Raw genomic sequence first — 55,309 nt, forward strand, 5'->3', positions numbered from 1 at the left:
CGCCGTCACCCTCGCGACTCTCTCCGACCTGATCGGGCGCGCGCTGTCGCTGGAGTACACCTGGCCGCTCGTGCTCGTCTTCGGCGCCGTGACGGCGATGGCCGCCTACCGGGGGGCAAAGGGACTCGAGATGCTCGGGTGGGTAGCCATTCCACTCCTGCTCGCACTGTGTATCTGGGTGACCCAACGTGCCGTCGGTGACATCGGCGGCTGGGGCGAACTGATGGCGACCGAACCGATCACCGAGATCAGCGCCGGCTCGGCTCTCACCGTCCTCATCGGAACCTTCGTGAGCGGGTCCACACAGGTCGGTAACTGGTCACGGTTCTCCCGGACAGACAGGGGCGCCCTCGTCTCGATCTTCGTCGCGGTGATCGTCGCCCAGTACGCGATGTACTTCTTCGGAGGGCTCGGGTCGGCCGCCTACGGCGAGCCGGACTTCGTGCTCGCGCTCTACGAAATGGGTCTCGTCGCGGCAGGCGCGGGATTGTTGCTCGTGGCGCTGTGGACGACCAACGAGAACACCGCTTACGCCTTCGGTGTCGCCGGTTCCGAACTCTTCTCGGTGAACGACAAGCGACCGTTCGTCGCGGGCGGCGCGGCGTTGGGTGTGGTGTTTGCGCTCACCGGCATCTACGAATCGCTGTCGACGTTCCTGGTACTGCTCGGCACCTTCGTTCCGCCGTTGGGCGGAGCGATCATGGGGCAGTTCTACCTTGTCTGGCGTGGACGGCTGCCGCGCCGGCATCTGACCCGCACCGGCGGCCTTACCGGCCTGCCTGCGGTGCGCGTCAGCTGTTTCGTCGCCTACTTGCTCGGTACCGCGACGGCGAGCGCGGGCTCGGTGTTCGACTTCGGCATACCTGCTGTGCAAGGCATCGTCGTCGCAGCTGTCGCCGCCCCACTGTGCCACGTGTTGTTCGCTCGGCGGTCCGGCCGGACTCCCGACGACGATGCCTCCGGGTCGTTCGCGGACGGCCCGACACCACGCACGACCGAGCAGAAGGCAGGAGATTGATATGCCCGGCGAATTCACCTGGCCCACCGGAATGCGGGCGGCTGCGGCGTTCACCTTCGATCTGGACGCGGAGTCGTGCGCGCTGGCGGCCGACCGGTCGAACCACGATCGCATGTCGCTGATGTCTCACCAGTCCTACGGCCCGCAGGTCGCGGTGCCGCGCCTGTTGGAGATCCTGGCACGCCAAGACGTCACGGCGACCTTCTTCGTGCCCGGGCTCAGCGCCGAGATGTACCCGGACACCGTGCGCCGGATCGTCGATGCCGGACACGAGGTCGCGCACCACGGCTATACCCACGAGCCCATGGGTTCGCTGACTCGCCGCCAAGAGGCGCGGGTGCTCGACCGTGGCCTCGAGGCGCTTGACGCGGTCGCCGGTGTGCGGCCGGTCGGCTATCGCGCACCGTGGTGGGAGTTGAACTGGCACACTCCGGAGCTGTTGCTGGAACGTGGTTTCCGCTACGAATCGAGCCTGCTCGACGGCGACCGTCCATACGTCATGGGATGCCCCGATTCCGATGCGACGGGATCCCTTGTGGAGATTCCGGTCGACTGGGCGCTGGACGACTGGGAACAGTACGCATTCTATCCGGGCTGGACGGGCAGTGGGGTCATCGAGTCGCCCGTCAAGGCGAAGGAGATGTGGTTTCTCGAAGCCCAGGCCATGCATCGCGAGAACGGGTGCTTCGTACTGACGAACCACCCGTTCCTCAGTGGCCGGCCGGGCCGCGCACACCAGCTCGAAGAACTGATCGAACGGACGAAGGCCCTGCCCGGAATGTGGGTCACCACCCTGGAGCGGATCGCCGAACACACCGCGTCCCTCGGCCTCCCGACTTATCGGCATCGCCGGATGTCGGCCGAGCAGGTCCGCGATGCCTTCTCCCACGTCGACGAATGACCGCGCCCGAACCCGAGGCGAGGAACCACCCGGTGGACGACGAGTATCACGAAAGGAAATCTCGATGAGCGCCGACCTCGAACGTCTCAAGATCATCCACAATGGATCGAAGGAGAAGCGGACTTTCTCCGATGCCGAGATGGAGCGCAGGGTCGCGACGCTGCGCAAGATCATGGCCGATGACGGCGTCGACGTCGCGCTGCTGACGTCGTACCACAATGTCAAGTACTACTCCGACTTTCTCTACACCTCCTTCGGCCGCAACTACGCCTATGTCGTCACGGCCGACGACGCCTTCACGGTGTCGGCCAACATCGACGCGGGTATGCCGTGGCGCAGGACCTACGGCGACAACGTCGTCTACACCGACTGGCATCGCGACAACTATGTCCACGTGATCAGGGAGACGTTGCGCTCGCGGGGTGTCGCGGTCAGGCGGATCGGTGTCGAGGACGACACACTCCCGCTGCAGCTGCGTGACAAGTTCCAGGCCGCGTTCTCGGACGCCACCCTCACCGACATCTCACAGGCGACGATGAAACAGCGGATGGTGAAGTCGCCCGAGGAGATCGAGGTCATCAAGCACGGTGCACGCATCGCCGACCTCGGGGGTGAGGCAGTGAGGGGTGCCGTCGCCGCCGGGGTGACCGAGTACGAAGTCGCGCTGGCCGGGACCGAAGCCATGGTGCACGAGATCGCTCGCACGTTCCCGGACAGCGAGATTCGGGACACCTGGGTGTGGTTCCAGTCGGGCATCAACACCGACGGCGCCCACAACTGGCCGACCACGCGAACTCTCCGTGACGGGGACATCCTCAGCCTCAACTGCTTCCCGATGACCTCCGGCTACTACACGGCGCTGGAACGGACGCTTTTCCTGGGCGAACCCGACGCTCGATCCCTGGAGCTGTGGAACGTCAATGTGGAGGCCCACCGCCGTGGACTTGAGCTGATTCGCCCCGGCGTCAGCTGCGGCGAGATCGCGCGCACGCTGAACGAGCTCTACGTTTCCCACGACCTGCTCGCGAACCGCACGTTCGGCTACGGGCACTCGTTCGGCGTGCTCAGCCACTACTACGGCCGCGAGGCCGGTTTGGAGTTGCGCGAGGACATCGAAACGGTGCTGGAGCCGGGAATGGTCGTGTCGATGGAGCCGATGATCATGGTGCCGGAAGGGGAACCGGGCGCGGGCGGTTACCGTGAGCACGACATCCTGGTCGTGACCGAGGACGGTGCGGAGAACATCACGGGGTTCCCGTTCGGACCCGAACACAACATCATCCGCGGATGACTGTAGCGCCTGCCCCGGGCTCTCTCGTCCTGTGGCCCGGGGCAGGCCGCGTCCCTCCACGGCCCGTTCGAGTGGAAGAGATCATGGCACTATGAACGATTTCGCGGACGCGGGCGAGCGGGCCGGTTCCGACGGCCGGGGTATGTCGGTGCTGCTCAACGGCATCGCCGTGTTGGGAGCCTTCAGCAGCGAAGAGCCACAACTGGGTGTCACCGGGATCGCCACCAAGGTGGGGCTTCACAAGAGTACGGTGTCGCGAATCCTGGCGACCTTGGAACAAGCAGGTCTCGTCGAACGAGACGAGCTCTCCCGGCGATTCCGGCTCGGACTCGGTGTACTCGCGCTTGCTGGGCCGTTGCTCGGCGATCTCGACGTCCGGCGCGCCGCCTACCCCGTGCTGGCGGATCTCAGTCTTCGCACCGGCGAGACAGCGGCGTTGATGGTGTGGAACGAGCCCGAAGCCGTCTGTGTGGAGGAGGTTTCCAGTCCACGACAGGTCAAGCACACCACTCCCCTCGGCACGCGGTACAACACGGCTGCCAGTTCGTCCGTCCAGGTCTTCTGTGCGGCCGTGGACGAGAACCGGGTGCGCGGCCTGCTGGCACAGGGCTCGCTGCGTTCCGCGGGTGCCGACGATTGGACCGTGGACCGCTATCTCACTCGACTGAGTGAAGTGCGGGAGCTTGGCTACGCCGTCAACTACGGCGAGACGTCCACGGAGGAAGTCGGGGTCTCGGCAGCGGTCCATGACCATCGTGGCAACCAGGCCGCAGCCGTGTTGCTCTCGGCGCCTCGGTTCCGTGTGTCCCGGGACCAGCTCGATGCCTATGGCGACACGGTGCGGGAGGCCGCTGCCACGATTACGGCTCGCTTGGGCGGCGCATGACGGGGATTCGGCCGGTGACCGATTCGACTCGGGCCGCTGTGTTTCCGGTCACCACTGTTGAGCGCGGGTGTCAGTACGCTCATCGGGGAGGACGAGCAGAAAGGGAGCCCGCCTGGTGAGCACCGGCACCGACCACGTGCCCAGCCGGCACGAGCGCAGCTACTACCAGCGCATCGACGACCGGCGGTACAAGCCGACACCGCACACGGGCGGCGCGTGGGACCCGGACGAACAACACTTCAGCCCTCTCGGCGGCCTCATCACCCACGCCATCGAACGCGACCGCGACGACCGTGGCAGCGCCCTGGCGATCTCCCGGCTCAGTTTCGACATCCTCGGCAAGCTCGCCCTCGACGAATGCGACATCCGAGTCGAGGTGATCCGCCCGGGCCGCACGATCGAACTGGTCGAAGCGGTCGCAGAGATCGGTGGCCGCACAGCGGTGCGCGCGCGGGCGTGGCTGTTGGCACCCGGCGACACGACGTCCGTCGCGGGAGGCGACGCCGCGCCGCTCACCCCACCGGGCGAGCTGGAACGTTGGCGGATGTCCGAGTTGTGGTCCGGCGGCTACATCTCCTCGCTCGACGCTCGCCCCGTGTCGTCGCCGCAACCGGGCCGCGCCGCCGTATGGATCGCGTCGGACTCGGACCTCGTCGTGGGTGAAGCCGTCGGGCCGTGTGCCTCGTTCGTGACTCACGTCGACGCGGCCAACGGCATCGCCGTCCGCAGGCCACCGAACGAGTGGATGTTCCCGAACGTCGACCTGACCATCCACCTCCACCGGACACCCGAGCCGGGGTGGACGGGCCTCGACACCACCGTCACTTTCGGTCCCGACGGCCGCGGCATCACGAGCACCGTGCTGCACGACACCCGCGGCCACGTCGGCCACGCGCAGCAGATCCTCACCGTCCGGCCGCTGTGACGGCGCGTCCCGCCCCGCCCGTGCAACCTTCGGACGCGTTCGGCCCGTCCTGACAGGGAGTCCGCGCACAACGGCGCGGGTAGACATCGCGAGGGGGCTGCGATGAGAACTGTCGGGAACGTTTCGAGGACCGTCGGCATGACGGCGGCCGTGCTGCTGGGTGGAGCACTGGCCACGCCGGGTGCAGCAGCGGCGGGCGACGACCGTGACACTCCTGCTCCGGCGACCCCGGGCACCGCGGCGCCCGCGGATTCGGCCTCGGTGCAGGCCGACATCGACGGCGACGGTGGTCCCGAGCTGATCACCGTGCGCGAACGGGGCGACCACCGGGTGGTTTCGGCCCGATTCGCCGACCATTCGTATGTGGAGTCCGCATTCCCGTCGGACACGGCGGGTCGACTGCACCTCGACCCGCGGGTCGCCGACCTCGGCAGGGACGGCACCCAGGAGCTCGTCGTCACCACTGCCACGGGTGCCAACACGGTGACCTTCGCCGCGTTCACGTACGTCCCCGGGCAGGGCCTCGTACGCGTGACCGACACCGGCGGCGAACCGTTCACCTTCCACGACGGTGGCGGTGCGACGTCCCTGGTCTCGTACGCCTGCCACGAGCCGGATGCGGGCGACGCGACCTTCACCACCGTCCGTGCGCAGCGCACCGGCGAGGGCGAGGGGCTCGACGGGGTACGCACCCGCTACGCCGTCCACCACGACACGATCGTCCCCCGTGGTCGCACCGTGTTCCACGACGTCCCCGACGACGCACGGGTCGTGCAGGCCGATCCGGACAGCTGCGCCCCGGCGTGAGTTGCCACCGCGCTGACGGCCGGGTCAGCCCTCGCGCCTGCGGGAGAGGAACCTGATCGTCAGGCGGGCGACCAGCGCCAACCCGGAGACCGCCACCAGCGCACCGATCGGCGTCGACGGACCGGTGGCGGCCAGCGGGCCCGTTTCGTCGTCCGTGGTCGTCGTGACCGGCTGTGTCACCGGTTGAACGTCCGACGTCGCCGGTGACGGTGCGGTGGGAGCCTGCGTCGTCACCGTGCCGTCGATCGGTGCGCCGGAGGAGGTGATCGCCGCGTCGCCGGCCGCCTCGGATTCCGGTGGCGGGGGCGACATCGCCATGACGGACAGCACGGCCGCGAGCGCGGCGACAACGCGGAATGTTCGCATGGCCTTCGCAATCTGCTCAGGACTCGGTGACGCGATTCGTGCATCGAACCACCGCCCGGAATCGTCCGCCACAGCGAGGACTTCGCGCGTCGCGGTGAAAGGACTGCTCCATTTCGGTCATGTTCCGGACACGCAAGGCATCGATCAGGGCGGGCAGTCGCTAGGGCGAACAGCACAGCCAGGGCGGGCAGGCGCTAGGGCGGGCAGGCACAGTGCGAGCCCTGCGGTGCGAGGACGGCCGCGAGCAGGGAACGGTGGTCGCCGGTCGTGCCGCTGCCACGTCGTTCGGCCGCCGCCGGCTTTACCGTGGCCCTCGCGGTGCCGCGGGAGAGCGCATCCGGCATGGTGAACGCTGGGTCTCGCGCGGTTCGGGGCCTGCGATCGGCTATGGCGAGCAGTGGAGGCGGAATGAGCAATCTCGAGGCCGCACCCGAGGAGCTGACCTGCACGTCGGCGCCGAACGACCGCGGGCGCGTGCTCGAACCGCGCAGCGTGCCCCTCGGCGGACCGCGGGCGATGTCGGTGCGCCGCACGCTGCCGCAGCGTGCGCAGTCGCTCATCGGCGCCTGGTGTTTCGTCGACCACTACGGTCCCGACGACGTGTCGGCCACCGACGGCATGCGCGTCGCGGGCCACCCCCACACCGGGCTGCAGACGGTGTCGTGGCTGTTCCGCGGCGAGATCGAACACCGCGACACGACCGGTGTCCACGCGTACGTCCGCCCCGGCGAGGTCAACTTGATGACCGCGGGCACGGGCATCGCGCACTCCGAGTTCTCCACGCCCGACACGAGCGTGCTGCACGGCGTGCAACTGTGGCTGGCGCTGCCCGAGGCGGCACGGTCCACCGCGCCCGGCTTCGAGCACTACGCGCCGCCCACGGTCGACGTCGACGGCGCGCGCATGCTCGTCTTCCTCGGTTCGCTCGCCGGACAGACCTCACCGGTGCACACGTTCACCCCACTGCTCGGAGCGGAGATCACGCTGAACGCAGGCCAGGAGCTGCGGCTGGACGTCGATCCGACGTTCGAACACGGCGTGCTCGTCGACAGGGGAACGGTTGTCACGGCCGGCGTCACCGCCGAGGCGGGCAGGCTCGTGCACCGGCCCGCAGGTGCGGACACGGTGGCGCTGCGCGCCGAGGCGGACGCCCGCGTGCTGCTGCTCGGCGGCGAACCGCTGGGCGAGCAGATCGTCATGTGGTGGAACTTCGTCGGCCGCTCCCACGACGAGATCGCCGAGTACCGCCGCGAATGGGAACGCGAGCGCACGTCGCGTACGCCGGGCCGATTCGGCAGCATGCCCGCCGAGTGGGAGCAGACCATCCCCGCACCCGAGTTGCCGAACGTGCGCCTGCGCCCGCGGGGTTAGAGCTGGAACCGCCCGTGTTGCGCTTCCCGGGGGCCGTGTTGGGGGTTCGGGGGACGGTGTTGTCGCCTCGTACGGTGCTGCGCGGCCGCGACACTGCGCGTGTCCTGCGCTCGGGCCGCTGGTTGTGGTCAGGTGTCGACGAACCGGGCCAGGACGGTCGCCTCGTAGCGCACGGCGTCGGCGGCGTCCCGTCGCCCGAGCTCGTCGTACTGCGCCGCTGTCACCCGCCGTTCCGCGATGGCCTCGCGCACGATGGTCGCGACGTCGTCGACCGTCAGCTCCCGTCGTGCGACGTCGGCCGTACCGACTCCGGACACGGCCCCCGCGACGTTCTCCGATCCCGCATCAGGAGCAGCGTGCGCCGGTACCGCCTCGGCGTTGTCGATCGCGCCGAGTGCGGAGCGCAACGCGGCGGTCGCACCCTTGTCCTTCGCCTTCATGGCATCCTTCAGCGCCGTTCGCATGGCGGTTCGAAGTGTCGTCGCCTGTTCCGTCACCGGCGCAACGTAACAACGCCGCGTCCCCGCCCGCCTGCCGTTTTCGGTGCAACACGGCCCCCGGAATCCGCAACACGGCCCCCGGAATCCGCAACACGGGCCCCGGGAAGTGCAACACGGCGTTGTCGGGTCAGTCGCGGAGCTGTCGTCGCAGGAGTTTTCCGGTGACGGTCTTGGGCAGCTCGTCGCGGATCTCCACCTGCCGCGGGTACTTGTACGCCGCCATGCGCTCCTTGCAGAAGGCGACGAGCTCGTCGGGTTCGACGGAACGGCCGGGCCGCAGGCTGACGAACGCCTTCACCGTCTCGCCGCGGTACTCGTCCGCTACGCCCACGACCGCGGCCTCGCGGACGGCGTCGTGTTCGTACAGCACGTCCTCGACCTCGCGCGGCCACACTTTGTAGCCGCCGGCGTTGATCTGGTCCTTCTTTCGGTCGACGAGGTAGAACCAGCCGTCGGCGTCCATGTAGCCGACGTCGCCGGTGTGGAGTTCGCCGCCGGGCAGGGCCGTCGCCGTCTCCTCGGGCTTGTTCCAGTAGCCGGGTACGACCTGCGGTCCGGACGTCACGAGTTCGCCGACCTCTCCCGGAGGCAGGTCGCGCCCGTCCTCGCCGACGACGCGCACGACGGTGTCGAACACCGGCACGCCCACGGACAACGCACCGGACGTCGGGTCGACCGGCGCGTCGGCACCTCTCGGCACGCCGTGCGACGGCGACGTGGTCTCGGTGAGGCCGTAGACGTTGTTGATGTAGTGGCCGAAGGTCTTCTGGAACGCCTTGACGGTGCTCGGTGGGATCGGGGCGCCGCCGGAGTACACGTTCGTCAGGCTGGCCAGCGCGTCCTTGTCGGCGTTCGGGGCGTTCATCAAGGCGATGAACACAGTGATCGACCCGGCGGCGAACGTGACCCGTTCGTCCCGGATCGTCTCGATCGTCATCTCCGGGTCGAATCGGTACAGCAGCACCAGCGGAGCCCCGGTGAGCAGGGACAACGCGACGTGACCGATCAGTCCCGTGATGTGGAACAGCGGTGCGACGCCGAGGATGACGTCGCCCGAGTCCATGCCGATCCAGTCGCGGAAGGTCTGCGCGTTGAACACCACGTTCCGGTGGGTGTTCATCGCGCCCTTGGGCGGACCGGTCGTGCCGGAGGTATAGGTCAGGAGGGCGACGTCGTCGGGCTGCAGCCGCACCGCCGGAGGCGCGGTACCCCGGAACCGCTCGAGCATCGTCGACATGTCGATGGTGCCGTCGCAGTCGATGCGTTCGATCCCGCCGAGCACGCGCTGGTCGCCGCGCGTCTGGTACTCGAGCTCCGAGGTCGTGACCACGGTGCGCACGTCGGTGCGTGGCAGCACGGAGCACGCCACGTCGCGGTACAGCCCCTCCAGGCACACCAGCACGCTCGCACCGGAGTCGGACAGGATGAGCTCCAGTTCGCGCTGACGGTTCATCGGGTTGACCGACACCGCGATCCCGCCCGCTTTCCACGTGCCGAGCTGGGCGATGACGAACTGCGGCACGTTCTGCGCGTAGATCGCGACCCGTTCGCCCGCCGTGAATCCCGTGTCGGCGAGGCCCGCGGCGAACGCGTCCGACAGTTCGTCCAGCTCCCGCGCGCTGATACGACCGTCGAAGTAGCGGATCGCGTCGCCGTCGGGATCGCGTGCGACGGCGGTCGCGAACATGTCCACCGTGTTGTCGAACTCGATCGTGAGCCCGCTCGGCAGCCCCTCGGGGTAGAGCCCGAGCCACGGCTTCTCGTCGTAGACACCCATGAGCTCAACGGATGGCGATGGGGTTGACGGGCGAGCCGGTGCCCTGCACGACCTTGAGCGGCGCCGCGGCGTACAGGAAGCTCCACCGGCCGTCGCGGGCACAGGCCTCGGCGAGGTCGTCGAGCCAGATCACTTCGCTCAGTGTCACGCCGAGGTTGCGCATCAGGGCGCAGTGCAGGGGAAGCATCACGCCGCTTTCCGGGTCCTTCGTCACCTCGTTCGCGATCGTGTCGGTGACGAGGCTCGGGATCTCGGTGTCCCGGAACCATTCGACGAGTTCGCGGGAATGCGTCAGGCCCGGTTCGTTGAAGTCGGCGTAGAACTCCTCCGGCGTGGTCTCGTACCAGTACCCGATGAAACCGGTGCGGATGAGCAGCACGTCGTGTTTCTCGATCGTCACGCCCTGGCTATCGGCCGCCGCGAGCAGATCGCGGTGGTCGAACGTCTCACCCTTGTCGAGGTGGTCCTTGCCGCGGTGGCGGGCCATGTCGATCAGCACGCCCCTGCCGACGACGCCCTTCTCCGCGATCGGCAGCACCGACGCCTTGTCGAGTCCGCCCACGGTGGTCTCTGCGTCGTAGCCGTTCCAGATCTTGCCGTCGTACCAGACGTGGCCGAGCGCGTCGTACTGCGACGACCCCTGGAGGAAGATCTTGGCGACGTCGTCGGCGTAGTGCAGACCGCCCGGGAAGTTCGGTGCGTCGTCCTTTCCGGGTCTCCAGCTGGATTCGTCGAGAATGTTCTCCCTGTCGATGCTCTGCCTTCCGGGGAAGACGGGGTCACCCTTCGGGTGGCCCATTTGCGCCTGCAGGGTGAAAACCTCGCCGGATTTCACGTGCCGGATTCCGCGGAGGACTTCACCGGCGTCGAGATAGTTGAGGCAGCCGACCTCGTCGTCGGGGCCCCACTTGCCCCAGTTGGTGGGTGCGTCCTCACCGAGGACGTCTCGCATCGCAGGTGCTTCGGTCATCGGTCAGCTCCTTTGCCGCCGTCGGCCAACGCCGGCCGATGGTGCGGCCGGGCGTGAACAGGTGTCAAGGTTGGACAGTCGGCGCGAACGTCACCGCGCGGCAGCGATTTTCCGCCGTGTGAGGGAGAATCGGCAGGCAGGCCGGGAACCCGTGGTGACCGCTCGTACAGCGATCCGCAGACGAGGTGGTGGCGATGCTGACCGTTCGTACCTATCGACGCGGCGATCGGGTCGCGTTGCGCGAGTTGTTCGCGTCCGCGGGTCGCGGCTCGCCGACCGAATCGCTGTGGGGCGATCCCGCGTCCGAGGCCGCCGTCTACCTCGACCCGTACCTCGACGCCGTGCCGGACTCGGTGTGGCTGGCCGAACGCGACGACCGGCTCATCGGCTACCTCGTCGGCTGTCCGTCACCCGATCTGATGCCGAGTGAGGACGCCAGACTCGCCGCAGCGATCCGGCAACACCGCCTGCTGAGGAACCCCACGGCCCGCCGGTTCTTCGTCCGCAGCGTGCGGGACATGGCCGTCGCCACGTTGCGCCGGAAGCGGACGGCCGGGGAGTTCCACGACGAGCGCTGGCCTGCCCACCTGCATCTCGACGTCGTCGAGTCCGCGCGTGGCAGTGGTGCGGCGGAAGGGCTGGTACGGCACTTCCTGTCGCAGTTGAAGGAGCAGGGCGTGCCGGGATGCCACCTGCAGACGGTCCAGGAGAACGAACGCGCGGTCCGGTTCTTCCGCCGGATGGGCTTCACGCCGCACGGCGAGGTCGCGGTGGTGCCGGGCGTGCGTCACCGGGGCGGGCCGGTGCATCAGCTGACGATGGTGCGCACCATGGAGTGAGCCGGGACGCGTCAGCTCGTCAGGCGTATGTCGAGCGCGCCGAGGTCGGCCTTCGACAGGCCGCCGTCGAGCAGGAAATCGGGCATCCGCAGGTGGGAGACAGTGGCGGCGACGGAGTCCTCGATCGTCGTGCCGTGGTCGGCGAGCAACCCGGTGACGGCGGCGAGCTGGTCGCCTGCGCCCATCGCGTCGAAGCGGGGTTGCAGGCGCCCGTAGCTCAGCAGGTAGTCGGCACAGATCTCGTCGGTCGTCGCACCGGCGAACGTGAGCAGTACGAGCGCCACGAGGCCGGTCCTGTCCTTGCCGCCCGAGCAATGGATCGCCACGCCACCGGGAGCGGCCGTCGCGACCGCGCGCACCGCGGCGACGACGGCGTGCCCGTGCTCGTCGAGCATCGCGGTGTAGTGCAGCGGGGAGGCGAGTCGGTCGATGCGCCGCCAGCGGTCGTGGAACGGAGTGCCGACCGGCTCGACCGGCATGCGGACCGTCGTCATGCCGTCGGGCCGGGGCGCATCGTCGGGCGTGCGCTCGCAGGGGTCGCGCAGATCCACGATCGTGCGAACGCCGTGGTCCCATGCGGCCGTCCACCCCGCGCCGGTGAGCGTCGACGGTTCCTCCATCCGGACGACGGCGCCCGGCGAGACGCGTCCGAGCCCGCCCAGGTCGCGCACGTTCACACAGCCGTCCCAGGTGAGGTTCCTGTCGTAGGCAACGCCGTTGGTCATATGCGGGGGACGCACGGCACCGCGTGCGGGTTGAGTGGGCGGTCGGCTCACAGCGTCGCCTGCAGCAACCGGGGCGACACGGCGAATCCCCGGCGCTGGTAGGCGGTGACGGCACGTTCGCTCGAATGCACCGTCACCCATTCGAGAGCCAGTTCCCGCGCCCGGATCAGGACCGCCTCGATGAGCCGGTCGCCGTGGCCCGCCGACCGGTGTTCCGGCTCGACGTAGACGCACTGCAGATCGCCGGCCGCCCGGCCGGTCGACCGCGGCGACGGCACCCGCGGCTGCAACGCCAGCCATGCCATCCCGATCACCTCGCCGGCAACCTGCACCACCAGCGGGTGATGCGTATCGGGGCGGGCCCGTGCCCACGAGACGAACGCGTCGACGAACTCGTCCCGGGTCGTGGCCGGTTCGTCCCCGCGGTCGATCACCCAGCGCCAGCGCATGTCGGCCAGCAGGGGCAGTTCGTCGTCCCGGGCGGTGCGGATGCTCGATTCGTCCATGGACGGCATTCTCTCGGGCAGTTCTCTCGGGCACCGGGGTTCGCGGCGCCGGGTTGGCGGCACCGGGGTTCCGGCACCGGGGTTCGCGGCGCCGGAATTGTCGGACCCCGCACGTAGCGTCGCCGTCGACATCGATGTCGACGGCGGAGCCGAGGAGGGGCGGTCGTGGTGAACGGCGAAGGTGTGGACGACGGGACATCGCCGGGCAGGCTGCAGGGCGGCAGGCTGCAGCGCGGCGGTCTGCCCGGCGGCGGTCTGCAGGGAAAGGTTGCGTTGGTGGCCGGCGCGACGCGGGGTGCGGGCCGCGGTATCGCCGCGGCACTCGGCGAGGCGGGGGCGACGGTGATCTGCACCGGCCGCAGCTCCCGCGCGGGCAATGCGGCATCGGACTACGACCGTTCCGAGACGATCGAGGAGACCGCGGAACTGGTCACCTCACTGGGTGGCGCGGGTGTGCCCATCCGGGTCGACCACCTCGAACACGACCGGGTGCGCGCGCTCGCCGACCGGGTGCGCGGCGAGTTCGGCCACCTCGACGTGCTGGTGAACGACATCTGGGGCGGCGAGGAACTGGCGGGGGACCCGGCGCAGTGGGATACGCCGATCTGGCGTCTCGACCTCGACGCCGGGTTGCGCATGCTGCGGCTCGCCGTCGAAACACACCTGGTGACGTCGCATTTCCTGCTGCCGCTGCTCATCGAACGTCCGGGTGGCCTGCTCGTCGAGGTCACCGACGGCACCACGGAGATCAACGCCTCGTCCTACCGGATCTCGGTGTTCTACGACCTGGCGAAGGCGTCGGTGAACCGGCTCGCCTTCTCGCAGGGACACGAACTCGCATCGCACGGGGCGACGGCCGTCGCGGTCACGCCGGGTTGGCTGCGGTCGGAGATGATGCTCGAGCACTTCGGCGTCACCGAGGACACCTGGCGCGACGCGCTGAACCCCGAACGCCCCGACGGGCCGGTCGCACCCGCTGACTTCGCCACGTCCGAGACGCCGAGGTTCGTCGGGCGCGGCATCGCAGCCCTGGCCGCCGATCCGGAGCGTGCCCGCTGGAACCAGCGGTCCGTCACGGCGGGCGACCTGGCGCGCGAGTACGGCGTCACCGACCTCGACGGCACGCAGCCCGACGCCTGGGCGCGGTGGTGACATCGACAGAGGCGCGGGTAGGGGGCGGGGCCGGGCGACTCCCGGCCACCACGGGTCACGGCGGCAGGAACCGCTTCGCCAGGCCCGGCGCCAGCCAGGGCTTGCGGCCGTAGGCGAAGACCTTCCCGGTGAGCGCCGCGTGCGCCGGGTTGCCGCGCCCGTAGACCAGCAACAGCCACGTCGCCGGGCGGGCGGAGACGCGCACGTCGGGGCGGCCGCTTTCGCCGATGGTCAACGCGCCGTCGCGGAACGCGTAGATCTGCATGGGGCCGCCGCGGAGGCGCACGTGATACGTCGCCGTGTGACCCGCCGCGGCGTCGTGGTCGATCCAGCCGGGCATGATCTGGTGCATGCCGGTCAGCACCATCGGCACGTGCTCGGGGTCGATCGGCCACGACCTGCCGAGGGCGGAGGCGATGTCGTGGCCGTGCACGATGAACTCGCCGATCAGCGTGCCGAGCGAACGGTCGACGCGGATCTCCTGGTCGCCGTCGAACATCATCCGCGCGTCCGGGCCGAGCTCGTCGATCGTGGCGAGGAAGTCGTCGAGGTCGGCGCGCAGCATGCCCGCGAGGGTGCCGAGGTCGCCGGTGGGCAGCGAGGCGATCTGCTCGTCGTTGAACGCGGGCAGTTCGGCCGCGCGCGACGGCCACGTTCCCCGCCCGCGTGCCAGGTCGCGGTAGCGCCGCGGTTCCATCGCGACGTGGCCGAAGACGTCGGCGATCGTCCACGGCGGAGTCGCCGGCACCGGGACGGCCGGGTCGACGATCGACAGGGCGAGGTCGATGAACTGCCTCGCAACGGTTCGGGCCGCCTCGGCCGTGGGTTCCACGGTCGGTTCGAGCATGGCTGCGGGACTCCCGGTTGCCGGTGGACACGGCGTCGTGAACTGCCCGAACCGTATCGAACGCGCCGGGAGCGGACTAGGGTCGCCGATCACGCCGAGGACGAACGAGGAGATGATTCCGATGTCCGATATGGACACCGTCGACGACCAGGGCCGGACAGAGCCTCCCCTCGACGGCGGGGAGGAGGATCAGTTGCTCGGCTTTCTCGACTACCAACGGCAGACGCTCGAGTGGAAGTGTTCACGGCTCGGAGCCGACGCCCTACGGGTGACGACGTCGGCCTCCGCGGTGACGTTGGGCGGGCTGCTCAAACACATGGCGTTCGTCGAGAACCACTGGTTCTCGCGCAGGCTGCACGGCTTGCCGGCCGAGCCGCCGTGGGACGCGGTCGACTGGGGCCGCGATCCGGACTGGGAGTGGCGTAGTGCCGCGGATGACACACCGGAGCTGCTGCTGGCCCTGTGGAAGGACGCTGTGGACACCTCGCGCAGGCTCACCGCGGAGGCCCTCGCCGAGGACGGCTTCGAACGGCTCGCCGACGCGCCCTGGCCGGACGGCCGCGCGCCCAACCTCCGGTGGATCGTGCTGCACATGATCGAGGAGTACGCCCGCCACAACGGCCACGCCGACCTGCTGCGCGAGTCCATCGACGGCGAGACCGGCGAATGACTCGCACGGGAGCACTGCATCATCTCGAACTGTGGGTCGGGGACCTCGCCGCGGCCGAACAGGAGTGGGGCTGGCTGCTCGGTGAGCTCGGCTACGCGTGTGCGGACCGCTGGCGTGACGGCCAGAGCTGGCATCACCCGACGTCCGGCTACGTCGTGTTGGAGGCGGGCCCGGACCGCGCGGGTGACCACGATCGGCTGCGCGCGGGCATCAACCACGTCGCGTTCTGGGCCGGTGCGCGCTCCGACGTCGACCGGCTCGCCGCCGAAGCGCCCGACCACGGCTGGCGGCTGTTGTTCGCCGACCGCCATCCGTACGCGGGCGGCCCCGACCACTACGCCACGTTCCTCGAGAACGGCGAGGGCTTCGAGGTCGAACTCGTCGCGGAGGCGTGACCCCGGAAGCCGCAACACGGGCCCCGGAAGCCGCAACACGCGCCCCGGGATCCGCAACACGGCGGTGGTGTTCGTCGGACCGGCGGTGGTCAGGGCGGGGTGTGCGGCGACGGACTCACCCGGGCGGGTGAGTTTCGTGGGTGTGCGTCATCGGCGGCCGCGGGGGCGCTCCTTCCCTGTGCGCACCCTCCCCTCCCCCAGAGGGCGCGCCGGCGCCGGCCCTTGGACCCCCAGCAAGGGCCGGCGCCCCCGTTCTCTCCCCGTCCCCGCCGCACCCCCACCGCGCCCCCCCCCAACGACGTCGCTGCCGCCACTGCGCCCACGCTGCGTCCGGTGGCACCCCGGTAGCTTCCCTCCGCCCGGACGATCGCGCTCCGGTGAGGCGCCCGCGGGCGTTTCGCGGGGAAGTGGCGGCAGATGCGGCCGAGGTGCGCACAGCGTGACCGCGTTGTCGCCGCGTGTCCTGCTCACAGTGCTCCGACCGGCACAGAGGTACATGTCACAGTGTGTCACCGGATAGCCCGCGTATCGTTGACAGCCGCCGAAAAGACCTGGTCACCGTGTCAACCCGCAGTAGTCCGCGCTCGGCCGAGACGCCGTCGAGGGGCTAGTGTTCCTGTGCGCGGCCACTATCCTGGCGGCCAGGTGCGCCGGGAAGTCTGGTCGGCAATGGTCTTTACCGCTGCCTTCCCTGGAGTGTGAATGTCGCAATCGTCTTCCCACGACTACGACACGTTCGGTCGCGGATCGTGGTCGGAGACCCGCCGTGTCGGTGACATCCTGCGCAAGGAGACCGTCGGCGGCGCGCTGCTGATCATCGGCGCCGTGCTCGCGCTGATCTGGGCGAACTCGCCCTGGTCCGAGGCGTACCAGTCCATGGTGACGTACAAGATCGGCCCCGAGTCGCTGCACCTGGATCTGACGATCTCCCACTGGGCCGCCGACGGCCTGCTGGCGATCTTCTTCTTCGTCGTCGGCCTCGAGCTCAAACGCGAGTTCGTCGCCGGTGACCTGCGGGACATCCGCAAGGCGATCGTGCCGGTCGTCGCCGCGGTCGGCGGTGTCATCGCTCCGGCCCTGATCTACGTCGCCTTCAACGTCGGCGGCGCGATGGAGGGCTGGGCCATCCCGACGGCCACGGACATCGCGTTCGCGGTGGCCATCCTCGCGGTCGCCGGGCCGTTCCTGCCCGCCGCGCTGCGCATGTTCCTGCTGACGCTCGCGGTCGTCGACGACCTTATCGCGATCATGATCATCGCGATCTTCTTCACCGACGACCTGGCGATCGTTCCGCTGCTGCTCGCGCTCGTCCCGCTGGGCATCTTCACGTTCCTGGTGCAGAAGCGGGTGCGCTCGTGGTACCTGCTGCTGCCACTCGCCATCGTGACCTGGGCGCTCGTCCACGCGTCCGGTGTGCACGCGACCATCGCGGGTGTCGCGCTCGGCATGGTCGTTCCGGTGATCCGCAGCGAGAAGGCGGGAGGCCCGAACGCCGGTCCCGGCCTCGCCGAGCACTTCGAGCACCGCTTCCGCCCGCTGTCGGCGGGTGTCGCCGTGCCGATCTTCGCCTTCATGGCGGCCGGCGTGCCGATCGGCGGGTTCTCGGGCCTGATCGAGTCCTGGCAGGAGCCGGTTTCGCTGGGCGTCATGACCGGTCTCGTGCTCGGTAAGACCATCGGCATCGTCGGCGGTACGTGGCTCGCCACGAAGCTCACCGGGGGCCGCATGGCCGAAGGCCTCAACTGGGTCGACGCCGTCGGACTCGCCCTGCTCGGCGGTATCGGCTTCACGGTGAGTCTGCTCATCGGCGAACTCGCCTTCGGTGCAGGTACACCACAGGACGACCATGTCCGCATCGCGATCCTCTCCGGTTCGATCCTGGCCGCCCTGCTGGGTACGGCCGTGCTCCGGGCACGCAACCGCGTGTACAAGCGGATCCACGAGTTCGAGAACCGCGACGAGGACGCCGACGGCGTGCCGGACGTCTACCAGACCGGACGCGACGACTCGTCGACGTGACCGTAGGCCTCGGCCCCGGGGAATCCGCATTCCCCGGGGCCGAGGTGTGTCTGCGGCCGGGTGTGTCGGGGGCCGGGGTGTGTCGGGGGCCGGGGTGTGTCGGGGGCCGCTCCGCCTCGCACCGCTGCGTCGCCGCAACGTTCGCCGTCGGCGGCCCGGTCCGGCACACTCGCGGGGTGACGACCGACAGCGCGCGTTGGCAGCGGTACTGGGACGAACACGCCGGCGACTACGACCGGCAGATGACCGCCTGGGACCGCAGGCTCGTCGGCGATTCGCGCACCTGGGCGGTGTCGCGGGCGCGGGGCGACGTGCTCGAGGTAGCCGTCGGTACCGGCCTCAACCTGCCGCTGTACCCCGAGGGCACGCGGCTCACCGGCATCGACATCTCCTCTGGCATGCTCGACCGCGCGCGAAGCCGGGCTTCGCAGCTCGGTCGTGACGTGGCCCTCCGGCAGGCGGGCGCCGAGCGGCTGCCGTCACCGGACGCGTCGTTCGACACGGTGGTCTGCACCTTCGGGCTGTGCGCCATCCCCGACCACGACGCCGCGCTCGGCGAGATGGCGCGGGTGCTGCGGCCCGGTGGGCGGCTGATCCTCGTCGACCACGTCGCGGGCAGCTCGCGGGTCGTCCGGTTGCTGCAGCGGCTGTTGGAAACCGTCACCGTCCGGCAGGCGGGCGAACACTTTCTCCGCAGGCCGTTCGAGCTGCTCGCTGGCCACGGCTTCGACGTCGTCGAGCGCGAGCGGTTCAAGGCGGGCCTCGTCGAACGGCTCGTGGCCACGGCGGGCCCCGTCACATCGCCCTGAGTACAGGCAGGAGCTGTTCCTCCTCGTGATCGAGGTGGCGTTCGAGTGCGTCGGCGAGCCGTTCGACCTCGGCGCGCGCGGTGTCCCGGGACTCCTCACGGACTGCCGCCTGAATCGCGGTCGTGAGGTCCGCGACCGCTTCGTGTTCGCGGCGCAACCGTGCGAGGGTGGCGGCCAGTTCCGGATGCCTGGCGCCGATGGCCTCGAACAGGCCCTTGTCCTCGCCGACGTGGTGGTTGTGCAGGCCCTGGCACAGCGTCATGCAGTTGACCCGCAGCTGCACCCCCAGCGACGGCCCCGACCCGGCCAGCTCCTTCTTGATCAGCGCGAGCTCACGTCGGAAGCCGTCATGGATGCCGACCAGCACGTCCGCGAGCGAACCACCGCCGGGCGGGCCGTCGGAGGCGGGCGACAGCGCGACGACGGGCAACACCCGTGAGGTCTTGCGCTGGTAGTCGTCGAAGCCGGGCTCGGCCTCGACGAGGCGGGCGAACACCGTGTCACGCTCCTCGCCGTCGAGTACCTCGGCGTGGGCGTCGTAGGTGAACGTGCCGTCCTCGACGGTCACGCTCGGGTCGGCTCTGATGTTGTGGAACCAGTCGGGGTGCTTGTCCGAGCCCGCGGCGGACGCGACCACCAGCAGGCGCCGGCCGTCCGGGAAATAGCCCAGCGGACTGGTGTGCCGCAGGCCGCTCTTCGCGCCGGTCGTGGTGAGCAGCAACAGCCTGGCGTCGGCGAACATGCCGCCGACGCGGCCCTGGTTGCCGCGGAACTCGTCGATGACGGATTGGTGGAAGTTCATGTACGCACTGCTTTCGGAGTGAGGGTCGAGGATGCGAACCGTCGAAAAGCAGTGCGTCGCGGCGGGGCCCGAGGTGGCGAACAGCTCCGGGCCCGCCACGCGATCACGTGGTGGCCGGGAACCTCTCTGGTGCGTGGCCACGCATGGCCGACCCGGCAGTCACCGGCCCGACGTTAGCGGAAGCGTTCCGCGGCGCGCAACGCTCGCATCCGAGCGGCACAGGTCGTAGGCTCGAGGTCGTGCAGAACGGCGACGGAATGCGAAGGCCGGTGTCCACTGAGGACGGGACGGCCCGCGCATGAGCGGAACGCGCGTCGCACTGTTTCCCACGTGCCTCACCGACACGGCGTTTCCCGAGACAGGCAAGGCCATGGTGCGCCTGCTCGAACGGCTCGGCTGTGACGTCGACTTCCCGCTGGACCAGACGTGCTGCGGGCAGATGCACTTCAACACCGGCTACGCCGAGCAGGCCCGGCCGATGGCACGGGCCTACGCCGACGTGTTCGACGGCTACGACTACGTGGTGGCACCGTCGGGTTCGTGCGCGGGCATGGTGCGGGAGATCCACCCCACGCTGTGCGGCACGTCGCCCGCCGTGGAGCGCACGTACGAGCTGAGCGAGTTCCTGGTGGACGTGCTCGGGGTCGTCGACGTGGGCGCGCACTTCCCGCACCGCGTCACGTACCACCCGACGTGCCACTCGCTGCGCATGCTCGGCGTCGGTGACAAGCCACTGAGCCTGCTGCGCGCCGTTTCCGGACTGGAGCTGATCCCGCTGCCGCAGGCGGAGCAGTGCTGCGGTTTCGGCGGCACGTTCGCTCTCAAGAACGCCGAGACCTCGACCGCCATGCTCGCGGACAAGATGCGGTGCGTGCAGGACACCGGCGCGCAGGTCGTGACCGCGGGCGACAACTCGTGCCTGATGCAGATCGGCGGCGGCCTGTCCCGCCTGCAGGCGGGGGTCCGCCCGGTGCACCTGGCCGAGATTCTGGCGAGTACACAGGAGGAGCCGTGGGTCGCAACCCCGTGACATGGCTGGGAAGCCCGACCTTCCCCGACGCCGCCCGCCGTTCACTGGGCGACACGCAACTGCGCGGCAACCTCCGTAAAGCCACCACGACCATCCGGGGCAAGCGCGAGTCGGCCGTCGCGGAACTCGACGACTGGGAGCAGCTCCGCAGGGCGGGCGAGGCCGTCAAGGACGACGTGCTGGCGAACCTCGACACCTACCTGGAACGGCTCGAATCCGCCGTCACCGAACGCGGCGGCGTCGTGCACTGGGCGCGTGACGCCGAGGAGGCCAACCGCATCGTGCTCGACCTCGTGAAGCAGGAGAACGCCGACGAGGTCGTCAAGGTCAAGTCGATGGCGACCGCGGAGATCGGGCTCAACGAGGCGCTCGCCGACGGCGGGGTCAACGCGATCGAGACCGACCTCGCCGAGGTGATCGTCCAGTTGGGGGACGACAGGCCGTCGCACATCCTCGTCCCGGCGATCCACCGCAACCGTGCGGAGATCAAGGAGATCTTCGCGCAGATGCCCGAACCGCCGGACTCCGACGACCCGCGCGCGCTCGCCGAGGCCGCCCGCACGTACCTGCGTCGCAAGTTCCTGTCCGCCAAAGTCGCCATCTCCGGGGCGAACTTCGGCGTGGCCGACACGGGGTCGATCGTCGTGGTGGAGTCCGAGGGGAACGGCCGGATGTGCCTGACCCTGCCGGAAACGCTGATCACCGTGATGGGCGTCGAGAAGGTGCTGCCACGTTGGCAGGACCTGGAGGTCTTCCTCCAGCTGCTGCCACGATCGTCCACGGCGGAACGGATGAACCCGTACACGTCGATCTGGTCCGGCGTGACGCCCGGCGACGGTCCGCAGAAGTTCCACCTGGTGCTGCTGGACAACGGCCGCACATCGACGTTGGCCGACGAGGTGGGGCGGCAGGCGCTGCGGTGTATCCGGTGTTCGGCGTGCCTGAACGTCTGCCCGGTGTACGAGCGCACGGGTGGGCAGGCGTACGGGTCGGTGTACCCGGGCCCGATCGGCGCGATCCTCGCCCCGCAGCTGGCGGGCGATCTGCACGACGAACAGGCCGCGTCCCTGCCGTACGCGTCGTCGCTGTGCGGAGCCTGCTACGAGGTCTGTCCTGTTCGGATCAACATCCCGGAGGTGCTGACACACCTGCGCGCGGAAGTGGTGGAGGCGAAGGGAAAGCGGACGCCCGAGGCGATGGCGATGTCGGCGGCCGCGTGGGTGTTCGGTAGTCGCAGGCGGTACGAGGCCGCGCAGAAGGCCGGTTCGCTCACGCGGTTGCTGGCGCGCGGAGGCAACCTGTCGTCGCTGCCGTGGCCCGGTTCGAAGTGGACGGACACCCGTGACGCGCCCGTGGTACCGAAGGAATCGCTGCGCTCCTGGTGGAGGCGCAACCGTGGCTAGTGCGCGCGACGAGATCCTCGGCCGCATCCGGGCCGTCGACCGCCCCGTGTCACCGCAGGTGCCCCGGGACTACCAGCGGCAGCGTCACGCCGACGACCCCGTCGCCCTGCTGGCCGAACGCATCGCCGACTACCAGGCGACCGTGCACCGGGCGGCCACGCGGGAACTGCCGTACCGGATCGCGGAACGACTCGACGGCCGCGGAACGATCGTCGCGCCGCCGGACGTCCCGGGGGAATGGCGGGTCCCCGGGGTGTCGTGGCTGTCCGACGATCCGCCGCTCGGAGTGTCCGATCTGGAGGAAGCGGCCGGCGTGCTGAGCGGATGTGCCGTCGCGATCGCCGAGACCGGAACCATCGTGCTCGACGCCGGCCGCGCGCAGGGCAGGCGCGTGCTGACGCTCGTGCCCGACTACCACCTGTGCGTGGTGCACGCCGACCAGATCGTGGTGAGCGTGCCCGAGGCGATCGAACGACTCGACCCCGCCGGCCCGTTGACGTTCATCAGCGGCCCGTCCGCCACCAGCGACATCGAACTCGACCGCGTCGAAGGCGTCCACGGCCCGCGCACGCTGGAAGTCCTCCTGGTCCACTGACCCCCCGCGTGTTCTGCGCACAGGCCCCCGTGTTGCCGATTCCGGGGGCCGTGTTGCGGGTTCCGGGGACCGTGTTGCGGACTTCGGGGACCGTGTTGCGGGTTTCGGGGCGTGGTCAGGTGGCCTGGTGGGGAGCGATCCGGAACACGGGTACGCCCGGCGCGGCCGCGAGCAGGTCGGCGTCCGACGATTTCCCGTCGATTCCGTCGAAGAACGCGCCGACCTCCCAGCCCCATCGTTTGAGGTAGGCACGGAGGATCGACGGCTTCTGCTCGTCGTCGAGTTCGACCGCCTCGAACCACTCGACCCTGCGGCCGACGCGGAGTGTGCCCTCGCCCGCCGACCGCAGGTTCCGCACCCACTGCGTGTGTCCGCGGGCGGCCACGAGGTATCGCTCTCGATCGATGACCAGCAGGTTCACGGGCACCGATCGCCATTCCCCTGTCTTCCGGCCACGTATCGACAGCACCCTGCTGCCCCACAGGCTGACGCCCACGCGCGTCAGGCGTGCCACGACGGCGTTGAACGCCACCGCGGATCGGGTCGGCTCCAGGTAGCGCACGTTCTCGGCCACGAATGCTCCTCAAGATCGGTCGTCTGAATCGAGAGCGCTGCTCTCGTTTACAGGATGCTCCCGAATGCGACGAAAAGCAAGAGCGGTGCTCTCGTTGTGGTCCGGTGTTCGCGGATGTGGCACGATCGCGCCATGCCCGCCCATCGCACAGCACGGGAACGTGCCCGCGCCGAACTGACGGCCGAGATCAAGGACGAGGCCCGCAGGCAGCTCGCCGACAAGGGCGCGAACGGCCTGTCGCTGCGGGCAGTCGCGCGGGAGCTCGGCATGGTTTCGTCCGCGTTGTACCGCTACTTCCCCAGTCGCGACGAGTTGCTCACCGCGCTCATCGTCGACGCCTACAACGTGCTCGGCGACACGCTCGACAAGGCGTCGGCCGGCGGCGGCAGCCCGGCCGAACGGTGGCGCGCGGCGGCCAACGCGCTGCGAACCTGGGCGCACACCCATCCGCACGAGTACGCCCTGCTCTACGGCACGCCCGTGCCCGGCTATCGAGCGCCGCACGACACCATCGCGCCGGGAGGTCGCGTCCCCGGTGCTTTCCTCCGGATCGCCCACGACGCGTGGCATGCGGGTGGGGCCGCCACCGATGACCAGCTGGACGAGACGTTACGCGGTCAGGCACGGACGATCGCCGAGGCGCTCGGCCTGGGCGATCTGCCCGACGCTGTCGTGCTCCGGGCCGTCGATGCGTGGACCCAACTGTTCGGCACCGTGGCGCTCGAGTTCACCGGGCAGTTCGCCAACACACTCGACCCGGCCGATGCCTACTTCGCGCGCGCCGTCGAGTTGCAGCTCCGTACCGCGGGCCTCGGCTGACCCGTTCCGGCAAGGGGGTCAGGAGCCGGGTGCTCCCAGCTGTTTGCTGATCTCGACGGCGGCCTCGCTGACCACGGGCAGGAGTTCGTGGTGGATCTTGTCGACGCTCAGTTCGTCCGCGCGCACCGACATGCTCAGCGACGCCACCGTCGTCGCGCGGGCGTCGCGGACCGGCGCCGAGAACGACCGCACGCCCTCCTCGAATTCCTGGTCGACGAGGGTCCAGCCGCGGGCGCGCGTCGTGCTGAGCGCCGACAGCAGCTCCTCGGCGGTGACCTTCGTGCTCGCCGTCAGGCGGGGGAACGGTGCGCGGGCGAGGAACGCGTCCAGCTCGTGATCGGGCAGGTCGGCGAGGAGTACGCGGCCCATCGACGTCGCGTATGCGGGAAGGCGGGTGCCCGTGGTGAGCGTATGCCGCATGACCTGCCGTGACGGCACGCGCGTGACGAACACGGCGTCGTCGCCGTCGAGCACGGCCATCGAGCACGTGTGCCCGGTGACCTTCGTGACGTTCTCCATGTGCGGCTGGGCGACCTCGGTGAGTTTCAGTGATGACAGGTAGGCGTCACCGAGCGAGAGCACGCGCGGCGTGAGCGCGAACTCGCGGCCGTCGGTGCGGAGGTAGCCGAGCCGTTCGAGTGTCAGCGCGACGCGGCGGACGGTCGGCCGTGACAGGCCGGTGGCCTGGGCGAGCTGCGCCAGGGTGAGGTGCGGCCCGTGATCGGTGAACGCGTGGATGACCGCGAGTCCGCGTTCGAGCGACTGTACGTAGTCCTTGTCCTCCGGTGCTTTCACCACGGCCGACCTCCCTTCGCGGACGCATTGCGTATGAGTTGTTCGCTATCCGACTGCTCGGTACTGTGCGGTGGCCTGCCGGACGTGTCAAGTTCGGTTGCGCTGAGTCGTCCCCGCCGGCGGATCGCGGCCGGCCCGAGCAGGAGGGAACCCGATGCTGTTCCACGTGGAGATGCAGGTGAATCTGCCGCCCGACATGGACCCCGAGAAGGCGGCCAAGCTCAAGGCCGACGAGAAGGCCATGGCGCAGGAGCTGCAGCGCGCCGGCACGTGGCGGCATCTGTGGCGGGTCGTCGGCCAGTACTCGAACGTGTCGATCTTCGACGTCCCGTCCGGCGACGAGCTGCACGACATCCTGTCGAACCTGCCGCTGTTCCCGTACATGGACATCGAGGTCAAGGCGCTGACGCGGCACCCTTCCGCCATCTGACCTCGAAGCCGTGAGCCGGCGCGGCCGAGAGTCGGAACGCGACGGACGGCCGGTCGGCACGCGAGAACGGGCCCGGCTCCCCGAGGGGAGGTCCGGGCCCGTTCCGTGTCCGGTTCAGGCCTTCTGCTGCATGGTGCTGCGTGCCGGGTTGGCCTGCTCGTGGGCCTTCGGGTCCGTCTCGTTCTGCTTCGAGCGCACACCGTCCTCGATGCGTTTGCCGACGGTCGGATCGATGTTCTTCCAGTACTCGAACGCGCGCTCCAGCACGGGTTCGGTGACGCCGTTCAGCAGGTGTCCGACGACGTTGTCGACGAGCCGGTCGCGGGCCGCGTCGTCCATGACCTCACGCACGAGCGTGCCGGGCTGGGTCCAGTCGTCGTCCTCGGCGTGCGACACGTAGGCCGCGCGCGTGATCTCACCGTCGGCGTACCACGTCGGCGGCGAGTGCCGTTCGGAGTCCGCGGCGGCTCCGCCCTTCGAGTTCGGCGCGTACACGGGGTCGGTCACCTTGCGGTACGCCATCGTGCCGTCCTTCGAATACGACTCGAGTGGCACGATCGGCGCGTTCACCGGGATCTGCTGGTAGTTCACGCCGATCCGCGCGCGATGGGCGTCGGCGTAGGAGAACAGCCGCGCCAGCAGCATCCGGTCGGGGCTGGGCCCGATCCCGGGCACGAGGTTGTTGGGCTGGAACGCGGCCTGTTCGATCTCGGCGTGGTTGTCCGTCGGGTTCCGGTCCAGCGTCATGCGGCCGACCTCGATCAGCGGGTAGTCGCCGTGCGGCCACACCTTCGTCAGGTCGAACGGGTTGAACCGGAACGTCTTCGCGTCCTCGTACGGCATGATCTGCACGTACAGTGTCCAACTCGGATGGTCGCCCGCCGCGATGTGCTCGAACAGGTCGCGCGTGTGGTAATCGGTGTCCGCAGCGGCCATCTGGTCGGCCTCGTGCTGGGTGAAGCACTCGATGCCCTGGTCGGTCTTGAAGTGGTACTTGACCCAGAATTCCTGGCCCTTGTCGTTGATCCACATGTACGTGTGGGACGTGTAGCCGTTCATGTGACGCCAGGAGCGCGGGATGCCGCGGTCGCCCATCAGCCAGGTCACCTGGTGCGCCGACTCCGGTGAGAGGGTCCAGAAGTCCCACTGCATGTCGTGGTCGCGCAGGTTGTTGTCGGCGCGGCGCTTCTGCGACCGGATGAAGTGCTGGAACTTCATCGGGTCCTTGACGAAGAAGACCGGCGTGTTGTTGCCGACCATGTCGTAGTTGCCCTGCGAGGTGTAGAACTTCAGCGCGAAACCGCGCGGGTCACGCCACGTGTCCGGGCTGCCGCGTTCGCCCGCGACGGTCGAGAACCGCGCCATCATCTCGGTCTTGGCGCCCGGCTGGAACACGGCGGCCTTCGTGTACTGGCTGACGTCGTTCGTGACCTCGAAGCGCCCGAACGCGCCGCTGCCCTTGGCGTGCGGCTGTCGCTCCGGAATGCGTTCGCGGTTGAACTGCGCCATCTGTTCGATGAGATAGGCGTCCTGAAGCAGGATCGGCCCGCCCGCACCGACGGTGAGCGAGTGTTCGTCGCTCTCGACGGGGATGCCTGCGTCGGTGGTGGTGGCGGGGCGGTTGGTGGGTGCGGCCATGTTCCTCGGTTCCTCCTCGTCGCGTCGCCTGCGCTGCCGTGTCGGTTACGCGGAGCTCCTCGGCCGGCCCCTGGCGTCCGTGTCGCCGCCGGGTCAGCCACCGTGGGGAACGGGAGCCTGTTCGGCCGCGGCGCGTTCGGCCTGTCGTCGCTGCCTGCACGCAGGACACAGACCCCAGAACATGACCTCGGCCTGAGATATGTCGTATCCGCGGTAATCACTCGGGGTGAGGCACGGCGTCGCGCCGACGGCGCAGTCGACGTCTTCCGTCCGCCCACATGACTGGCAGACGAGGTGGTGATGGTTGTCGTGCACGCGGCGTTCGTACCGCGCCGCGTGGCCGGCGGGTTGTATCGAACGAACCAGACCGGCTTCCTCGCAGGCGCGCAGGACGTCGTAGATCGCCTGGCGTGACACCGACGCGGGTTGGCCGCGCACCCCCGCCCACACGGCGTCCGCCGTCGAGTGCGGGTGGTGTTCGAGCCAGCTCAGTACACGTCGGCGCGGGCCGGTGACGCGCAATCCGACCGAGCGCAGGAGCTCGGCGACGTCCGGTTGTGTACCTGCATCCATCACTGGGTGGACTACCCGAACTGGATGCGGTCAAACCGGCGTGTCCGTGACTCGCGGAGAAAGCCTCGGCGTGCCCCGTGAGGGCGTCCGGGCCGACGGGGCGTAACCGGTGCCCCCGTCGGCTGGAAACAAGGGTTACTCGCCGAGGAGTCGGGGTGCTTCGGAGCGGACGAGGTCCTCGAGTTCGGCCATGCCGGGGTTCACGAGCGAGCGCTCGCCGACGTACACGGTGGGCACGGTCTCGTTGCCGCCCGCGGCCGCGCGTACGCGTTCGACGGCACCCTGCTCCTCCCAGATGTTGATCTTGCGGACGGGCAGGTCGGTCGCGTCCAGCTGGGCCTCGAGCATCATGCAGAACGGGCAGCCGGGTCGCCAGTAGAACTCGATCTCGTCAATCGCCACGTCTCCGACGGTACGTCGCTCCTCCGGGAAGTCGGTCGGTGATGTGACGCAGATTGACAGGAAACCGAACGGCTGCCTATCGTAAAAGGGCAGTCGATTGGTTGCGTATTGGGACGGGGGCGGATGGACGAGGTCTTCAAGGCGCTGGCCGATCCGGGGCGGCGCCGACTGCTGGACAGTCTCAACGCCCGCAACGGGCAGCCGTTGCGGGAGCTGTGCGCGCAGCTGGACATGACTCGCCAGTCGGTGAGCAAACACCTCGCCGTGCTGGAGGAGGCGAATCTCGTGACCACGGTTCGCCGGGGCCGGGAGAAGCTGCACTACCTCAACGCCGAGCCCATCCATGCGATCTCGGATCGCTGGATCCACACCTACGACCGCAGGCGGGTCGCAGCGCTCGCCGACCTCAAACAGGCACTGGAGGCACCGATGGGCGAACCCGCGTTCGTGTACACGACCTACATCAGGACCACGCCGGAGAAGCTGTGGCAGGCGCTCACCGACCCCGCGTTCACGCGCAGCTACTGGGGTGTGGAGTTCGAGACGGACTGGCGGCCCGGCTCGCCCATGGTGTGGCTGGAGGGCGGGAACCGTATCGAGGACCCGGAGCAGCGGGTCGTCGAGGCTGAGCCGTACCGGCGACTGTCGTACACCTGGCACACCCCCACCGCGGAGTGGGCCGCTTCCGCAGGGCTCGACGGCGACGTCCTCGACGCGCTGGCCGCCGAGTCGCGGTCGACCGTGACGTTCGAGATCGAGCCGCAGGGCGACGCCGGCGGGAACGGCGAGAAGGTACGGCTCACCGTCACGCACGACGGGTTCCCCGACGGCAGCACGATGCGCCGGATGGTGTCGCAGGGGTGGCCGGAGCTCGTGGCCGACCTGAAGACCGTGCTCGAGACCGGCGCGGTCGTTCCCGCGACGTGACGGCGGGGAGACAGGCCTCCGATCGCGGGTCGCGTGCTCGCGGAACTTCGCCGATGCGCGCGAGTGCGGCACGCTGAACGTATGGACGACGGGGCGCGGACCGGTACGGACGCGGACGGGGGCGCCGAGCTGAACGAGGTCGCGGCCGAGTTGTACGCCCTCGACCGCGACGAGTTCACACAGGCACGCAACGAGCGGGCACGTTCTGCCGGCGACCGCGAACTGGCGGCGCGGATCCGGAAACTCCGCAAGCCCACGGTCGCGGCCGCGCGGGTGAACCGGTTCGCACGGGAGCATCCCGACCAGGTGCGGCAGCTCCGCACGCTCGGCGACGAACTGCGTTCCGCGCACGCCGAACTCGACGGCGATCGCATTCGGGAGTTGTCCCAGCGGCGGCGGGCCCTCGTCGGTGAGTCGGCCGAACTCGAGGCGTCCGGCAGCGGGGACGGGGTGTCCCGCGAGGTCCACGACACCCTCGACGCCGCCGTGACGGACGCCGACGCGGGCGAGGCCGTCGCGCGTGGCTGTCTCGTCTCGGCCCTGCAACCCGGGGACGCGTTCGCGGCAGGCGGGCTCGCGGCCGATGTGGACGGTGGGGGAACGGCTGCACCTGTCACGCACCGCGAGGGGCGCAGTGACGACGAGGTGCCCAATGACGACCGGGCCGGCGGCGCGGAGCGGAGTCGCCGGAAGCGGTCGAGCGGACGCCGGGAACCCGCGGATGGGAGCCGGTCCGGCGGGACGGATCGGAGCGCACAGACCGGTCGGCAGGATCGGGAACACCGCGACAAGAAACAGCAACGCCGGGAACGGAACCGCCATGGCCGGCTCCGCGAACAGGAACGGCAGGACAGCCCGGAAGGCCAGCCGGAGAAGGAACGCCGGGAACAGGAACGGCGGGAACAGGAACGCCGCGAGGAGGAACAGCGGGAACAGCGGGAACGGGAACGCCGGGAACGGGAACGCCGCGAGGAACGACGTCGCGAGCAACGCGAGCGGCGCAGGCAACGCAACGCCGAACTGGCCGAAGCCCGGACGGCGCTCGGTGACGCCGTGACGGAACTCCGGGAGGCCGAGGCCGCCGAGGCGGAGGCGCGCCGTCGGGCCCGCGCCGCGCGCAAGGCGTTCGAAGCCGCCGACCGCCGGGTCCACGAGGCCGAGGTGGCCCTCGCCGAAGTGACCGACGCGCACCCGGACCAGCAGTGACCGGCCCGGCGTTACCCGGGTCGCCGTACAGCGGCCGACACGACGGCCCGACCGCGACGAACGGGCAGTGCCGAACCGAACGGGCAGTGCCGAACCGAACGGGTAGTGCCGAACCGAACGGGTAGTGCCGAACCGAACGGGCAGTGCTGCAACCGGATGGGCGTTCGGGTGCGTCCCAGTGGTCATGTGGCGGATGTGGATACCCGGGCTGCTGACCGTCGTCGCCGTCGGCGGATGCGGTTCGAGCGGGCCGACCTGTACGGCGATCGGTTCACCGCCCGGCATCAGCGTTCACGGCCTGGAATCACCCGCGGGGACCGCGCCGGGCGGCACAGTCCCCACCGCTGGCACGCCCACCGCGACCGGTGACGATCCGGCGTCCGGCGACATGACCGTCGAGGCGTGCTGGGACGGAACCTGCCGGGAGTACGAGGTGAGCCGCCATCGGTCGTCCGACCCCCGGCGAGGGTTCGCCGAGATCCGGGAACTGCCGACGGAACCGGTCCGTGTCACGCTCGTCGCCGACGGGCGACGGCTGGGCCCGGTGACCGTCGTCCCCGAGCCCGTCAGGCCCAACGGCGACGACTGCCCGGCGTTCGGTCCGGCCGCGTCGGTCACGGTCGACCGGCACGGCACCGTGCACCCGGGGTGACCCCCGCCGGGTGGTGTGGCCGGTCCGGCCCCGACACCGGACCGGCCACACCACCGTCGGCGACACCGGCCCCTGCTGTCGCCGACGCGGGCCCCCGACAGGCCCTGCGCGGGTGCGGTCAGCCGATGTCGCGCCTGCGCAACGCCGTCACGCCCATCGCGACGAGGGCCGCGGCCGTCGCCGTCAGCCACAGCAGCGGGGTCGCGGAGAACTCGGCGTGCGGCAGCTGCGGTACGTGCGCGAACGGGGAGACGTTCAGTACCGCCTGGGGCAGTTCGAGGATCGGGCCGAACATGGAGATCAGCACGAACGCCGCGGCCAGGGCCCACGCCGCCACCGTGGCGCGCGGCACGAGCCCGAACAGCAGGACCGCGGCACCGGCCACGACCCACATCGCGGGCAGCTGGGCGAGGGTCGCGCCGAACACGCGCGGCCACTCCCCGCCGACGTCGCCGGAACTCAACCCGTACCCGAGGCCGAGCAGCGCGCCGCACACGGCGAGTACCGCCGCCGTGCCCGCCAGCACGAACAGCAGGTGCCCGCCGAGCCAGCGCAGCCGTCCGACACCGGTCGTGAGCAGCGGTTCGACGCGCAGCGCGGTCTCCTCGTAGCGCATACGCAGGGTCGCCTGCACCGCGTACATCGAACCGATCATGGCGACCATGCCCGTGATCGAGCTCAGGAACGCGTCCTCGATGCCGCGGGCGCCACCCATCTGCTGCAGCATCCGCTTCATCTCGGCGCTGTCGCCGACGATGTCGCCCACGCCGGAGGCGAGCGTGCCGAACAGCATGCCCATGACGCCGAAGCCGACGATCCAGCCGATCAATGCGCCGCGGTGCAACCGCCACGACAACGCCAGCGACGTCCGCAGGCCCGCCCCGGCGGTCGCGCGTCCCGGCCTGCCCGGGATGAGACTCATGCCGACGTCCCGACGCGGCAGCAGCGCGTACGCCGCGGCGCACAACCCGAGCGTCGTCGCGGCAGGCAGTGCCAGCACCCACCACTCGTTCTCGGCGAACGCCCGCACCCGGTGTACCCAGCCCACCGGCGACAGCCACGACAGCCACTCGGCGTCGGAGGTGTCGCCCGCGGCGCGCAGCAGGAACAGCACGCCGAACGTCGACCCCGCCAGCGTGTTGGCCGTACGCGAGTACTCCGCGAGCTGGGCGGTCACGGCCGCGACGCCGGTGAACACGAGCCCGCACAGCGCCACGGCCGCCCCGAACGCCACCGAACCCGTGGCGTCCGCGCCGACCCCAGTGACCATCGCGGCCAGCAGTGCGCCCGTCGTCAGGCTGAACAGGCCTGCCGTGGTCACGCCCGCGGTCAGTGGTGCGTAGCGGCCGACCACCGCGGAGGACAGGAGCTCCTGCCGTCCGGTGTCCTCCTCCTGGCGGGTGTGCCGGGTGACGGTGAACGCCGCGATCAGCGACGTCAGCAGCGCCGCGATCGTGCCGAACCGCCAGGCCGTGAACCCGCCCGCGGTCTCCAGGTCGTAGGCCGGGCCGAACATGATGGCGAACGACGGATTGGCCGCCACGCTCGCGGTCAGTCCCGCGCGTTCGGCCGGGTTCGGGTACAGCGCCTCGAACGCACTCGCGCCCGACGCCGCGAGGAACGCGATCACCAGCGCCCACACGGGCAGCACGATCCGGTCGCGCCGCAGCGCCAGGCGGACCAGGTGCCCCGTGCCCGCGAGCGCGCCCGCCGTGCGTGACGGCTTCTCGTGCGTGGCGGGGACGTGGGTGACGTTCGCGGTCATGGCGCCGTCCTCGTTTTCTCCTCACGTCCCGCCGTTTCGGCACGTTCTGCCTCGGTGGCGGGCAGCTCGTCGGTGTAGTGCCGCAGGAACAGCTCCTCGAGGGTCGGCGGCGTGCTCGTCAGGCTGCGCACGCCGATGTCGGTGAGCCGCCGCAGGGCCTCGTCCAGCGAGTCGGTGTCCACGTCGAAACGGACGGTGTTGCCGTCGACTCGCAGGTCGTGGACGTGCGGCAGGGTCGCCAGGCCGTTCGGGTGGCCCGCCAGCTCGGCGGAGATGGACGTCCGCGTGAGGTGCCGTAGGTCGTCGAGGGTGCCGGTCTCTACGGTGCGGCCCGCGCGGATGATGCTCACGCGGTCGCACAGCGCTTCCACCTCGGCGAGGATGTGGCTGGACAGCAGCACCGTCCTGCCCTCGCCGCGTACCTCCCGGATCGTCTCCTGGAACGCGGCCTCCATCAGCGGGTCGAGCCCGGACGTCGGTTCGTCGAGGATCAGTAGTTCGACGTCCGAGGCCAACCCGGCGACGAGCGCGACCTTCTGCCGGTTGCCCTTCGAGTAGGTGCGGCCCTTCTTCGTCGGGTCCAGTTCGAACCGCTCGATCAGCTCGGCGCGCCTGCGCTTGTCCAGACCGCCGCGCAACCTGCCGAGCAGGTCGATGACCTCGCCGCCCGAGAGATTGGGCCAGAGGTTCACGTCACCGGGCACGTAGGCGAGCCTGCGGTGCAGCGTGGCCGCCTGCCGCCACGGATCGCCGTCGAGGAGCCGGACGTCGCCGCCGTCCGCGCGCAACAGGCCGAGTAAGACGCGGATGGTGGTCGATTTACCGGAGCCGTTGGGACCCAGGAAGCCGTGCACCTCGCCGGTCTCGACGTGCAGGTCGAGCCCGTCGAGGGCCGTGGTGCGGCCGAACGTCTTGCGCAGTCCGGCGACGCCGATCGCCTCGTGGGCGGTCGCGCCGCTCGGGGCGGAGCTCACGGCGTTGTGTGTCATGCGCTCGAAGGTACACTTGTTTCACAAAGTTGTGAATACTGAAAAATTCATGATCGATGTGAAGACCTGGAACGCGCGCCGTGTGGTTCCCCGATCCACGTGAGGGAGGATGTGCCCGTGGTCGACGAGTCAATCGGACAGCAGGACGCCCACGCCCGTGACGAGAACACCCGCGACGAGGTGACCGAACCCGGCGGGACGGGTGCCCGTGACGAGACGCAGCCGGGTGGTCGCGACCCGGGGGTTCGTGATCCGGGGGTTCGTGACGAGGAGGCCGTCGCGAAGTACGTCGAGAGCCTCGGGCTGACGCTCAACAACATCGGCCTTCCCCGCATGCCCGCGCGTGTGTTCGCCGCCCTGACGACGTCCGACAGCGGGGAGATGACGGCGGCCGAGGTCGCGGAGGCGCTGTCGGTCAGCCCCGCCGCGGTCTCGGGCGCCGTCAAGTACCTCGAGCAGACCGGGCTCATCGCCAAGGAGCGGGCACCGGGGGCGCGCCGCGACCACTACCGCGTGTTCGACGACTTCTGGTTCGCCTCGATGCTCAAGCGGGAGCGCATGCTCGAGATGTGGCGCGATGCGACACGCGAGGGCGTACAGGCGGTCGGGCCCGACACCCCGGCGGGCGTGCGGCTGTCCAACATGGCCGACTTCCTCGACTACCTGGTGGTGGAGATCCCGAAGCTGTTCGCGCGCTGGGAGTCCATGAACGCCGACCGGTGAGCGGTGGTGCCGCACCGCGTCGAGCCGCGCAGCGGTCGGCGAAATCGGCTCGTCGTGAGATGGAACCGCAGGGCGGTGCAGTCGGTCGGAGGCAGTGTCGCCCGCCCGCGGTCGCCCGCGCGCGGACACGGCTGGCCGGCTGTCAGGTGACACGTATTGGGGGTGTCGGCCATCCGTTCCGCGGGAATCGGTTCGGACCGGGTGGGCTGGTGGGCTGCTGGTCCGGACCACCGAGCGCGCGAGGCGGGTGCGGTTCGCACAGTGGGGTGGACCGCACCCGCCTCGCGCGTGCAGCCGACGTTCCGTGCCAAGCCGACGTGGGAACGAGTGCTGCGCGCGCCACGTGATCGTCGTGTTGATCATCTCGCCCCTGCGGGCGCTACTCGGGAGCGGCGGTGCCGGGTCAAGATGGTGGGGTGAGCCCGCCCCGTGCCGACCTGCCCGCCCCGCGCTGGCTCGCACACCTGTTGCGGACCAACCCGGCACCGGTTCCGTGGAGCGGGGCCGCACGTGCGGCCGTGGCGTTCTCGGTGCCGATCGCCGTCGGCTATCTGCTCGGCGCGCCCGCCATCGGTGCGCTGGTGTCCGCGGGTGTACTGCCGGTGGTCACCGGCGACGTGGCGGGCCCGTACCGATACCGCGCGACCCGCCTCGGCGGCACCGTGCTGGCCGCGATCGCCGGGTTCGGGATCGGACTCGTCACGGGTGCCGACCCGTGGCTGTCGCACCCGACGGTCGTCGCGGTCGCGGCCGTGTCGGCACTGATCAGCGCGGGCGGCAACAACGCGTCGTTCGCCGCGCTGCAGCTGTTCGTGTTCGTCACGCTCGGCACCGGCCAGGCCGCGGCGGGCACGGACATCCGCGTCGCGATGCTGTGCGTCGTCACCGGCGGGCTCTGGGGACTGCTCGTCGCGCTGTCCGGCTGGCCGGTGCACGGGACGTCGCCGGAACGCAAAGCGGTCGCGCAGGTCTACATCGAGCTGGCGGCGATGCACTCCGCGCCCGACGACGCGACAGCCCTCACCTCGCGCACCCAGCTGACGACCGCGATGAACACCGCCTACGACCGGTTGCTCACCGCGCGGTCGTGGCTGTCCGGCCGTGACGCGACCTACCGCAGGCTGCTGAACCTGCTGTCGGCGACGACCCCGGCCGTCGAGGCGTCCGTCGCGATGGTAAACGCGGGCGAGCGTGCGCCACGCGAGGTCATCGCGCACTTCACCGACCTCGCCACGGCCGTGCTGGCCGACATGCCGCTGCCCGAACCTCCCGAACCGCACGCCCGGCCCGGGGTGGGTGACGACCTCGAACCCGCCGATTCGCCCGCGGCGGCGCTGTACCACGCGCTGACGAGGATCGACACCGAACAGGAACGGCGCCGCCGCGACCGGGTGCCGTGGCGGACGAAGCTGGGCGAGTGGCTGGACTCGCTCACGTCCGGCCCCCTCACGTGGTTCGCGGCGGCCAGGCTGACGCTGTGCGTGGCGCTCGCCGAGCTGGCGCGGCTGATCGTGCCGCTCGACAACTCGTACTGGATCACGCTCACCGTCGGGCTGGTGCTGAAGCCCGACTTCGGATCGGTGTTCGGCCGGGCGGTGCTGCGCGGCGTGGGCACGGTCGTCGGCGTGGGCATCGGGGCCGCGATCCTCGGCTTCGGTGCCGACGAGCACGGCGTCGTGCTCGCCCTGCTCGTGGCGCTCATGGGCGCGGGCGTCGCCATCGGCAAGGTCCGCAACTACGGCATCCTCAGCGCGTTCGTGACGCCGCTGATCATCCTGCAGATGGACCTCACGATCGGCGGCGACTGGGGCGTCGTGGTCGCCCGGCTCGCCGATACCGTCGCGGGTTGCGTGATCGTGCTCGTCTTCGGCTACCTGCTGTGGCCGGGCAGCATGCGTCCCCGCGTCGGAGGTCGGCTCGCGGACGTCGCCGACACCGTCGCCCGGTACGTCGAGGTCAGCCTCGGGCCGCCGGGCGAGGACCGGATGGAGCGCTCCCGCTGCAGACGGCGCGCCTACCGCGGGCTGTCCGACCTGCGGACGGCGTTCCAGCAGCTCGTCGTCGAACCGTCACAGGCAGGAAGGCAGGCCGCGGCGTGGTGGCCCGCGATCGTGGCGTTGGAGCAGGTCACCGATGCCGCCACGGCCGTCGTCGTGACGATCTCGCACGGCGGCGAACGGCCCGCGGAGTCCGACGTCCGCCTCGTGACCGCGGCGCTCGGTGAGCTGGCGTCCGCCGTCCGGCAGGCGCGGGACCCCGGCGACGTCGAGCTGCCCGATACCGACCAGCTCACGGGCGTCACCGACCAGCTCGCCGCGGCCTTCGACGCTGTGCGCGGGCCGGATCCGTCACGGCCGCGGTTCCGGTTCCGGCGGCGGTGACCGGTGCGGGCCCGGCGGTGCTGCACGGCCGGTGGCCGCGGGATGTGCGGGCCGCGAGTCCCGCGGCGTCGTGGCCGCTCCGGTCGGGTGAATCACCGGGGCCACCCGCTTCGCCGCGGTGTCGTCGGCGTTCGGGGCGAATCGCCGGGTTTTCCGGAGTTTCCGCCGGTGAGCGGCGCGGAGTCCGCGGCATTCCGCTGTGACACGCTCGGGTCTTTTCGCGCGACACCCCCGCCAGCATTTGCGCTCGGGCCGTCGATGCTGGTGGATTGGGCACATGGGCATCAACTTCGGCGAGATCAAGAAGAAGGCTCAGGACGCCCTGAGCAAGAACAGTGACAAGGTCGAACAGGGCCTGGACAAGGCGAGCGGTTTTGCCAAGTCCAAGTTCGGCGACAAGGCCGACAAGATCGACAACGCGACCCAGAAGGCCAAGGACGCCCTGCACAAGCAGGCCGGTGACGAGGGCGACCAGGGCGGTGGCCAGGGTGGCCAGCAGCCCGGCCCGTCGGGCCCGTCCGGGCCGAGCGGACCGAGCGGGCACTGAGCCCGCGGCCGGCGGGCCCGGGGCGACCGGGGTCCTGCCGGCGGCGATGAACGCTGTGGTGCCGGCGCGGTGAGCACCGCCTGCCCCGGGCGGGTCGGCGTCGGCCAGGCCGGGCGGCCGCGGTCGGGTCACCGGGTCAGGCGACCTCGCCGGTGAGCACGTCGCCGTCGAGCGACGTCAACCAGCCGCCGCGTTCACCCAGTGAGAGCAGCCCTTCGAGGGCATCGGCGGCACGCAGGTCCAGTGTGACCGGCGTGCGCGGTGCCCCCTGCTGTTGTTCGAGGGCTGCGTGGGCCGCGTGACCCGCGTCGATCGTGGCGGCGAGCCCGCCGGTCGAGGCCAGTGACCCGCGTGCCGCGCCGAGCAGACCCAGCGCCTCGTCGAGTACGGGCAGCAGCGCGCCGCGATTGCCCTCGGTCATGGCTCGCACCAGTTCCGGGCGCGTGCCCGCGACGCGGGTACCGTCCCGCAACGATCCCGCCGCGAGAGCGGCCGTCAGCGGCCCGCCGGCCCCGGCGACGTTCGCCAGTACCGCGGCGAGCAGATGCGGCAGGTGTGACGTCCTGGCGACCGTGCCGTCGTGCGCGAGCGCGGGCAGCGCGATGACCCGAGCACCGGCGTCGAACGCCAGCGCCGCGGCCTCTCGCCATGCCGTGAGGTCCGTGCCGGGCTCGTCGTCGGCCGCGGCCTCCTCGGCGCACACGACCCAGGTCGCGCCGTCGAACAGCGTCGCCGTCGCGGCCTTCCAGCCGGACTCGGCCGTTCCCGCCATCGGATGCCCGCCCGCGTAGCGCGTCTGCGGGGCGAGGCGGGCGACGGCGTCGCGCACCGGGGCCTTGACGCTCGTGACGTCGGTGAGCAGGCAGTGCGGTGCGTGTGAGGCGACCGTGCGGAGGACGTCGTCGACCGCGGTGAGCGGCACGGCGAGTACGACGAGGGCGTCGGCGTCCGCGGCGCGGTCCAGGGCGCTCGCGAGTCCGGTGGTGGCGTCGTACCCGTCGGCGAGGGCGGCGTCGACGTCCGCCTGGGAGTCGGAGACTCCCCAGCAGGTGCGGCCTGCGGCCACGGCGGCCCGCAGCACCGACCCGCCGATGAGTCCCAGTCCGATCACACACACGTCACGCACGGTGCAGATCCTGGCACACACCCGTCAGCCCGCGCCCGTCCCCGAGCGCACCGGGCGTGCCCTGATGGCACCGAGCGTGCCCTCAAGGGCACCTTGCGGGCACAACCACCCCCTGCGCCTATCGCAACGTCGACAGGGCGTAGGCGGCGTGCATGGCTACGCCATGGGCCATGGCGTCCTCGTGATGACGGACGCGGTTCGAATGGTTCGCGGGCGCCTCCGCGGGATCGACGTCCGGCGGGCAGCCGCCGAGCAGGGCGAACGCACCGGGCACGCGCTGCAGCACGTACGAGAAGTCCTCACCGCCCATGATCGGCTCCGGCAGCGGGGCGGCGTTGTCCGGTCCGAGGACGGTCGACGCGAGGTCCAGCACGCGCGCGGCCTCGTCGGGGTCGTTGGCGGTCACCGGATACCCCGGCGTGAGGTCGATCTGCACCCGGCAGCCGTACGCCGCGGCGATGCCCTCGCACACCTTCTCCACCTCGGCGCGCATCGTGGCCCGCGCGCCGTCGGACAGGGTGCGCATCGTGCCCTCGACGAACGCCGTCTCCGGGATGATGTTCGTGGTCGTGCCCGCCTCGAGGTGCGTCACCGACAGCACGGCCGGTTCCGTCGCGGCGAAGCGCCTGCTCGACATCGTGTGCAGCGCGCCGACCAGCGCCGCGGCCGCCGGGATCGGGTCGATCGCCGCCTCCGGCACCGAGCCGTGCCCGCCCTTGCCGAGGACGCGCACGTGGAAGTCGTCCACCGCGGCCATCAGCGGACCGGGCCTGGTGTGCACCGTGCCGCTCGGCAGTGTCGGGTAGATGTGGACGCCGAACGCCCGCTCGACGCGTTCGCCCGCTGCTTCCAGCACGCCTTCGTGGATCATGTGCCGTGCGCCGTGCTGGCCCTCCTCTCCGGGCTGGAACATGAACACGACCGAGCCTGCGAGCTCGTCGACGTGCCGGGACAGCAGGCGCGCCGCCGAGACGAGCATCGCCACATGCGTGTCGTGCCCGCAGGCGTGCATGACGCCGTCGACCTCGGACGGGAACTCGAGACCGGACTCCTCCTGGAGCGGCAGCGCGTCCATGTCGCCACGCAACAGCACCGAGGGGCCGGGCTTCGCGCCGCGCAGCACGGCGGTGACCGACGTCGACGTCTTCCCGGTGGTGATCTCCAGCGGCAGGCCGTCGAGCGCGTCGAGGATCCGCCGCTGGGTGTTCGGCAGCCGGAGGCCGATCTCGGGGCCGGCGTGGAGGCGCCTGCGCAGCGCAACGGTGTCCGGCTGCAGCTGCCGTGCCTCGTCGAGCAGCCGGGGCAACACCAGGTCGGGAAGGGTGGGGAGCTGTTCGGGTCCGGTCATGCGGTCGATCCTGGCACGAGCCGCCCGAGCCCCGTGACCGTCGGTGGCGAACCGCCGCGAAACGGACGGCGAAACAGACGGGCCGCTTTCGAGCCGTCACCTAAGGTCACGCGGGTATACGGTAGGGCCCATGCCGGTGGAGGAGCCGATCACGGGATTCGCGGTGGCCGTCGTGCGCGAGGACGGCCGGTGGCAGTGCAGTGCGCTGGACCAGGCCGCACTCGCCGAACTCGACGCTGCCATCACCGAACTGCGCAAACTGCGTTCGACGGGCGCGGTGTTCGGAATGCTGGCGGTGGACGACGAGTTCTTCGTGATCGTCCGCCCCACGCCGAGCGGCGCCCAGCTGATGATGTCGGACGCCGCGGCGGCGCTGGACTACGACATCGCCGCCGACGTGCTGGACCTGCTGCGTGCCGAACCGCCCGACGAGGACGACGACACGATCTGGCCGGAGGGTGACCTCGAGGTGCTGTCCGATCTGGGTATGCCCGCGCCCGAGCTCGAGGTCATCGCGGGTGAGACGGATCTGTACCCGGACGAGCAGCTGGGCATGATCGCGCAGCGCTGCGGGTTCGGCGACGAGTTCAACAAGGTCCTCGACGAGCTGTGAACCCGTCGCACGCCGACGAGTCCGCGGTGCGCGAGGCACTGCGTTTCGCGAGACACGGCTTCGACGGTGTCCGCGGCGGTGCTGCGGCGGACGCGGACGTGCCGATCGGGGCGGCCGTGTTCGACGCGGGCGGCAGGCTGCTCGCGGGCGCCCGCAACGCGCGTGAGGCGCTGGGCGACCCGACGGCGCACGCCGAGGTGCTGGCACTGCGCGCCGCGGCGGCCGAACACGGCGACGGCTGGCGGCTCACGGGCTGCACCCTGGCCGTGACGGTCGAGCCGTGCACGATGTGCGCGGGTGCACTCGTGCTCGCACGTGTCGACCGCGTCGTGTTCGGGGCGTGGGAACCGCGGACGGGGGCGGCCGGGTCGCTGTGGGACGTCGTGCGTGACCGCAGGTTGAACCACCGGCCCGAAGTGCTCGGTGGCGTGCTCGAAACGGAGTGTTCGGCCCTGCTCGAGGAGTTCTTCGCAGCGCATCGGGGCGACGCCGGTTGAGCGGTGCGGGAGACCCACCCCCGTGTAATCGGTGGTCGGCCGTGTCGTAACCTATTTAGCGGTAGCGTGTCCGAGCGGCCGAAGGAGCGCGACTCGAAATCGCGTGAGGTGAGAGCCTCCGTGGGTTCGAATCCCACCGCTACCGCGCTTGGTCTCTGAGGGAGAGCAGTCTCCGAGGAGATCTGAAACGGGGCAGGTGCTCATGATGAGCGCCTGCCCCGTTTCGTGTGTTCAGGCGCCCGTGATCGGTGCGGCTTCTCGAGGTCGCCGCACCTGCTCAAGATCGGTGCGGCTTCTCGAGACGGGTACTGCGGAGTAGCATCCCGGCCCTCGTGTCCGCGCCGAGAGCCGAGGAGACGTCGATGTCCGATCAGCCCGCCGACGGGCCGGTCGTACTCACCGAACGCACCGACGTGCTCGCCGCCGGACGCCGGCGGGCCGCGTCCTCGGTGTGCGGCACGTTCGAGGTCTCCGGCGGCGAGATCGTGCTGTGGCGGGACTATGTCGACTGGACCACCGTGCTCGCTACGAGCGCGCGGGGCGGGGTCGACGCACCGGTGCAGGTGGTCCGGTCCACGGTGGGACGTTCGGCTCGCCGCTGATCACTGCGCACGTTCGCGCCGATGAACAACCGACGAACGGACCCCTCCGGCTCGGGCATTCTCCTTTCGGCGATAACCCGAATGGGTAAAGATGCGTGCCGTGACCGCACTCTCCAGACGCGCGACGCGGGTCGTCTCGGCACTCTCCGCGACAGCGGTGGCCGGTTCGCTCGTGCTCGCCACCCCAGCGAACGCACACACCGCAGCGAACGACCGGACCCCGGAGGCCGCCTCCGACACCCGCATCCATGACGTCCAGGGCACCGGGCGGATCTCCCCCGTGGACGGCCAGACCGTCACCGTGCCCGGCATCGTGACCGCGAAGCGACAGTTCGGCAGCGTCCGGGGCTTCTGGGTGCAGGACCCCCAGCCGGACGACGATCCGCGGACGAGCGAGGCGCTGTTCGTCTACAACGGTGACGAGACCCCGGACGTGGCCGTCGGTGACGAGGTGTCGGTCACCGGCGAGGTGAGCGAGTACCGGCCGCAGGGGCGGGATTCGGCGTTCCAGACGTCCACACAGCTGGGCGACGCCGAGTGGACCGTCGCCTCGTCGGGCAACGAGCTGCCCGAGGCCCTCGAGCTGACCCCGGACGCCGTACCGGAGACGCTCGCGCCCGAGAGGGGCGACCTGGAGGAGTTCGAGCTCCGGCCCGACAAGTACGCGCTGGACTTCTGGGAGGCCCACGAAGGTGAGCGCGTGTCGGTCGCCGATGCGCCGCTGGTCAGTCGCAGCACGGACTACGACGAGCTGTACGTGACCACGAAGCCGGAACAGAACCGCACCCCGCGGGGCGGTGTCGTCTACGGCGACTACGACGCGCCGAACACCGGGCTGCTGAAGATCGAGTCGCTGATCCCGTTCTCGGAGCGCCCGTTCCCGACGGCGAACGTCGGCGACACGCTCACCGGCACCACGACCGGTCCGCTGGAGTACGACCAGTACGGCGGCTACACGCTGCAAGCCACCGAGCTGGGCGAGGTCGAGAGTGGCGGGCTCGAGCGCGAGACGACACAGGAGCAGCGCCCCGGAGAGTTGTCCGTGGCGACGTACAACGTGGAGAACCTGTCCGCCGTCGACGAGCAGGCCACGTTCGACGACCTCGCCGAGGGGGTCGCGAAGAACCTGCGGTCGCCCGACGTCGTGACGCTCGAGGAGATCCAGGACAACAACGGTGCCGACGGCAACGGCGACGGCGTCGTGGCGGCCGACGAGACGCTCGACAGGTTCGTCGAGGCGATCGAGGCCGCGGGTGGGCCGAAGTACGAGTACCGCCAGATCGACCCGCAGGACCTCACCGACGGCGGCCAGCCGGGCGGCAACATCCGCGTGGGATTCCTCTTCAACCCGAAGCGAGTGTCGTTCGTGGACCGTGAGGGTGGCGACGCGACCACGGCCGTCGAGGTCGAGAAGACGCGCCGCGGCACGGCGAAACTGTCGGCGTCGCCGGGCAGGATCGATCCGCAGCACGAAGCGTGGGACGACAGCCGCAAGCCGCTCGCCGGTGAGTTCGAGTTCCGTGGGCGGACGGTGTTCGTCGTGGCGAACCACTTCGCGTCGAAGGGCGGCGACGAGCCGATCCACGGCCGGTATCAGCCGCCGACGCGTTCGTCCGAGGAACAGCGCCACGAACAGGCCGAGGTCGTGCGGGGCTTCGTCGACGAGCTGCAACAGGTGCAGCCGAACGCCAACGTCGTCGTCGCCGGGGATCTGAACGACTTCCAGTTCTCCGAGACCGTGGCGACGCTGACCGACGGCGGTGCGCTCACGTCGCTGATCGACACGCTGCCCGCGAAGGAACGGTACAGCTACGTCTACGAGGGCAACTCGCAGGTGCTCGACCACATCCTCGTGTCCGACTCGCTGCGCCGGGTCGACTACGACGTCGTGCGCATCAACTCCGAGTTCGCCGAGCAGGCCAGTGACCACGACCCGCAGATCGTCCGTTTCAAGCCGTCCGCGGGCCACAACTTCGACCATTGGGACCGGTTCTGGTCGCACTTCGGAAGGTGACGACGAGGTAGCCGGGCTTGCGGCCGGTCGTCCCTTGCGGACGGCCGGCCGTTGTCGTGCGCGACCGGGTTGTGGATTCCGGGGCCGGTGGCGCGTTCCCCGGGGCCGGTGGCGTGGAGCTGCGCTCGTGCGGGGCCGGCTTCCACCGGGGAAACCGGTTCGACGTCAGCGGGCGCGCCAGCCCAGTTTCAGCACCGCCTGGGCGAGTTCGTGGTAGGCGGGCCGGATGTCGTCGGCATAGCGGGACGCCTGTTCGCCGCGCGCGGTCGGCACCGGCTCCGGGTCGGCGCCCACGTCGAGCCACGACAGCCGCGCCACGTTGTCCCGCGCCATCGACCACCACCGGCGCGCCCGGTCGGCCATCGCCTCCTCGGCCTCGGTCGCCGCGGTCAGGTTCTCCTCCGCGGCCTGGATCTCGGCGTACAGCTGCTGTTCCCGCGCCTGCTCCCACGTGCGCAGCTCCTCGGCCGCCGTGCGCGCCAACCCGATGGTCTCCTTGTACCGCGCCGCCGCCGACGTCGCACCACCGCCCGCCGCCGATGCGCCGTATCCGTCAGTCATCGGAATCCTCCTCACGCCGGAACGGGACGACGATCTCCGGAGCCGACAAGGTCGTCCGGTCGAAGAACAGGGCGCGGTCGGGCCGGGGCGACCAGTGCACGACCTGTCCCGCCGCCAGGGTCGACAGCTCGTTGCCCTGCACGTCGAGTGCCGCCCACGCGCCGATGTCGTCGGTGCCGCCGAATCCGAGCGTGTCCTTGAGCCGCGCCACGCTGCGCCACCAGCCGAGCACGTGCACCCCGCGCGCCGGGCCGTGCTTGAGCAACGCCCGCAGGTGGTCGAGGCCGCTGGACTTGCCGGGCTCCTTGGCCTCCAAGGTCGGCAGCGCCGCGTCGACGCCGTAGGCCACCAGGATCCGCCGCGCGGTCGACTCCTGTCCGGCCCACGCCGTCACCAGATCGGTGAGTGTGTCCGTCGTGACGACCTCCGCCTTGTGCCCGCCGGACGACAACTCGTCGGACAGCGCCGTCACCGCGGGCGTGCACTGCTCGACCAGGCATGCCAACGCGAACTCGACGTCGCCCGGTGCGCACTGCCGCGCCACGGAACGCACCGCCGAGTCCAGGACCGACACCGCGTCGCGCTGGCCCGTGCCGAGCACGGCGAGATTGCGTCCCGGCGCGGCCGACAGTTCGACGGCGTGTGCCGTGTCGGCCACGTCGATGGACTGGCCGACGATCGCCCGTGGACGGTCCGAACGCGACAACGCCGTGTAGGCCGACGACTCGGCGAGCACGGGCGCGTGGGCGCCGTCGAACAGCCGCGGCACGCTCGTCGAGCCGTAGCGTTGCCACAGCTCACGTTGCAGTGCGGGGAATACACCGCCGGAGCTCGCGTCGGGGACGTGCGCCAGGCTGTTGCCGTGCCCGATGCCGGACTCGTGGTTGACGACCGCGTGCCAGCGCGGTGCGGCGACGGCCGCCTGGTTGGCCTCGGCGAGCACGCGGCGGGCCTTCGGCATCGCGATGCGCAGCGTGCACTGCTCGAACACGGCCGGCTTGCCCCAGAACGCCTCGATGCCTGCGATGTCCTGACTCGCCAGGATCAGATGGATGCCCTGCGATCTGCCCCGGCGCGCGACGTCCTCGAGCAGCGACGTCGCCAGCGCCGTCACCGAGTCGCGCTCGCCGAACAGGTACTGGAACTCGTCGACGACGGCGACGATCCGCGGCCAGTGACCGGCCGGATCCTGCTGCCGCAGTTCCGACAGTGTGGTGACCTCGTGCTGCTTGGCGGCGGCCGAACGGCGGCGCAGTTCGTCGGTGAGGAACCGCAGCAGTGCCAGGCCGAACTCGCGGTCGGTGTTGACGTTCACGCCGACCAGCCGCGCGTGCGGCAGCCAGCTCTCCTCCTTGCGGCCGGGCGCCAGGCCTGCGAACGAGACGCCCTCCTTGAAGTCGAGTAGGTACAGCGACAGTTCGTTCGGCGAGTACCGCGCGCACAGCGAACCCAGCAACGCATACAGGAAGTTCGTCTTGCCGGATCCGCTCGGCCCACCGATCAGCGCGTGCGGCGTGGCGTCGCCGATCACGACGTCGACCGGCTCGCCCTCGTGGAACCCCACCGGAGCGCGGAGCTCGACGGCCGACGACTCGGTGCCGAACTCCGTGGGCAGCAGGTCCCCGAACGTCCGCGGACCACCCTGCTTGGCGACGAGCGCCTCGGCGAGCCTGCCCGCGGCGGCCGTCACCTGGCTCGCGGGCAGTGGCGGATCGAGGCGGACCGCCAGGTCGGGGCCCGTCATGCTCGTCACCGCGGTGCGTTCGGCCGTCACGTGGACGTTCTCGACCGCGCCGTCGAGCATCGTGGGCACGTCCACGAGGATCAGCGACATGCCGGCCTCGAGAGCGCCGCTGGCGACACGTTTGATGTCGCGGATCTGCTCCGGTTGCAGGTCCTCGCCGTTGCCGTAGAGCACGCCGACCCGCCAGGGTTCGAGGCGCTTACCCGTCGCGGCGCGCATGGCCCGCAACGACGGGTGCCCCGCCTGCATGGTGTAGCCGTGAATGCGGCGGATGTGCCCGGCGAAGTCGTCGAGCAGGTCGGCCAGGCGCGTCGGGTCGTGCACCGTGACGGCGCTGGTGCGGGTGAGCGCGTAGAAGTGCGGCAGCACGCCGGTGAGCTGGCCGATGTCCCAGAGGTGGACCTTCACCGCTCCGGGTTCGAACGTCGACAGCACGCGCATCAGCAGCGACTCGACGAGCGCGTCCACGGTGACGCGCGTGTTCGGCGCCGACGTGATCGCGAGGTGGGAGGCGTCGAGCAGTGGCACGGCGACGTCGAACGACTGCCCGCCGCCGATGTCCACTGTGGAGTCGCCGATCCGCCACAACTCCGGCGACGACAGGCCGGGGTCGGTGCCGATGCGGCCGAGCCATTCGCCGGGCGGTGCCCCCGCGGGTCCGGGCGCGGACGTGGCGACGAGCTCGCGGAGTCGCCGAGGGCCGTCCGCCCAGTCGGCGTAGAACCGGTCACGGACTGTAGCGAGCCGTTCGACCACACCCGCCATCGCCGGGGTGGTCATCCGCGCGGCGAGTTCCGGGTCGGCGACCGCGCGCTCGAGTCCGGTGCGCACGACCTCCTGTTCGAGTCTGCGCTGTGCGAGTTCGTGCTCGGCGCCCGTGCGCGCGTTGCGGGCGGCACCGAGCGCGAGGCCGATCTGGTGGCGGAGTTGGTCGAGAGCGGTGACGACCCGAGCGCGCTGCTCGCCCTTCTTCCTGCCCATGCGGCTGCTACAACCTTGCTTCGTACTGGTTCAGGGCCGATTCGACGTTGCCGAGCTGGGCGATGTGCTCGTCCAGCTGGTCGAACGCGCGCGCCAGCGGCGGTGGGAGCCACGGCTCACCCGACGCGGCCGTGCCGGTGCCGCTTTGGGCGCTGAGCAGCGCGCGCCGGTAGTCCTCGAGTAGCTCCCTGGCGTGGGCCGCCTGCGCAGCGGTGTCGGTGAGGCCCGACCGGACGACGCCCAGCGAGGTGCGCAATTCGTGTAGTGACATCGCGTGAACACGGATCCGGTGCCGCTCAGAGGCGGGCCGCGTAGCCCTCGGTCGACGAGATGCACGCCTGGATGGTGCTCTGCGTGCCCGTGATGCCCTGGATCGCCTCGGCCATGAGCCCGTGCGCTTGGCTGACGTCCTCCTGCGTGCTGCCCTCGGTCGCCATCGCGAGGGTCTGCTGCGCTTCCTCGAGTGTCTGGGCGGCCTGTTGAAGTGCGGCGATGCTGGCGGAAGCTTTCTCGTTCGCGGCGGCGATCCCCGCGCGGATCTCTTCCACTCCGGCCATGGGGCGGACTCCTAGGACATGTTCGGTACGTGTCGCATCCCAACTTAGCGTGACCACGCCTCGGCAGGAGTGTGGAGGTGCCTCGAATTCTCTGACGCTCCGTGTTCGCCTCCGACTGCGAATCTCCTTCATGTGTCGAGCCGATCAGCGGTGCCGTTCGGGAGCTGGTCCGACCCATTGACGCTGTGGCGAAATCGCTTAGCATGGTTATCCTCGATTGAGGAGGAGAGCTCATGGCTGAGTTCGACGTCGTGGTGCTGGGCACCGGGGCCGCGGGGATGACCGCGGCGCTGTCGGCGGCGGACGCGGGGGCGAGCGTGGGCCTGTTCGAGAAGTCGTCCCTGATCGGTGGTACGACCTGCCTGTCGAGCGGTGTCGCATGGTTGCCGGACAATCGGTACGCGCGGGAGGCAGGCGTCGAGGATTCGCGGGCCGAGGGTGTGCGATACCTCGAGTCGCTCTCCCGCGGCATGATCCGGCCCGGCATGGCCGAGGCGTTCGTCGGCGGGACCTCCGAGGTCACCGACTGGCTCGAAACGCGCACACCGCTGCACCTGAGTCTCGTGCCCGGCTATCCGGACTATCACCCCGAACACCCCGGCGGGAAGCCGCAGGGCGGCCGTTCCGTGGAGCCGGAGCTGTTCGCGTTCGACGAGCTCGGCGCGTGGGCCGACCGCATCGAGGGGCGAACCCGCCGCATGATGGTCCGAGAGACGCCGGTCGGCGGCGGCACGGGCGTCGTGGGCCCCGACGAGGCGAACCGTCGTGAGCGGCAGCACCTCGAGGGGCTCGGCCGCGCGATGATCGGTGCCCTGCTGAAGGGCTGCCTCGACCACGGGGTCGAACCCGTCACCGGCGCGGCCGCCGTCGAGCTGATCCAGGACGGGAACGTGGTACGCGGCGTGCGGTTCGCCGACGGCTCGACGGCCACGGCACGTCACGGCGTCGTGATCGCGACCGGCGGGTTCGAATGGGACTCCGACCTGGTGCGAGACTTCCTCCGCGGCCCGATGTCCTATCCCGCGACCGTGCCGACCAACACCGGCGACGGCCTGCGCATGGCGATGAAGGCCGGTGCGCGGCTCGGCAACATGCGCGAGGCGTGGTGGGTGCCGGTGTGCGTGCTGCCCGGTCAGCGGAACCACGGTGAGCAGGCGGTGCACCTCGTACTGCGGGAACGCACGCTGCCACGGTCGATCATGGTGAACCGGGCGGGTGAGCGGTTCACCAACGAGGCGGCCAACTACAACGCGCTCGGCGGCGCGTTCCACCGGCTCGACCCGTCCGACTTCGACTATCTCAACGACCCGTGCTGGCTGATCTTCGACGCCCGGCACGTCGAGGAGTACGGCGGCTTCACGCTCCCGCCGGGGCAGGCTCCGGACTGGGCACTGCGTGCCGGCACGCTCGGCGAACTGGCACGGGAGATCGACGTCGAACCGGCCACTCTGGAGCGCACCGTCGAGCGGTTCAACGGCATGGCCGCCGACGGCGTCGACGCAGACTTCGCCCGCGGCGCGAGTGCCTACGACGGCTTCGTCGGCGACAAGCGGTACTACCCGGGAGCGGGATCCACCCTCGGACCGCTCGACGAAGGTCCGTACTACGCCGTGCAACTCCACATCAGCACCCTCGGCACCAAGGGCGGTCCACAGACCGATGTGGATGGATCGGTGTTCACTGTGGATGGAGAGCCGATCCCAGGCCTCTTCGCCGCGGGAAACGCCATGGCCGGGCCCACCGGAATGGTGTACGGCGGGGCGGGCGGCACGCTCGGTCCCGCGCTCGTGTTCGGATACCGCGCCGGGCGCGCGGCGGCTTCGGGAGGCAGGCGATGACGGCAACACTCGAGCAGCGCATCCAGCGGATCGAGGACAGGAACGCGATCCAGGACCTGGCCGTGCTCTACGGCTACATCATGGACGAACGCGACGAGGACGGAATTCGCAAGATCTTCTGCGAGGGCGGGACGTTGCGGTCGGCCGACGGTGTCTTCGCCGCGAACGGCATCGACGAGATCGTGACGACCTACCTCGGCCGGTTCAAGGCGCTCGGCCCGACGAACCACTTCACGCACGGTCACGTGGTGCGCTTCGACGACAACGATCCGGACGTCGCCCACGGCCAGCTCGCCAGCCACGCCGAGGTCGTCCGCGACGGCAAGGCCATGGTGGTCGCACTGCGGTACCAGGACGTGTACCGGCGCACGTCGACCGGCTGGCGGTTCGCCGACCGGCTCATGTCGTACATGTACTACACCGAGGTCACCGAGTACGCCGACGTCCTCGGCAAGGACCTGCGCGTGCGCGCCTACGGCGACGAACGCCCCGGCGACTGGCCCGAACTGCTCACCAGGGGCCGCCCGCCGGAGTGGCTGAAGTCCTACCTCCCCTGACGCCGTGTTGCGCTTTCCGGGGCTCGTGTTGCGTTCTCCGGGGCCTGTGTTGCGTCCGGCCGTCGTCGACCGAGGGGGCACGTGCGGGTTGAGGCGCCTCACCACGGCGGCGACCACGTGTCGCGCGGGGCGGCCGGGGTATCCGTACCCGTGACGTGCAGGTGAGGGCGCGGGTCCGGAGGTCGGGCGGTGGGACGACGGCGATTCGAGGAGCTGCCCGCCGGTGCGCGTAGACGCCTCGTCGCCGGTGCGGTACTGCGGACACTGCTCAGCACCGGGCTCGTGATCACCGGTTACTACCTCGTGCCGCTGGACCGACCGTTCGAAGTCGGCCCGTGGCTACGGTTCGGTGTCGCGCTGGTGGCCTTCGGGGTGGCGGTCGCCTGGCAGCTCAGGGCGATCGCCGTGTCCGACACGCCGCGGCTGAAAGCCACGCAGCTGGTCGCCGTCGGGCTGCCGTTGCTGCACGCGCTCTTCGCGTCGGCCTATGCCGGGCTGGACCGGGCGCAACCGGGAAGTTTCAGTGAGGACCTGGGCCGTACCGACGCGCTGTACTTCACCGTCACCGTGTTCGCGACGGTGGGCTTCGGTGACATCGTCCCGCGCACCGAGGCCGCGCGGATCCTGACCATGATCCAGATGGCGATGGGGATCGTCGTCGTGGGCTTCGCGGCGCGGGCCGTCGTCGGCGCGGTGCGGACCGCCCTGCGCCGCGCGGACCAGGGACCGTCTGCCTAGTGGGCCGACGTGTTCTCGCGAGCTGTTCGGCGTCGGTGCCGGACATGAGCGAGACGATGCAGGCCCTGGCGTCGGCGTAGTCCCGCAGGCGCTGCCGACACTCTCCCGCTGGGGCGCAGTCACCCGGTGACGCACCGGCTTCGGAATCCCCAACACGCACCCCGGAACCCGCAACACGGGCCCCGGAATCGGCAACACGGGCCCCGGAACCCGCAACACGGGCGTGTGTGGGTAGGCCCGACGCCCGAGCGACGTACGGGAGCGATGAACGCCGGCCTCGGCCGGCTCATCGGCAAGGGGCCGGCCACGCGGTCGCACCCGCGTATCACCACTGACCGTGGTTTGTGACCCGTCTCGGGCGCGGCTAGCGTCGCAGCCATGGAGACGTATTCCCTCGGCCGGTTCCCCGTGCACCGCATCGGTTTCGGTGCGATGCAGCTTCCCGGCCCCGGAGTCATGGGGCCGCCGCGTGATCACGACGAGGCCGTCGCGGTGTTGCGCCGCGGGGTCGAGCTGGGTGTCGACCACATCGACACCGCGCAGTTCTACGGGCCCGACGTCGCGAACGAGCTGATCCGCGAAGCGTTGCACCCGTACCCGGACGGTCTCGCGCTGGCTTCCAAGGTCGGTGCGGTCCGTGACGAACAGGGCGGGTTCGTGCCCGCCCAGCGGCCGGGACAGTTGCGCGCGGCCGTCGAGGAGAACCTGCGCACGCTGGGTGTCGACCGGCTCGCGGTCGTGAACCTGCGCCGGATGGACGAGCACGAACTGCCCGCCGACCAGCAGATCCCCCTCGAGGACCAGCTCGCGGAGTTGGTCGGGCTGCGCGCCGAGGGCAAGATCGCGGGTATCGGCATCTCCACGGCGACACTCGCCCAGGTCCGGCAGGCGATCGAACAGGCGGGCATCGTGTGCGTGCAGAACGCGTTCAGCCTGGTGGACCGCTCCGGCGCCGACGGGCTGGAGCTGTGCCACGACGAAGGAATCGCCTACGTCCCGTACTTCCCGCTCGGATCGGCGTTCCCCGACATGCCGAAGGTGACCGGCAACGCCACGGTCCGGGCGGTGGCCGAGCGGGTGGGGGCCTCGCCGGCGCAGGTGGGGCTGGCCTGGCTGCTCGCCCGCCGGGACAACGTACTGCTGATCCCCGGCACGTCACGGGTGGCGCATCTCGAGGAGAACATGCGGATCGCCGACGTCCCACTGAGCGAGAGCGACCTGGCCGAACTCGACAACGCTGCGTGAGGAGCCGGAGGCGCCCCGGCGGGTTTGCGGCCGCGGCGCCTCGGGTACGGCCCGCGGAGCGACCGAGCAGAAGGGGGTCGGTGATGAGTACGGACCGCGAATCGGTCAAGGCAGCGCTCTCGTCGGTGGACTTCCCCGCCGACAAGGAGACGTTGGTGACCCACGCGGAGTCCCACGGCTCCGCGGAGGACGTGGCGCAGGCGCTCCGGGCGATGCCACCGGCGGAGTACGAGAACATCGGCGAGGTGATCCAGTCGGTTCCGATGGACATGGGAGCCGAGGAAGGCCGGTCGAGTTCGGACAAGGCGAAGCAGGCTCGCCACAACACCCGGTCGGGGCTCGCGGAACACCAGACCGAAGTGCCCGCAAATCCCATCGTCGAGGAACTCGGCGAGAACCGGGGAAGCTGACCACCACGACCGTTTCACACGTGAGGTGCACGCGATGACTTCCGACAGCGCCCTTCCTCTTCCCGACTACGACGAGCTGCCGATCGCCAAGCTGCAGCACCAGATTCGCGCACTGTCGGCCGACGACATCGAGACCCTGATCGAACACGAGCAGCAGCACGGCAACCGCACGCCCGTGCTGGAGCTGTTGCGAACCCGGAGGCAGCAGCTCGCCGAGGGTGCCGAGCCGTCGGGCGGTGACCAGTGGGACGGGACCGGGAAGCCGGCGGACACGCCGCACGGCTCGCCCGTCTCGCGTGACAGTGCGGCAGGCCCGGGTGCGCCGCTCCGACACGGCGTCGCGGGCCAGACGGCCGATCGCGACAGGCCGTGACGCAGAGCCTTTGACGCAGAGCCTTTGACACAGAGCCTTTGACGCAAAGCCTTTGACGCAGAGCCTCCGCGCTCCAGGGGCGCTCTTTCGCCCGTAGCGGCGCTCCTTCGGGGAACCGCCGACAGCGAAACGCCGGGTGGGTCACGTGACCCACCCGGCGTTTCCGGCTGATCGGAACCGGAACTCAGCGGCCCGGCCCGGCCGCGCCGGCTACCCGGACGTACGGCGCAGCGGCCGTGTTCGCCGGCCCGAGGATCAGTCCTCCGGGTCGTAACCCAGGTTCGCCGACAGCCAGCGCTCGGCCTCGGCCATCGACCAGCCCTTGCGCTGCGCGTAGTCCTCGACCTGGTCGCGGCCCAGCCTGCCGACCACGAAGTACCGCGACTCCGGGTGGCTGAAGTAGAAGCCGGAAACCGCCGCGCCCGGCCACATCGCCATCGACTCGGTGAGTTCGATGCCGGTGGTGTTCTCGACGTCGAGCAGCTTCCACAGCGTCTGCTTCTCGGTGTGCTCCGGGCACGCCGGGTAGCCCGGCGCGGGCCGGATGCCGTCGTACTTCTCCTTGATCAGGCCGACGTTGTCGAGCTCCTCGTCGGGGGCGTAGCCCCAGAACTCCTTACGCACGCGTTCGTGCATCCGCTCGGCGAAAGCCTCGGCGAGCCGGTCCGCCAGCGACTCGAGCAGGATCGCGTTGTAGTCGTCGAGGTTCTCTTTGAACTCGGCGATCTTCTTCTGCGTGCCCAGGCCCGCGGTCACGGCGAAGCCGCCGACCCAGTCCTCGAGACCCGTCTCCTTCGGCGCGACGAAGTCGCCGATGGAGCGGTTCGGAACGCCTTCGCGGTGTTCACCCTGCTGGCGCAGGTTGAACAGCGTCGTCAGGGTCTCGCTGCGCTGCTCGTCGGTGTAGAGCTCGATGTCATCGCCGACCGCGTTGGCCGGGAAGAAGCCGATCACGCCGTTGGCGGTCAGCCACTTCTCCTCGGTCAGCTTGTCGAGCATGGCCTGCGCGTCGTCGTACAGCTTGCGCGCGGTCTCACCGGTCGACGGGTTGTTGAGGATGTCGGGGAACGAGCCCTTCATCTCCCACGCGTTGAAGAACGGCTGCCAGTCGATGTAGTCCCGCAGCTCGGCGAGGTCGTAGTCCTCGAGCACGTGGATGCCCGGCTTGGCGGGCGTCGGCGGGGTGTACGACGACCAGTCGAGCGGGGTGCGGTTCTCCCGCGCCTGCTCGAGGCTGATCAGCGGTTTGCCCTGCTTGTTCGAGTGGCGGGTGCGCAGGGCGTCGTAGTCGGCCTGCACCTCGGCCATCAGCGTCTCGCGCTGTTCGTCGTGCAGCAGCGAGGCCACGACCGGCACCGACCGGGACGCGTCCTTGACCCACACGACGGGGCCGTCGTATTTGCGGTCGACCTTGACGGCTGTGTGGGCACGCGAGGTGGTGGCGCCGCCGACCAGCAGCGGGACGTCGAACTCCTGGCGCTGCATCTCGGAGGCGAAGTTGACCATCTCGTCCAGCGACGGGGTGATCAGACCGGACAGGCCGATCACGTCGGCCTGGTGCTCCTTGGCGGCGTCCAGGATCTTCTGGGCGGGCACCATCACGCCGAGGTCGATGACCTCGAAGTTGTTGCACTGCAGCACGACGCCGACGATGTTCTTGCCGATGTCGTGGACGTCGCCCTTCACGGTGGCGAGCACGACGGTGCCGTTGGTGTCCTTCTCGCCGGTGGTGCCGGCGTCGGCCTTCTGCTGCTCGATGAAGGGAATCAGGTACGCCACGGCCTTCTTCATCACGCGGGCGCTCTTGACCACCTGGGGCAGGAACATCTTGCCCGCGCCGAAGAGGTCGCCGACGACGTTCATGCCATCCATCAGCGGGCCCTCGATGACCTCGATCGGCCGGCCGTCGCGCTGTTCGATCTCGAGGCGCAGCTCCTCGGTGTCGTCCTCGACGTAGGTGTCGATGCCCTTCACGAGCGCGTGCGTGATCCGCTCACCGACCGGCAGCTCGCGCCACTCGTCGGCGGTCTCGTCGGTGGAGGTGCCGTCGCCCCGGTACCGCTCGGCGAGCTCCAGGAGCCGCTCGGTCGCGGCCTGCGAGTCGTCGGTGCGGTTGAGGATGACGTCCTCGATGGCGTCCCGCAGGTCGGGGGCGACCTCGTCGTAGACGGCGAGCGCGCCTGCGTTGACGATTCCCATGTCCAGACCCGCGTCGATCGCGTGGTACAGGAAGACCGCGTGGATCGCCTCACGCACGGTGTTGTTGCCGCGGAACGAGAACGAGACGTTCGAGATGCCGCCGGAGATCTTCGCTTCCGGCAGGTTCTCCTTGATCCAGCGGGCGCCCTCGATGAAGTCCAGACCGTAGGTGGCGTGTTCCTCGATGCCGGTGGCCACGGCGAACACGTTCGGGTCGAAGACGATGTCCTCGCGGGGGAATCCCACCCGGTCGACGAGGATGTCGTAGGCGCGCTTGCAGATCTCCTTGCGGCGCTCGAGGTTGTCGGCCTGCCCGTCCTCGTCGAAGGCCATCACGACGACGGCCGCGCCGTACTTCTTGCAGAGCTGGGCCTGCTGGATGAACTCGTCCTCGCCCGCCTTGAGCGAGATCGAGTTGACGATCGGCTTGCCCTGGATGTTCTTCAGGCCGGCCTCGATGACCTCCCACTTGGAGGAGTCGACCATGATCGGCACGCGGCTGATGTCGGGTTCGGAGGCGATGAGCTTCAGGAAGCGGTCCATCGCGGCGACACCGTCGATCATGCCCTCGTCCATGTTGACGTCGATGACCTGTGCGCCGTTCTCCACCTGCTGCACGGCCACCGACAGGGCGGTGTCGTAGTCGCTGTCCTTGATCAGCTTGCGGAACCGGGCCGAGCCGGTGATGTTGGTCCGCTCGCCGACGTTCACGAACAGCGACGAGTTGTCGATGTTGAACGGCTCGAGGCCGGACAGCCGCGTCGCGGGCGCGGGCTCGGCCGGCACGCGCGGCGCCAGCCCCTCGGAGGCCTTCGCGATGGCGCCGATGTGCTCCGGGGTGGTGCCGCAGCAGCCACCGAGCACGTTGACCAGGCCGGCCT

At 70.1% G+C, this 55,309-nt stretch carries 56 protein-coding genes and 1 tRNA gene (2 of these 57 running past the window's edge); 35 read left to right on the forward strand and 22 right to left on the reverse strand.

Going from position 1 to position 55,309, the window contains the following annotated elements:
• From FHS23_RS05115 to FHS23_RS05140, 6 genes are all read left to right on the forward strand, one after another.
• Positions 1 to 1,018, forward strand: the 3' portion of a protein-coding gene (locus FHS23_RS05115) for a cytosine permease (RefSeq protein ID WP_183648491.1). 356 nt of this gene lie to the left of the window's left edge; the window shows 1,018 of its 1,374 coding nt (coding positions 357-1,374); the start codon falls outside the window, past its left edge; it ends in the stop codon at positions 1,016 to 1,018.
• Between the two features lies 1 nt (position 1,019).
• Positions 1,020 to 1,919, forward strand: coding sequence for a polysaccharide deacetylase family protein (locus FHS23_RS05120; protein ID WP_183648494.1), 900 nt, complete (start codon positions 1,020 to 1,022; stop codon positions 1,917 to 1,919).
• Between the two features lie 64 nt (positions 1,920 to 1,983).
• A complete protein-coding gene (locus tag FHS23_RS05125; protein WP_183648497.1) occupies positions 1,984 to 3,210 on the forward strand; it encodes an aminopeptidase P family protein in 1,227 nt (408 codons plus the stop codon).
• A 91-nt stretch (positions 3,211 to 3,301) separates the two neighbouring features.
• Positions 3,302 to 4,096, forward strand: coding sequence for an IclR family transcriptional regulator (locus tag FHS23_RS05130; protein WP_183648500.1), 795 nt, complete (start codon positions 3,302 to 3,304; stop codon positions 4,094 to 4,096).
• 115 nt (positions 4,097 to 4,211) lie between these two features.
• Entirely contained in the window at positions 4,212 to 5,021 is an 810-nt protein-coding gene (locus tag FHS23_RS05135; RefSeq protein WP_343053650.1) for a thioesterase family protein, read from the forward strand.
• 138 nt (positions 5,022 to 5,159) lie between these two features.
• On the forward strand, positions 5,160 to 5,828 hold the full coding sequence (locus FHS23_RS05140) for a hypothetical protein (protein WP_183648503.1): 669 nt from the start codon (positions 5,160 to 5,162) through the stop codon (positions 5,826 to 5,828).
• A gap of 24 nt (positions 5,829 to 5,852) precedes the next feature.
• On the opposite strand, the gene FHS23_RS05145 is transcribed toward FHS23_RS05140, so the two are convergent.
• A complete protein-coding gene (locus FHS23_RS05145) occupies positions 5,853 to 6,194 on the reverse strand; it encodes a hypothetical protein (RefSeq protein ID WP_183648506.1) in 342 nt (113 codons plus the stop codon).
• 408 nt (positions 6,195 to 6,602) lie between these two features.
• On the opposite strand from FHS23_RS05145, the gene FHS23_RS05150 reads away from it, so the two are divergent.
• On the forward strand, positions 6,603 to 7,565 hold the full coding sequence (locus FHS23_RS05150; RefSeq protein WP_183648509.1) for a pirin family protein: 963 nt from the start codon (positions 6,603 to 6,605) through the stop codon (positions 7,563 to 7,565).
• A gap of 128 nt (positions 7,566 to 7,693) precedes the next feature.
• Here the strand turns inward: FHS23_RS05150 and FHS23_RS05155 are convergent, their stop codons facing one another.
• The 3 genes from FHS23_RS05155 to FHS23_RS05165 all read right to left on the reverse strand — a co-directional run bounded on the left by FHS23_RS05155 (position 7,694) and on the right by FHS23_RS05165 (position 10,812).
• Positions 7,694 to 8,029, reverse strand: coding sequence for a GatB/YqeY domain-containing protein (locus FHS23_RS05155; RefSeq protein WP_183648512.1), 336 nt, complete (start codon positions 8,027 to 8,029; stop codon positions 7,694 to 7,696).
• A gap of 163 nt (positions 8,030 to 8,192) precedes the next feature.
• On the reverse strand, positions 8,193 to 9,842 hold the full coding sequence (locus tag FHS23_RS05160; protein WP_183648515.1) for a class I adenylate-forming enzyme family protein: 1,650 nt from the start codon (positions 9,840 to 9,842) through the stop codon (positions 8,193 to 8,195).
• Between the two features lie 4 nt (positions 9,843 to 9,846).
• Positions 9,847 to 10,812: a cyclase family protein gene (locus FHS23_RS05165; RefSeq protein WP_183648518.1), complete on the reverse strand. Its 966-nt coding sequence runs from the start codon at positions 10,810 to 10,812 to the stop codon at positions 9,847 to 9,849.
• A gap of 194 nt (positions 10,813 to 11,006) precedes the next feature.
• Here FHS23_RS05165 and FHS23_RS05170 point away from each other — a divergent pair, with 194 nt between their 5' ends.
• Positions 11,007 to 11,651, forward strand: a complete 645-nt coding sequence (locus FHS23_RS05170) for a GNAT family N-acetyltransferase (protein WP_183648521.1) — start codon at positions 11,007 to 11,009, stop codon at positions 11,649 to 11,651.
• A gap of 11 nt (positions 11,652 to 11,662) precedes the next feature.
• On the opposite strand, the gene FHS23_RS05175 is transcribed toward FHS23_RS05170, so the two are convergent.
• The gene (locus FHS23_RS05175) at positions 11,663 to 12,376 is read right to left on the reverse strand and encodes a tyrosine-protein phosphatase (protein ID WP_183648524.1); all 714 of its coding nucleotides are present in this window, start codon (positions 12,374 to 12,376) and stop codon (positions 11,663 to 11,665) included.
• Between the two features lie 47 nt (positions 12,377 to 12,423).
• A complete protein-coding gene (locus tag FHS23_RS05180; RefSeq protein ID WP_183648527.1) occupies positions 12,424 to 12,882 on the reverse strand; it encodes a GNAT family N-acetyltransferase in 459 nt (152 codons plus the stop codon).
• 255 nt (positions 12,883 to 13,137) lie between these two features.
• Between FHS23_RS05180 and FHS23_RS05185 the strand changes: the two genes are divergently transcribed.
• Positions 13,138 to 14,034, forward strand: coding sequence for an SDR family oxidoreductase (locus tag FHS23_RS05185; protein ID WP_221219189.1), 897 nt, complete (start codon positions 13,138 to 13,140; stop codon positions 14,032 to 14,034).
• A 55-nt stretch (positions 14,035 to 14,089) separates the two neighbouring features.
• On the opposite strand, the gene FHS23_RS05190 is transcribed toward FHS23_RS05185, so the two are convergent.
• Positions 14,090 to 14,881, reverse strand: a complete 792-nt coding sequence (locus FHS23_RS05190; RefSeq protein WP_183648530.1) for a maleylpyruvate isomerase family mycothiol-dependent enzyme — start codon at positions 14,879 to 14,881, stop codon at positions 14,090 to 14,092.
• Between the two features lie 121 nt (positions 14,882 to 15,002).
• Between FHS23_RS05190 and FHS23_RS05195 the strand changes: the two genes are divergently transcribed.
• The 4 genes from FHS23_RS05195 (at position 15,003) to FHS23_RS05210 (ending at position 18,774) form a co-directional block, all read left to right on the forward strand.
• Positions 15,003 to 15,551, forward strand: coding sequence for a DinB family protein (locus FHS23_RS05195; protein WP_246381336.1), 549 nt, complete (start codon positions 15,003 to 15,005; stop codon positions 15,549 to 15,551).
• Positions 15,548 to 15,946 (forward strand): VOC family protein, encoded by a 399-nt coding sequence (locus tag FHS23_RS05200; protein WP_183648533.1) that lies wholly within the window; start codon positions 15,548 to 15,550, stop codon positions 15,944 to 15,946. Before FHS23_RS05195 ends, FHS23_RS05200 begins: the two co-directional genes overlap by 4 nt.
• 702 nt (positions 15,947 to 16,648) lie before the next feature.
• Positions 16,649 to 17,965, forward strand: coding sequence for a Na+/H+ antiporter NhaA (nhaA, locus tag FHS23_RS05205; protein WP_183648537.1), 1,317 nt, complete (start codon positions 16,649 to 16,651; stop codon positions 17,963 to 17,965).
• Between the two features lie 176 nt (positions 17,966 to 18,141).
• Positions 18,142 to 18,774 (forward strand): class I SAM-dependent methyltransferase, encoded by a 633-nt coding sequence (locus tag FHS23_RS05210; protein WP_343053651.1) that lies wholly within the window; start codon positions 18,142 to 18,144, stop codon positions 18,772 to 18,774.
• On the opposite strand, the gene FHS23_RS05215 is transcribed toward FHS23_RS05210, so the two are convergent.
• Positions 18,761 to 19,576 (reverse strand): nitroreductase/quinone reductase family protein, encoded by an 816-nt coding sequence (locus tag FHS23_RS05215; protein WP_183648550.1) that lies wholly within the window; start codon positions 19,574 to 19,576, stop codon positions 18,761 to 18,763. The genes FHS23_RS05210 and FHS23_RS05215 overlap by 14 nt on opposite strands.
• Positions 19,577 to 19,874: 298 nt before the next feature.
• Between FHS23_RS05215 and FHS23_RS05220 the strand changes: the two genes are divergently transcribed.
• The 3 genes from FHS23_RS05220 to FHS23_RS05230 are packed head-to-tail and all read left to right on the forward strand — an operon-like array spanning position 19,875 to position 22,604.
• Positions 19,875 to 20,606: a (Fe-S)-binding protein gene (locus tag FHS23_RS05220; protein WP_183648554.1), complete on the forward strand. Its 732-nt coding sequence runs from the start codon at positions 19,875 to 19,877 to the stop codon at positions 20,604 to 20,606.
• Positions 20,588 to 22,009, forward strand: coding sequence for a LutB/LldF family L-lactate oxidation iron-sulfur protein (locus FHS23_RS05225; protein ID WP_183648557.1), 1,422 nt, complete (start codon positions 20,588 to 20,590; stop codon positions 22,007 to 22,009). Before FHS23_RS05220 ends, FHS23_RS05225 begins: the two co-directional genes overlap by 19 nt.
• Complete coding sequence (locus tag FHS23_RS05230) at positions 22,002 to 22,604, forward strand: LUD domain-containing protein (RefSeq protein ID WP_183648560.1); 603 nt, start codon at positions 22,002 to 22,004, stop codon at positions 22,602 to 22,604. The genes FHS23_RS05225 and FHS23_RS05230 overlap by 8 nt, the downstream gene beginning before the upstream one ends.
• 115 nt (positions 22,605 to 22,719) lie before the next feature.
• Here the strand turns inward: FHS23_RS05230 and FHS23_RS05235 are convergent, their stop codons facing one another.
• On the reverse strand, positions 22,720 to 23,178 hold the full coding sequence (locus FHS23_RS05235) for a nitroreductase family deazaflavin-dependent oxidoreductase (RefSeq protein ID WP_183648575.1): 459 nt from the start codon (positions 23,176 to 23,178) through the stop codon (positions 22,720 to 22,722).
• Positions 23,179 to 23,310: 132 nt separating this feature from the next.
• On the opposite strand from FHS23_RS05235, the gene FHS23_RS05240 reads away from it, so the two are divergent.
• Positions 23,311 to 23,997, forward strand: a complete 687-nt coding sequence (locus tag FHS23_RS05240; RefSeq protein WP_183648577.1) for a TetR/AcrR family transcriptional regulator — start codon at positions 23,311 to 23,313, stop codon at positions 23,995 to 23,997.
• A gap of 18 nt (positions 23,998 to 24,015) precedes the next feature.
• On the opposite strand, the gene FHS23_RS05245 is transcribed toward FHS23_RS05240, so the two are convergent.
• A complete protein-coding gene (locus tag FHS23_RS05245; protein ID WP_221218955.1) occupies positions 24,016 to 24,795 on the reverse strand; it encodes an IclR family transcriptional regulator domain-containing protein in 780 nt (259 codons plus the stop codon).
• Positions 24,796 to 24,946: 151 nt separating this feature from the next.
• On the opposite strand from FHS23_RS05245, the gene catC reads away from it, so the two are divergent.
• Positions 24,947 to 25,222 carry a muconolactone Delta-isomerase gene (catC, locus tag FHS23_RS05250; RefSeq protein WP_183648579.1) on the forward strand — a complete coding sequence of 92 codons (276 nt, stop codon included), beginning with the start codon at positions 24,947 to 24,949 and terminating at the stop codon, positions 25,220 to 25,222.
• A gap of 114 nt (positions 25,223 to 25,336) precedes the next feature.
• Here the strand turns inward: catC and FHS23_RS05255 are convergent, their stop codons facing one another.
• From FHS23_RS05255 to FHS23_RS05265, 3 genes are all read right to left on the reverse strand, one after another.
• A complete protein-coding gene (locus tag FHS23_RS05255; protein WP_183648582.1) occupies positions 25,337 to 26,860 on the reverse strand; it encodes a catalase in 1,524 nt (507 codons plus the stop codon).
• Positions 26,861 to 26,953: 93 nt separating this feature from the next.
• Positions 26,954 to 27,433: a Fur family transcriptional regulator gene (locus FHS23_RS05260; RefSeq protein ID WP_183648585.1), complete on the reverse strand. Its 480-nt coding sequence runs from the start codon at positions 27,431 to 27,433 to the stop codon at positions 26,954 to 26,956.
• A gap of 135 nt (positions 27,434 to 27,568) precedes the next feature.
• On the reverse strand, positions 27,569 to 27,835 hold the full coding sequence (locus FHS23_RS05265) for a glutaredoxin domain-containing protein (RefSeq protein WP_183648588.1): 267 nt from the start codon (positions 27,833 to 27,835) through the stop codon (positions 27,569 to 27,571).
• Positions 27,836 to 27,958: 123 nt separating this feature from the next.
• Here FHS23_RS05265 and FHS23_RS05270 point away from each other — a divergent pair, with 123 nt between their 5' ends.
• From FHS23_RS05270 to FHS23_RS05280, 3 genes are all read left to right on the forward strand, one after another.
• Complete coding sequence (locus tag FHS23_RS05270) at positions 27,959 to 28,762, forward strand: ArsR/SmtB family transcription factor (protein ID WP_183648591.1); 804 nt, start codon at positions 27,959 to 27,961, stop codon at positions 28,760 to 28,762.
• Positions 28,763 to 28,843: 81 nt separating this feature from the next.
• A complete protein-coding gene (locus tag FHS23_RS05275) occupies positions 28,844 to 29,968 on the forward strand; it encodes a hypothetical protein (protein ID WP_183648594.1) in 1,125 nt (374 codons plus the stop codon).
• A 193-nt stretch (positions 29,969 to 30,161) separates the two neighbouring features.
• On the forward strand, positions 30,162 to 30,620 hold the full coding sequence (locus FHS23_RS05280) for a hypothetical protein (protein ID WP_183648597.1): 459 nt from the start codon (positions 30,162 to 30,164) through the stop codon (positions 30,618 to 30,620).
• 118 nt (positions 30,621 to 30,738) lie between these two features.
• Here the strand turns inward: FHS23_RS05280 and FHS23_RS05285 are convergent, their stop codons facing one another.
• Entirely contained in the window at positions 30,739 to 32,385 is a 1,647-nt protein-coding gene (locus tag FHS23_RS05285; protein ID WP_183648601.1) for an ABC transporter permease, read from the reverse strand.
• Positions 32,382 to 33,374, reverse strand: coding sequence for an ABC transporter ATP-binding protein (locus FHS23_RS05290; protein WP_183648604.1), 993 nt, complete (start codon positions 33,372 to 33,374; stop codon positions 32,382 to 32,384). The genes FHS23_RS05285 and FHS23_RS05290 overlap by 4 nt, the downstream gene beginning before the upstream one ends.
• Before the next feature lie 117 nt (positions 33,375 to 33,491).
• Here FHS23_RS05290 and FHS23_RS05295 point away from each other — a divergent pair, with 117 nt between their 5' ends.
• From FHS23_RS05295 to FHS23_RS05305, 3 genes are all read left to right on the forward strand, one after another.
• Complete coding sequence (locus FHS23_RS05295) at positions 33,492 to 34,097, forward strand: GbsR/MarR family transcriptional regulator (RefSeq protein ID WP_343053654.1); 606 nt, start codon at positions 33,492 to 33,494, stop codon at positions 34,095 to 34,097.
• A gap of 416 nt (positions 34,098 to 34,513) precedes the next feature.
• Positions 34,514 to 36,478, forward strand: coding sequence for an FUSC family protein (locus FHS23_RS05300; RefSeq protein WP_183648608.1), 1,965 nt, complete (start codon positions 34,514 to 34,516; stop codon positions 36,476 to 36,478).
• Positions 36,479 to 36,755: 277 nt separating this feature from the next.
• Complete coding sequence (locus FHS23_RS05305) at positions 36,756 to 37,025, forward strand: antitoxin (RefSeq protein ID WP_183648611.1); 270 nt, start codon at positions 36,756 to 36,758, stop codon at positions 37,023 to 37,025.
• A gap of 136 nt (positions 37,026 to 37,161) precedes the next feature.
• Here FHS23_RS05305 and FHS23_RS05310 read toward each other — a convergent pair whose 3' ends face one another.
• Both FHS23_RS05310 and FHS23_RS05315 read right to left on the reverse strand, forming a co-directional pair.
• Positions 37,162 to 38,151: a prephenate dehydrogenase gene (locus FHS23_RS05310; RefSeq protein WP_183648614.1), complete on the reverse strand. Its 990-nt coding sequence runs from the start codon at positions 38,149 to 38,151 to the stop codon at positions 37,162 to 37,164.
• Positions 38,152 to 38,269: 118 nt separating this feature from the next.
• Positions 38,270 to 39,499 (reverse strand): M20 metallopeptidase family protein, encoded by a 1,230-nt coding sequence (locus tag FHS23_RS05315; protein ID WP_183648617.1) that lies wholly within the window; start codon positions 39,497 to 39,499, stop codon positions 38,270 to 38,272.
• 130 nt (positions 39,500 to 39,629) lie between these two features.
• Here FHS23_RS05315 and FHS23_RS05320 point away from each other — a divergent pair, with 130 nt between their 5' ends.
• The 5 genes from FHS23_RS05320 (at position 39,630) to FHS23_RS05340 (ending at position 43,225) form a co-directional block, all read left to right on the forward strand.
• The gene (locus FHS23_RS05320; protein WP_183648620.1) at positions 39,630 to 40,112 is read left to right on the forward strand and encodes a tRNA adenosine deaminase-associated protein; all 483 of its coding nucleotides are present in this window, start codon (positions 39,630 to 39,632) and stop codon (positions 40,110 to 40,112) included.
• Positions 40,109 to 40,609, forward strand: a complete 501-nt coding sequence (locus FHS23_RS05325) for a nucleoside deaminase (RefSeq protein ID WP_425501081.1) — start codon at positions 40,109 to 40,111, stop codon at positions 40,607 to 40,609. Before FHS23_RS05320 ends, FHS23_RS05325 begins: the two co-directional genes overlap by 4 nt.
• A gap of 60 nt (positions 40,610 to 40,669) precedes the next feature.
• Positions 40,670 to 40,754 (forward strand) — tRNA-Ser (locus FHS23_RS05330).
• Positions 40,755 to 40,971: 217 nt separating this feature from the next.
• Positions 40,972 to 41,211, forward strand: a complete 240-nt coding sequence (locus tag FHS23_RS05335) for a limonene-1,2-epoxide hydrolase family protein (protein WP_183648623.1) — start codon at positions 40,972 to 40,974, stop codon at positions 41,209 to 41,211.
• Positions 41,212 to 41,311: 100 nt separating this feature from the next.
• The gene (locus FHS23_RS05340) at positions 41,312 to 43,225 is read left to right on the forward strand and encodes an endonuclease/exonuclease/phosphatase family protein (protein WP_425501082.1); all 1,914 of its coding nucleotides are present in this window, start codon (positions 41,312 to 41,314) and stop codon (positions 43,223 to 43,225) included.
• Positions 43,226 to 43,390: 165 nt separating this feature from the next.
• On the opposite strand, the gene FHS23_RS05345 is transcribed toward FHS23_RS05340, so the two are convergent.
• Genes FHS23_RS05345 through FHS23_RS05360 form a run of 4 tightly spaced genes read right to left on the reverse strand, consistent with a single transcriptional unit; the run spans position 43,391 to position 47,068 of the window.
• Positions 43,391 to 43,786 carry a hypothetical protein gene (locus tag FHS23_RS05345; protein ID WP_183648629.1) on the reverse strand — a complete coding sequence of 132 codons (396 nt, stop codon included), beginning with the start codon at positions 43,784 to 43,786 and terminating at the stop codon, positions 43,391 to 43,393.
• Complete coding sequence (locus FHS23_RS05350; RefSeq protein WP_183648632.1) at positions 43,779 to 46,511, reverse strand: FtsK/SpoIIIE domain-containing protein; 2,733 nt, start codon at positions 46,509 to 46,511, stop codon at positions 43,779 to 43,781. The genes FHS23_RS05345 and FHS23_RS05350 overlap by 8 nt, the downstream gene beginning before the upstream one ends.
• A 7-nt stretch (positions 46,512 to 46,518) precedes the next feature.
• Positions 46,519 to 46,782: a hypothetical protein gene (locus FHS23_RS05355; protein WP_183648635.1), complete on the reverse strand. Its 264-nt coding sequence runs from the start codon at positions 46,780 to 46,782 to the stop codon at positions 46,519 to 46,521.
• 25 nt (positions 46,783 to 46,807) lie between these two features.
• Entirely contained in the window at positions 46,808 to 47,068 is a 261-nt protein-coding gene (locus FHS23_RS05360) for a hypothetical protein (RefSeq protein WP_183648638.1), read from the reverse strand.
• A 233-nt stretch (positions 47,069 to 47,301) separates the two neighbouring features.
• Between FHS23_RS05360 and FHS23_RS05365 the strand changes: the two genes are divergently transcribed.
• From FHS23_RS05365 to FHS23_RS05390, 6 genes are all read left to right on the forward strand, one after another.
• Positions 47,302 to 48,906, forward strand: coding sequence for an FAD-dependent oxidoreductase (locus FHS23_RS05365; RefSeq protein ID WP_183648641.1), 1,605 nt, complete (start codon positions 47,302 to 47,304; stop codon positions 48,904 to 48,906).
• Positions 48,903 to 49,463 (forward strand): nuclear transport factor 2 family protein, encoded by a 561-nt coding sequence (locus FHS23_RS05370; protein WP_183648645.1) that lies wholly within the window; start codon positions 48,903 to 48,905, stop codon positions 49,461 to 49,463. The genes FHS23_RS05365 and FHS23_RS05370 overlap by 4 nt, the downstream gene beginning before the upstream one ends.
• A 189-nt stretch (positions 49,464 to 49,652) precedes the next feature.
• A complete protein-coding gene (locus FHS23_RS05375; protein WP_343053655.1) occupies positions 49,653 to 50,201 on the forward strand; it encodes a potassium channel family protein in 549 nt (182 codons plus the stop codon).
• Between the two features lie 378 nt (positions 50,202 to 50,579).
• Complete coding sequence (locus tag FHS23_RS05380; RefSeq protein WP_183648648.1) at positions 50,580 to 51,446, forward strand: oxidoreductase; 867 nt, start codon at positions 50,580 to 50,582, stop codon at positions 51,444 to 51,446.
• A gap of 83 nt (positions 51,447 to 51,529) precedes the next feature.
• Positions 51,530 to 51,856: a DUF2795 domain-containing protein gene (locus FHS23_RS05385; protein WP_183648651.1), complete on the forward strand. Its 327-nt coding sequence runs from the start codon at positions 51,530 to 51,532 to the stop codon at positions 51,854 to 51,856.
• Between the two features lie 34 nt (positions 51,857 to 51,890).
• Positions 51,891 to 52,229, forward strand: a complete 339-nt coding sequence (locus tag FHS23_RS05390) for a DUF8129 domain-containing protein (RefSeq protein ID WP_183648654.1) — start codon at positions 51,891 to 51,893, stop codon at positions 52,227 to 52,229.
• Positions 52,230 to 52,484: 255 nt separating this feature from the next.
• Here the strand turns inward: FHS23_RS05390 and metH are convergent, their stop codons facing one another.
• On the reverse strand, positions 52,485 to 55,309 hold the 3' portion of the coding sequence (gene metH, locus FHS23_RS05395; protein WP_183648668.1) for a methionine synthase. 904 nt of this gene lie beyond the right edge of the window; only the last 2,825 of its 3,729 coding nucleotides appear in the window; its start codon lies beyond the right edge, outside the window — the gene reads right to left on this strand; the stop codon is at positions 52,485 to 52,487.

This window comes from Prauserella isguenensis, assembly GCF_014191605.1.
In the GTDB taxonomy this organism is placed as follows: domain Bacteria; phylum Actinomycetota; class Actinomycetes; order Mycobacteriales; family Pseudonocardiaceae; genus Prauserella; species Prauserella isguenensis.

What these genes read in the sequence shown, in the direction of transcription:
- FHS23_RS05180 (WP_183648527.1), bottom strand. Translation starts at nt 12,882, where the DNA reads ATGGACGAATCGAGCATCCGCACCGCCCGGGACGACGAACTGCCCCTG.
- FHS23_RS05145 (WP_183648506.1), bottom strand. Translation starts at nt 6,194, where the DNA reads ATGCGAACATTCCGCGTTGTCGCCGCGCTCGCGGCCGTGCTGTCCGTC.
- FHS23_RS05190 (WP_183648530.1), bottom strand. Translation starts at nt 14,881, where the DNA reads ATGCTCGAACCGACCGTGGAACCCACGGCCGAGGCGGCCCGAACCGTT.
- FHS23_RS05335 (WP_183648623.1), top strand. Translation starts at nt 40,972, where the DNA reads ATGTCCGATCAGCCCGCCGACGGGCCGGTCGTACTCACCGAACGCACC.
- FHS23_RS05155 (WP_183648512.1), bottom strand. Translation starts at nt 8,029, where the DNA reads ATGCGAACGGCGCTGAAGGATGCCATGAAGGCGAAGGACAAGGGTGCG.
- FHS23_RS05285 (WP_183648601.1), bottom strand. Translation starts at nt 32,385, where the DNA reads ATGACCGCGAACGTCACCCACGTCCCCGCCACGCACGAGAAGCCGTCA.
- FHS23_RS05305 (WP_183648611.1), top strand. Translation starts at nt 36,756, where the DNA reads ATGGGCATCAACTTCGGCGAGATCAAGAAGAAGGCTCAGGACGCCCTG.
- FHS23_RS05195 (WP_246381336.1), top strand. Translation starts at nt 15,003, where the DNA reads ATGTCCGATATGGACACCGTCGACGACCAGGGCCGGACAGAGCCTCCC.
- FHS23_RS05315 (WP_183648617.1), bottom strand. Translation starts at nt 39,499, where the DNA reads ATGACCGGACCCGAACAGCTCCCCACCCTTCCCGACCTGGTGTTGCCC.
- catC (WP_183648579.1), top strand. Translation starts at nt 24,947, where the DNA reads ATGCTGTTCCACGTGGAGATGCAGGTGAATCTGCCGCCCGACATGGAC.
- FHS23_RS05175 (WP_183648524.1), bottom strand. Translation starts at nt 12,376, where the DNA reads ATGACCAACGGCGTTGCCTACGACAGGAACCTCACCTGGGACGGCTGT.
- FHS23_RS05320 (WP_183648620.1), top strand. Translation starts at nt 39,630, where the DNA reads ATGCCGGTGGAGGAGCCGATCACGGGATTCGCGGTGGCCGTCGTGCGC.
- FHS23_RS05215 (WP_183648550.1), bottom strand. Translation starts at nt 19,576, where the DNA reads ATGAACTTCCACCAATCCGTCATCGACGAGTTCCGCGGCAACCAGGGC.
- FHS23_RS05290 (WP_183648604.1), bottom strand. Translation starts at nt 33,374, where the DNA reads ATGACACACAACGCCGTGAGCTCCGCCCCGAGCGGCGCGACCGCCCAC.
- FHS23_RS05260 (WP_183648585.1), bottom strand. Translation starts at nt 27,433, where the DNA reads ATGGATGCAGGTACACAACCGGACGTCGCCGAGCTCCTGCGCTCGGTC.
- FHS23_RS05280 (WP_183648597.1), top strand. Translation starts at nt 30,162, where the DNA reads ATGTGGATACCCGGGCTGCTGACCGTCGTCGCCGTCGGCGGATGCGGT.
- FHS23_RS05160 (WP_183648515.1), bottom strand. Translation starts at nt 9,842, where the DNA reads ATGGGTGTCTACGACGAGAAGCCGTGGCTCGGGCTCTACCCCGAGGGG.
- FHS23_RS05140 (WP_183648503.1), top strand. Translation starts at nt 5,160, where the DNA reads ATGACGGCGGCCGTGCTGCTGGGTGGAGCACTGGCCACGCCGGGTGCA.
- FHS23_RS05165 (WP_183648518.1), bottom strand. Translation starts at nt 10,812, where the DNA reads ATGACCGAAGCACCTGCGATGCGAGACGTCCTCGGTGAGGACGCACCC.
- FHS23_RS05150 (WP_183648509.1), top strand. Translation starts at nt 6,603, where the DNA reads ATGAGCAATCTCGAGGCCGCACCCGAGGAGCTGACCTGCACGTCGGCG.
- FHS23_RS05255 (WP_183648582.1), bottom strand. Translation starts at nt 26,860, where the DNA reads ATGGCCGCACCCACCAACCGCCCCGCCACCACCACCGACGCAGGCATC.
- FHS23_RS05350 (WP_183648632.1), bottom strand. Translation starts at nt 46,511, where the DNA reads ATGGGCAGGAAGAAGGGCGAGCAGCGCGCTCGGGTCGTCACCGCTCTC.
- FHS23_RS05240 (WP_183648577.1), top strand. Translation starts at nt 23,311, where the DNA reads ATGCCCGCCCATCGCACAGCACGGGAACGTGCCCGCGCCGAACTGACG.
- FHS23_RS05275 (WP_183648594.1), top strand. Translation starts at nt 28,844, where the DNA reads ATGGACGACGGGGCGCGGACCGGTACGGACGCGGACGGGGGCGCCGAG.
- FHS23_RS05120 (WP_183648494.1), top strand. Translation starts at nt 1,020, where the DNA reads ATGCCCGGCGAATTCACCTGGCCCACCGGAATGCGGGCGGCTGCGGCG.
- FHS23_RS05125 (WP_183648497.1), top strand. Translation starts at nt 1,984, where the DNA reads ATGAGCGCCGACCTCGAACGTCTCAAGATCATCCACAATGGATCGAAG.
- FHS23_RS05270 (WP_183648591.1), top strand. Translation starts at nt 27,959, where the DNA reads ATGGACGAGGTCTTCAAGGCGCTGGCCGATCCGGGGCGGCGCCGACTG.
- FHS23_RS05200 (WP_183648533.1), top strand. Translation starts at nt 15,548, where the DNA reads ATGACTCGCACGGGAGCACTGCATCATCTCGAACTGTGGGTCGGGGAC.
- FHS23_RS05130 (WP_183648500.1), top strand. Translation starts at nt 3,302, where the DNA reads ATGAACGATTTCGCGGACGCGGGCGAGCGGGCCGGTTCCGACGGCCGG.
- FHS23_RS05385 (WP_183648651.1), top strand. Translation starts at nt 51,530, where the DNA reads ATGAGTACGGACCGCGAATCGGTCAAGGCAGCGCTCTCGTCGGTGGAC.
- FHS23_RS05390 (WP_183648654.1), top strand. Translation starts at nt 51,891, where the DNA reads ATGACTTCCGACAGCGCCCTTCCTCTTCCCGACTACGACGAGCTGCCG.
- nhaA (WP_183648537.1), top strand. Translation starts at nt 16,649, where the DNA reads ATGTCGCAATCGTCTTCCCACGACTACGACACGTTCGGTCGCGGATCG.
- FHS23_RS05345 (WP_183648629.1), bottom strand. Translation starts at nt 43,786, where the DNA reads ATGACTGACGGATACGGCGCATCGGCGGCGGGCGGTGGTGCGACGTCG.
- FHS23_RS05355 (WP_183648635.1), bottom strand. Translation starts at nt 46,782, where the DNA reads ATGTCACTACACGAATTGCGCACCTCGCTGGGCGTCGTCCGGTCGGGC.
- FHS23_RS05365 (WP_183648641.1), top strand. Translation starts at nt 47,302, where the DNA reads ATGGCTGAGTTCGACGTCGTGGTGCTGGGCACCGGGGCCGCGGGGATG.
- FHS23_RS05370 (WP_183648645.1), top strand. Translation starts at nt 48,903, where the DNA reads ATGACGGCAACACTCGAGCAGCGCATCCAGCGGATCGAGGACAGGAAC.
- FHS23_RS05170 (WP_183648521.1), top strand. Translation starts at nt 11,007, where the DNA reads ATGCTGACCGTTCGTACCTATCGACGCGGCGATCGGGTCGCGTTGCGC.
- FHS23_RS05380 (WP_183648648.1), top strand. Translation starts at nt 50,580, where the DNA reads ATGGAGACGTATTCCCTCGGCCGGTTCCCCGTGCACCGCATCGGTTTC.
- FHS23_RS05360 (WP_183648638.1), bottom strand. Translation starts at nt 47,068, where the DNA reads ATGGCCGGAGTGGAAGAGATCCGCGCGGGGATCGCCGCCGCGAACGAG.
- FHS23_RS05220 (WP_183648554.1), top strand. Translation starts at nt 19,875, where the DNA reads ATGAGCGGAACGCGCGTCGCACTGTTTCCCACGTGCCTCACCGACACG.